Source organism: Cellulosimicrobium sp. BMG9.22 (assembly GCF_059159975.1).
On the sequence record NZ_JBZGBY010000004.1, the window covers coordinates 1 to 57,671 of the forward strand.

The following is a 57,671-nucleotide window of genomic DNA, read 5'->3' on the forward strand; positions in this document are numbered from 1 at the left end:
GTCGGGGTGGGTGGGGGCGCCGCGTCTACCATCCGCGCCGCTCGTTCCTCGCGTCGCTCCCGCCAGGCCCGTCCACGACGCGGCGCCCCCACCCACCCCGCCCGACGTCGTCCCACCCCGGTCTTCGCTCACCTCGGGCGACCGCCCAGGTCTGGGCCGAGCGGCGGGCGGGCGGGCTCACCTAAGCGCACCTGCCGAGCCGGGCCCACCGCCCGGCCTGGGTAGGCACCCGGCCCACGGGCACCCGATCCGCACCATTCTGCGTGCCCCGGCCCCGGCCCCGGGCCACCGGGTCCCGCCACGAGGCAAGCGCCGTCGCCCAACCAGAGCTCGAATCCGGCCGACCAGGCCGCTGCCTCAACGGACCAGGGCTCTACCTCGGCCGACCAGGGCTCTACCTCGGCCGACCAGGGCTCTACCTCGGCCGACCAGGGCTCTACCTCGGCCGACCGGGGTGCTACCTCGGCGCGACTCGGGGCGCTGCGCGTGGCGAGTCGACGGCTGAGCGGGTGGGGCGGCGTCGGATGCGAAGGGCGTCAAGCCGCGCTCGCAAACTCCCGCCCGAACGACCAGGGTGACGGCGCGGCAGCCCGAGCACCGACGCCGCCCCGCACGCGGACCCGACCACGGACCAGGGTTCGACCTCGCGCGACCGGGTTCTTCCTCGGTCGTGGGGTCAGCAGTGGACCGCGCCGAGGTCGGCGAAGACGTCGCTGTTGAGGCGGAACGCGAGCTTGGCCTCGGTGACGGTCTCGTCGACCTGGGCGGGTGTGAGGGCGAGGGCGTCGAGGCTCTCGCGGTAGACGTCCTTGAACGGCTTGGACCTCGGGATCTCCGCGAACGTGTAGAACGCGAGGCCGTCGTCGGCGAGCCCGTAGTGCCGCTCGAGCATGCGCTTGATGATCTGGCCGCCGGAGAGGTCGCCGAGGTAGCGGGTGTAGGCGTGCGCGGCGTAGGCGGGCAGCGACGTGCCGACCTGGCGCAGGCGGGCGACGTAGCGCTCGGTCGCCGGGCGGATCGTGATCCGCTCGGCCCAGTCGGCGCCGACGAGGAACGCGAGGTCCTTCTCGATCTCGGGCGTGCGCGTGAGCTCGTCGAACACGAGGGTCGAGCCCTGCGCGTCGCTGCGGACCGCGGCGCTCGCGTCCTCGAGCGCGCCGTAGACGGCCCACTGCTGCGCGGCGAGGTCGGCGTAGGCCGCGACGTCGAGCCGGCCGGACATGAGCCTCTCGACGAAGCCGGAGCTCTCGGCCTGCTCGTGCTCCGGGCGCGTGCCCTCGCGCAGCCGCAGCGAGAGCGGAGTCGGCCGGTCGGTGGTGGCGAGGTCGGGCGTCAGTGCAGTCACGCGGGCTCCTGCGAGGGTCGGGTCGCTGGCGGCACCGTCCTGACGAAGTGTCATGACGAAGCGTCAGGAACTCTAGCGCAGCAGGTGAGGCATGCCTATGCTCGCGCCGGGTCGACGTCCTCGGGGTTCGGCAGGCCGGCGACGAACCGGAAGCCGACGATCGCCACGATGGTGCCGAGGCCGCCGCCCACGACGAGCGGCGTCGTCAGGTCGACGCGGGCGAGGAGGCCGCCGAGGAACGACCCGAGCGGCATGGCGCCCCACAGGAGCGTGCGCCAGGTCCCGTGGACGCGGCCCAGGAGCCGGCCGGGGATCATCGCCTGGCGCAGCGACATGATGAGGACGTTCCATACGGTGACCCCGCCGAAGCCCACGGCGAGCAGGACGGCTGCGACCCCGACGGCGCCCCGCGGCAGCAGCGGGACGACACCGAGGAGCACGAGGGCCATGGGCGTGACGACGTTCGCGACGGCGATCGTCCGCCCCGTGCCGAACCGCTCCTTGGCCGGGTTGGCGACACCCGCGGCGACGAGCGCCCCGAGCGCGCCGACGAGCATGAACGTCCCGTACCAGGCCTCGGGGACGCCGAGCACGTCGAGCACGTAGAGGACCGTGGTCGCCGTCGCGGCGGAGAAGCACAGCCCGACGAGGATCGACAGGATCCACAGCGGGCGGAGCGTCGGGTGCGCCCAGAGGTACCGGAAGCCGTCCCCGAGCTGGCGGTACCAGGCCGGCTTCGCCTCGCCGGCGCCGTCGGCGGACGGCGTCCGGTGGTCGCCAGCCGCAGCGGCGGGCAGGAAGAACGCCAGAGCGAAGGCCACCGCGTACGTCAGCGCTCCCACTCCCAGCGGCGCGACGACGGCCACCGCGAACAGTGCCGACGTCAGGGGTGCCGCGAGGAAGTTCTGCACCGTGATCTCGCCCGCCTCGATGCGCGAGTTCGCGCGCGGGAGGTCCACGGGCCGCACGATCGACGGGAGCACGGCCCGGATCGCGCCGTCGTACACGGTCTCGAACGCGCCGTAGAGGAACACGACGGCGTAGAGCCACCAGATCGTCAGTGCGTCCGTCGCGGCGAGGACGACCAGCCCGACGGCGAGCACGGTCCGCGCGCCGTTCGCGAGCGCGAGCGCGTGCCGTCGGTCGATGCGGTCGAGCAGGACGCCGGCCGGGATGGCGAAGAAGAGCCACGGGAGCAGCGAGACGGCGGCGATGCCGGAGACGAGCAGGGGGTCGTCCGAGAGTCGGGCCGCGAGCAGCGGGGCGGCGACCCGCGCGATGCCGTCGCCGAGACTGGAGCTGAGGTTGGCCGTGAAGACGTTGCGGAACGCGGGCCCCAGGCCGGCGGCCGTGGGCGCGTCGGCAAGGGTCCGGCGTCGGGCGGGCATGGTCCGAGGCTAGGTGACGGGTGCCTCGGTCACCGACGGGATTCCCGGGGTTCTGCCGCGGGGAGAAGCACCCGAGCGGCCCGCGCGGAGGCTAGCGGACGGAGAGGGCGGGCGCGTCGACGTCGGCACCGACGGCGCGCAGGATGAACGCCTCGGTCGCCGAGATCGCCTGCGCCCGCGCCTCGGGGTCGTCGGGGACGAAGCGCCCGGAGAGGCACGCGTTGACGAGCTGGACGGTGGTGTCGATGTCCTGCGCGGGGAACTCTCCGGCGTCGATGCCGGAGCGCACGATGCGCCGCAGGATCGCCTCGACGAGCTCGGCGTGCTCGCGCAGGCGCTGTCGCGTCGTGCGCGAGAGCACGGTGCGCAGGTCCGGCCCCGGCGCGAGGTGGAAGATGCGCTTGAGCTGCGCCTGCTGCCGGATGTAGGTGCGCAGCTGCTCGACCGGGTCGTCCACGTCGTCGAGCGCCCGCTCGAGCGTCCCGACGTACTGCTCCGTCTCGTGCGTGATGAACCCGAGGAGCAGCGCCTCCTTGTCGGGGAAGTGGTTGTACACCGCGGTGCGGCCGACGCTCGCAGCGGCGGCGATGTCGGCGAGCGAGATGGCGTCGAAGCCGCGGTCCATCATGAGGGTCGAGAGCGCCGCGAAGAGCTTCTGCCGGGTCTGGGCGCGGTGCTCGTGGAGGGACCCTCCGATGATCTTGGGCATGCTGACATGATAGGCAGCGCGTGTCAGAACGCTAATCGCCGTCCTCTGGCACACTGCGGCGCATGGACAACACCGCCTCGTCCGAGGGTGCCGCCGTCCCGCCGCCCGACCCGGCGTTCCCGCCCCTCCCCGCCGACACCAAGGACTGGACGTGGGTCATGGAGCGCCCGTGCCCGGAGTGCGGGTTCGCCTCGGCCGGCGTGACTCCGGACCAGGTCGGGCCCGCGGTGCGCGACGCGGTCCCCCGCTACGGGGCGGCCCTCGAACGCGACGACGTCCGCGACCGGCCCGACGCGACCACCTGGTCGGTCCTCGAGTACGCCGCGCACGTGCGCGACGTCTTCTCGATCTTCGACGTGCGCCTGCAGTCGATGGTCGAGGGTGACGACCCGCAGTTCGCGAACTGGGACCAGGACGCCACCGCGGTCGAGCAGGACTACGCGCACCAGGACCCGGCCGTCGTGGCGCGCGAGCTGGAGATCGCGGGCGACCGCGTCGCGGGCCGCTTCGACGCGCTCGTCCCGGACCAGTGGGAGCGCCCCGGCCGCCGGTCGAACGGGTCGGTGTTCACGGTGCGCACGCTCGGGCAGTACTTCCTGCACGACGTCGTCCACCACCTGCACGACGTGCGGGCCTGAGCGCGGGCGGCCGGAAAGTCGACCCGGCATCGTGACCTCCTCGTAACATCCCGGCATTCCGGACCAACTACGCTCCGGGCATGGACCCCAACGTCGCCGGTCTCGTGCCCGAGGCGCACGCCGGTGCCCATCTCCTTGCGCTGCCGCGGTCGCGCGGCACGGCGCGCACGCCCGTCGACGCGCTGGCGCGGGCGTGGTTCCCGGACGCCGCGTGGGTGACCCCTCCGGGCGGCGGTGCGGCCCGGCCCATGGTCGGGGCGCGCTTCCGGGGCGTGGTGCGCGACGACGTCGTGCCGCCCGGGGAGCTGCGGCTCACCGAGGGCGCACGGGCCGTCGGGCCGTTCCCGCTGACGGCGCCGCAGACCCAGGCGCTCGACCTCGCGAGCGGTGCCGCCGAGGTCTTCGCGCTGCACGTCGACGACCCGGCGCCGCGTGGCGGACCCGTCGCCGTCCCTGACGACCGCGACGGGCTCACCCGTGCCTTCCCCGCCGGGCTGCCTCAGGGGACCGAGCTCCAGGTCCTCGGGTGGGCCGTCGCGGCTTCGCGCCGCGTGGGCGGCGCGCTCGTCGCGGACGGCCACGTCCTCACTCCCGACCCGGCAGGCGGGGTCGACCTCGACCTCTACAGCGCGCAGGTCCTGACGCCCGACGACGCGCTCGGGGTCCTGCGGACGGTCGTCCCCGGCGCGCGCATCGAGACGGTCGACACCCAGGAGGGCGGTCCGGCGGGCTTCGCCCTCGCGGGGGACACCCCGTACGACGGCGGGGCGCGGCTGGCGATGCGCCGCGTGGTGGAGGTGCCGCTCGCGCTGGGCGCTCTGGACTGGCGCGAGTACGGACCGTACGCCTATCACGTGTCGTGGCTGCCGCCGGACCCCGACGAGCTCGGCGTCGAACGGCCGTCGGGCCTGCACCTCATCGCGCGCTCGCGAGTACGGGTCCTCGTCGCGCGCCTCGCGGCGATGCTGCAGGGCCGGCTCGGCGGGACGCTCGTCGACGACGGCGGGTTCGTGCTGCGAGACCTCGACCTCGACGAACGGCTGACACCCGCTGCGACGCCCACGTCGCAGTTCTGGGTCTGACCCTCGCGTGCGCACTCGCTGCGCCGCGATGCTGAACGGCGGGTGTCGGGCGCGCGGACTGTCCACAGAAGTGATCCACAGGGCTGTGGGCCGCGTGGGAATCCCGCGGGGCCGCCTGTGGATGAACCTGTGGCCTTCGGTGCGCGGCAAATGACATGGGTCGGAACCCTTGCAGACCCCGGTGACGAGGACTACAAACTTCCTAACGGCCCGGACGGGCGCACACGGACGACGGCGTTCCGGAACGCAGCACAGGGGTCCACGGGCTCCCACCCGGACCGCACGTCGCACCGCTGGGTGCACGCGAGGGCACGGCTGACCGGAGAACGGTGGACGACCCGCGGCCCCTGCCGCGGGCTGCGCGCGACGGCGCAGGTTCCGACCGGACCCGGAAGGCCGACCGCGATCGGCGCCACCGCCCGGCCACCGGGGGACACCCTCCCGGGGGTCGGCTGCGGCGACGTCGGGCCGCCACGTCGCGAGCGGCGCCCCGACGGGCCACCTGGCCCGACCGCCCCGGGGTCGCGGACACGGCGAGGCCCCTCGGAATCCTGCTCCGAGGGGCCTCGCTGCCATTGTCCCGCCGCGGCCGTCGGCGGACGAGGGTCTGGCGCGCCTACGCTCGTCCCATGAGCAACCTCGAGACCCGGCCCGAGGAGCGCGTGTGCTCCGCGGGCGTCCCGGACGCCGTGGTGGGTGACGTGTCAGCAGCCGGGTCGGCGAGCCCGACCGTCGAGATCCTCGAGCACCGCGACGTCCCCCTCGGCGGCACCCGCGCGATGCGCGTCCGCCGCACGATCCCGCAGCGGGCGCGCTCGCTCGTCGGAGCGTGGTGCTTCCTCGACCACTACGGCCCCGACCCGCTGCCCGCGATCGGCGACGGCACGGACGGCATGCAGGTCCCGCCCCACCCGCACACCGGCCTGCAGACGGTCACTTGGCTCTTCGCCGGCGAGATCCTGCACCGGGACTCGGTCGGTTCGCTGCAGACCGTCCGCCCGGGCGAGCTCAACCTCATGACGGCCGGGCACGGCATCTCCCACTCCGAGGAGTCGCCGCAGGGGGTGCGCCCGCCCGTGCTGCACGGCGTCCAGCTCTGGGTCGCGCTGCCGGGCGACCGCCTCGCCGACCCGCCCGCGTTCGAGCACCACGCCGACCTTCCCGTGGTGACCGCCGACGGCGCGCGCGTGCAGGTCTTCCTCGGCGCGCTGCGCGTGGGTGGGGCCGAGCTCCGTTCGCCGGCGACCACGTTCACGCCTCTCGTCGGCGCCCAGGTCGACCTCGAGCCCGGGGCGCGCGTGGTGCTCGACGTGGACCCGGCGTTCGAGCACGGCCTGCTGGTGGACGACGGCGTGGTGCTCCTCGAGGGGGAGGCCGTGCCGCCGTCGTCCCTCGGGTACGTCGCGCCGGGGCGCGCGACGCTCACGGTCGAGGCCGGTCCGGACGGCCCAGCGCGGGTCGTGCTCGTGGGCGGTGAGCCGTTCGGTGAGGACATCGTCATGTGGTGGAACTTCGTCGGCCGCTCGCACGACGACGTCGCGCGCGCCCGCGAGGAGTGGCAGGCGCAGCTCGCGGTGACGGGGGGCGACGGTCCGAATCACGGCGGCACGCGGTACGCCGAGGGCGCTCGCGAGGGGCGCTACGGCGAGGTCGCCGGGTACGACGGCGGGCCGCTCCCCGCCCCGACCCTTCCGGACGTCCGCCTGCGCCCCCGCACCCGTCCCGCGAGGTAGTACCGCAGTCCCGCGAGGTAGTGCTGCAGTTCCTGAGAGAACGTGCAGCGGCGAACCCTGGTACTACTTCGGCGGAACTCGGTACTCCCTCGGCGTGTCAGTAGACTGCCGCGCATGGCCAAGAACTCCACGCCCGACTTCGTGCTGCGCCCGTTCGAGGGACTCCCCGGCGAGACCGACTGGGTCGCGATGCGCGAGGTCGTCCCCTCGGCCAGCGCGACCGCCCGCACGACGGCGGAGCACGGCGCGCGCGACGTCCTCGTCGTCACGGTCCTGCCCGCGGGCTGGGCGGCGCTGCACCGCCAGGACGGCACGATCCTCCTCGCCGTCCAGACCCTCGCCGGCTCGGGCGACACGAGCCGCGACCTCGCCGCGGCGCTGCTCGAGGCGATCGACGCGGAGCCCGGCACGTCGATCGAGACGAGCGCGCTGCCCGACGCCGGCCCGCGCCTGCAGGACGTGCTCGACCCGTCGGTCCCCTTCGAGGTCACGGTGCACGAGGACTTCTCGTTCTGGCTCGACCCGTCCGCGGAGATCACGCCCGACCTGCGCGAGTCCCTCGACCAGGCCGCCGAGTCGATGGTCCCGACCGTCAAGCTCGACGCCGTCGGGTCGGCCTACTGGTGCCGCATGTCGCGGGAGTTCCTGCGCTGGGCGCGGCCCGAGCCGGAGGACGTGCTCATCGACGCGATCTCGCGCCTGCACGCGCGGCGCGAGTCCGGCCTCGCGGGCGGCAAGTTCGTCGGCGCGTTCCGCTCGAGCGGTCTGCTGGTCCCCGTCTGGGAGCTGCCGCGCGGCACGGAGGCCGACGAGCTCGAGGGTCCGGTCGCGGAGCTCGACGCGCGGCTCACGGAGGCGGCCGCCGTCACCGAGCCCCTCGACGCGAACGAGCGCCGTGCCCGTGCCGGCATCGTGTCGCGCCAGGTCACGCTCCGCTGACGGTCGGCCTGTCGACGGACGCCACCGTCGAGTAGGATCCGGACGACCCGGGTACGCAGCCCGGTCGTCCTGCAGAGGTCCTGGGCGGATCTCTGGGGATTCGACGGCGAAACTGCGGCCAACTCTTTGCACTACTAGGCTGGGCAGCGTGAACGCGGACCATCGGTCGACTGAGACTGGGAACAACCCTGGGCGGGCGACGAGCGCGCCGTCGCCGACGTACCTCTCGGCGTCCGGGACGCGCGCCAGGACGCCGCGACCCGTCCTCGGCGACGGACGGTCCGGCCGCGCCGTGCGCCAGCGCGTCGCCGTGATCATCCCCGCGAAGGACGAGTCCCGGCGGATCGCCGCGACCGTGCGCGCGGCCAAGGCGATCCCGCACGTCGACCTCGTGCTCGTCGTCGACGACGGCAGCGAGGACGACACCCAGCACGTCGCGCGCGAGGCCGGCGCCGTCGTCGTGCGGCACTCGCACAACCGTGGCAAGGCCGCCGCCATGGAGACGGGCGCCGCCGTCGTGGCGATGCGCGACGCGCCGGCCCGGCCGCCGCGCCTCCTCCTCTTCATCGACGGCGACCTCGGGGAGACCGCGGTGAACACCGCCCCCCTCGTCCTCCCCGTGCTCGACGGTCAGGCGGACGTCGCCATCGCGCTCCTGCCCCCGCAGCCGGGCGCCGGCGGCCGCGGGATCGTCGTCGGTGCCGCGCGTCGCGCCATCCAGTCGCTCACCGGGTGGACCCCCACCCAGCCGCTGTCCGGCATGCGCTGCCTCACGCGCGAGGCGTTCGAGGCGGCGACGCCGCTCGCGCGCGGGTGGGGGGTCGAGACCGGCATGACGATCGACCTGCTCCGCAAGGGCTACGTCGCCGTCGAGGTGCCGTGCGACCTGCGCCACCGTGCGTCGAGCAACGACATCAAGGGCCAGCTCCACCGCGCGGCGCAGTACCGCGACGTGCTCGTGGCGGTGAACGCCCGCAAGGTGCGCTCGGCCGTGGACCGGGTGCGGACGCCCGCGAAGTAGTTGCGTCTCGCGGGTCGGCCTGTGGTCGGGTCCGCGGGCGGGGCGTCAGCCCAGCCGGACGGTCGGCGAGCAGCAACTGCCGGTCAGGTCTGGGCCGTGGTGGCCTTCTCGGCCTCTGTCGCTGTTGCTGCGGCCTCCGGCGCAGGCTCCTGCTCGCCGTCCGGGTCGGGTGGGCCGTTCCACGCTGCATGGAGGGCGGCGACCGTCAGGAGGGGGATCGCCGGGATGAGCGCGATCATCGCGATGCGGACGCCGAAGTCGTTGACGAGGGAGCCGGCGACGCAGACGATCCACAGGGCGAGGAGGGCCGGGCGGACGAGCGGCCAGGCCGCCTCCGTCCGCGCGAACCAGTGCGGGGTGAACCGGTGGGGCCAGAAGAGCACGAGCGCCGCCGCGACGAGCAGGACGATCGTCAGCCATACCGGTACGCCGCCGAGCACGGATCTCAGCGCGTAGCCGGCCTTGCGGAAGAGGATGTCCCAGGCCGAGCCGTCGACGACCTGGCCGACGAACCGGCCCAGGTGCGAGCGCTGGTCCGCGGGCCGGAGCCAGTCGAGCACGCCGACGGCGGCGACCAGCGCGACGCCCGCGGCGGCGACGAGCACGAAGCGCCGCCACGTGACGCGCGCGCCCGAGGCGGCGAGACCGAGCACCGCGAACGCCGGGACGAGGACGAGCCCGCCGCCGAGGTCGGCTCCGAGCGTCGGCCACACGTCCACGACCATGGTGACGAGGCCGATCGCGGTGACGACCGAGGCGGCGAGGAACCGCCGGCCCCGGACCACGAGCCACTGCGCGAGCGCCGCGGCGAGGACGAGGGCGGCGACCGCGTACACGGAGAACGTGGGGTTGCCGAAGCCGTAGAAGCGTGCGCCGAACGTCGGCGCGGAGCCGAGCGGGCTCGCGCGGTTGAGCGGAGTCCCGACGAGCGCGTCGAGCGTGAGCACCGTGAACGTGATCCCGGCGACGATGCCCGGGCCGAGCCACACGGGTCGTCGCGGTGCGAGCGCGCCGAGCCCGGCGACGGCGGCGGTCATGAGGACCGTCGAGAGGACGATGGCGAGGGTCTGGCTGCCGAACCGCCACCAGCCGGTGAGGGAGACGAGGAAGGCCGCGGCCGGGACGGCCGCGACGACGAGCGCCGCGCCACGCGCCCAGTGCGCGGCCCGCGCCCACTGCACGCGGGAACGACCGGTCGCCCGGGCCGCTCGCGGGGCGAGGAGCAGGCAGAGGCCCGCGATCGCGAGACCGGCGTAGAACGGCACGTCGACGAAGTAGGTGTACACCGCACGCCGGACGTGGTCGCGCGTCGTGAGGTCGGCGAGCGCGTCGGCGGTCGACGTGGCGTCCGGCGGGCGCGGGGAGCCCCACGCGAGCGGTGTGTCCTGGATGCGAGCGGGCATCGCGGAGCCGGTCACCCCGGCCGCGTCGAGGACGGTCGCGGGTACGTCGAGGACCCGCGCGACGCCGTCGGTCCGCGTGGCCGCGCTCGTCACGTACCGGGCCTGGTCCGGGCCGTCGGACGACGGTCGGACGAGCGTGGCGCCGAGCACGGGCCGCGTGCCGGGGGCGCCGGCGACGTCGACGACGAGCACGGTCGTGCCCGTCGGGGCGGCGTCGAGCACCTCGCCCACCGTGGCGTCGACGGCGGCGAGCCGGTCGGCGCGCTGCGCGTCGGGCGTCGTGGTGCCCTCCTCCGCGGGCCGCGCCGGGTCGACGGCGGGCGCGGTCGCGTCCCCGGCGTCGACGACGGTCACGGGGCACGCGAACGCGTCGCCGCCGCGCGTCGTCGCCGTGGAGAGGTCGCGGTAGCGCGCGACGTGCCCGTCGGCGTCCGCGAGCGCGATCGCCGCTCCCGGCCCGACGGCGGTCGCGCACACCGCGCCCGCGCCGGGGCTGCTCGTGCCGGTCCCGGGGGCGGTCCCGAGCGCCTCGCCCAGCACGCCGAGCCGCGCCTGGTAGCCCGAGCCCTGCTGCAGCGCGACGAGGTCGTCCCAGCCGTCGACGGTCGCGCCGTCCTGCGCGGCGACGACCTGCGTCGTCGGGCAGGCCCAGGTCCCGTCCGGGGCGCGCTCGGTCGCGACCTCCGCGAGCTGGCCCGCGGAGAGGGCGAGCCAGCCTCCCACGGTGCACCGGCTCGCGGCCCCGGTCGGCTGTGCGACGCCCGCGGCGCCCGCACCGTCGGTGAGCAGGGCGTGCAGCGCCGGAGTCTGCGACGCGGTGACGTCGGCCCACGTCACGCCGGTGGTGCCGACGACGACGAGCGGCCGGTCGGTCGCGATCGTGTCGGAGCGCGTGACCGTGGCCTCGCCACCGGCCCGGGCCGCTGCGGACGATGGCCGCGCGCTTCCCGACCCCACCACCGTCGACGCGAGCAGCACCACGAGCAGCAGACCGCCCCCGACCGTGACGAGCATCGTCGGCATGCGCCGGATCCCGGGCTCGGGCAGCGCGGCCACCACCGCGGGCGGGGCGGCCAGGAACCCGGGCACGATCGTCGAGGCCGCGACGACCACGACCATGGCGCCGATGATCACGCCGGAGTCGTTGAGCACCGACCCGACGCCCGCGACCACGACGAGCGCGACGACGAGCGGGCGCAGCAGCGGCCAGCGCTCGTACGCGCGCGCCACCTCCGGCAGCCGGAAGCGCTCGGGCCGCAGCGCTGCGAGGGCGGTGAGCACGACGACCAGCGCCGCGAGCGCGCCCACCGGGTTCGCGATGGTCGCCCAGGCGCCGAGCGCCTTGCGACCGACCACCTCGAGGGCCGCACCGTCGACGACGGTCTGCACGAACCCGCCGAGGTGGGAGCTCCCGCCGGGCACCAGCCAGTCGACGACCGCGACGACCGCGACGACGAGCACCGTGACGACCGCGACGACGAGCACGCGCGTCCACGTGATCCGCACCCGCGCGACGAGCAGCGCCAGCACCGCGAACGCGGGGACGAGCGCGAGGATCCCGCCGAAGTCGGCGCCGAACGCGGGCCAGCCGTCGATGACCACGGTGACGACGCCGACCGCGACGACGAGCCACGCCGCGAGGCGGCGCCGTCCGCGCTCGAGAGCCGCCGTCGCGAGGCCACCCGCGAGCACGAGGCCCGCCACCGCGTACACGGCGAAGGTCACGTTGTTGAAGCCGTAGAAGCGCGTGAACCCGACGACCGCCGACGTGCCGAGGAGGGACGCCTGCTGGAGCGTCGTGCCCGTGGCGCCGTCGACCGTGAGGACGAGCCACGTGACGCCCGCGAGCGCCGTCGGCAGGGCCCACGGGCGGTCGGGGAGGAGCCGCGAGACGCACCACGCGACGAGCGCGACGACGACGGCGCTCGTCGCGAGCGCCAGCGTGAGGGCGGGCGCCGGCGCGCTCCAGACCCACCAGCGCGACAGGCTCGCGAGCGACGCGGCGACGGGTGCGGCGGCCGCGACGGTGAGCACCGCGGTCACGACGCGCCGACCGGCCGGACCGGGGCGGGGCGGCAGCCCGCGGCGCGCGGCCGAGCGGCGCATCCAGAGCGCGCCGCCGAGCGTGACGACGAGCGTGGCGACGAGCAGCCCGACGAGCACGGGGTAGAGCGTCGGGATGGTGCTCGTGAGGACGTTGAGGTACTGCCGGTTCTCGACCGTCCGGGCGACGTCCATGCGTCGCACCTCGCCGAGGGTCAGGGGATTGCCGTCGAACCCCTCGGTGCTGCCCCCGGTCGACTCGACGACGGTCGCGGAGAGGTCGACGAGCTGCACGATGCCGTCCTGCTGCGTGCTCGGGGAGTGCAGCCAGCGGGTGGTCGGCTCGCCCTTGCGCCAGTCGACGACGACAGGCAGCCCCGGCTCGCCGACCGGGCCCGCCGGAACGCCGGCCACGAGGACCCGCGTGCCCCGGTCGACCTCGTCCATGACGCGGGCGAGCGCCTCGTCGAGCGCGTCGAGACTCTGCCCGCGGCCGTTCGCGGAGTCCACGATCTCGCCCTGGTCGACGACGGTCACGTCGCACGCGGTCAGGTCGCCGTCCGGGAGGGCGGACAACGACGGGGCGTAGCGCGCGAGCCCGCCGTTCGCGTCCGCGAGCATGACGGCCGCCCCCGGTCCGACCGCCGTCGTGCACACGTCCGTCTCGGCGAGCCGGGTGGCCACCGTCCCCGGTTCGTGGCGCGTCGTCGAGGTGGCGGCGGCGTCCTCCTCCTCGGCCGGCGCCGTGAGCGTCGCCCAGCCGGGCACGTCGGCCGGCAGGGCCTGGGGCGTCGTCGCCCCGTCCGCCTGGACGCTCGGCACGGGGAGCGGGGGGCAGCTCGGCGCGGGCGGCTCGGTGCCGACGACGGGCGGTTCCGCGGGCGTCTCGGCCGCGTCCCGGTCCTGGGAGACCATCCGCCCCGCGGAGAGGGTGAGCCACGCGTCGGTCGTGCACGTCGTGCGGCCGACGCTGAGCGACGCGACGGAGCCCGTCCGGATCATCGACCACAAGGTCGGCGTCGCGGTGGGGGAGACGTCGCTCCAGTACAACCCCGCCACGGCCACGAGCACCACCGGCTCCGGCTCCGGCGCGTCCGCCGCGGCCTGCGCCGTCGTGCCCGACGGCGTCGCCGACGCGGGTGCGGTGGTCACCGCCCCGAGCAACGACAGCAGCCCGACCGCGAGGGCCACGGCGAGCGCCGTCGCCCGCACCCCGACCCCACGCCCCCGACGTGCGGGAACGCGGCGACGACGGGAGCGCACGACGGCCGGCAAGATCACCGCACCAGCCTACGGGGGCCGCCACGCCCCACCCGGGCCGGGCGAGCGCCGTCGTCGCAGGTCCGCCCCGGACGCTCACCCCGCCTCCACGCCGCTCGCGCGACCCGACCACGCGTGCGGTCACCGGACGAGCCACGGCCGATGGTGACGCGACAACAGGACGGGGTGGGGGAGAGGGCGGCGGGTCGTGGTGGGTCTGGCGGGAGCGACGCGAGGAACGAGCGGCGCGGATGGTAGACCCGCCGCCCTCTCCCCCACCCCGTCCACCCGACCCACGAACGAACCGGACCGGACGACTCAGGCGGTCCGCACCACGAGCGCCCCCGGGTCGACGCGGCACTCGAGCTCGACGGCGAGTCCCAGCACGTCGCCGTCGACCTGCGCCTGCTCGCCCTCCTCGACGCTCACCCGCACGCGCCGCGCCCGCGCGTGGTCGATGCGGCCGATCTTCGCGGGCAGGTCGTTGCGCACGCCGAGACCCTGCATCACGACCTCGCCGAAGAGCTGCGCCCACCCCATGACGCCCCCGCGCGTGTCGACGGCGGCGACGTCGAGGACGCCGTCGTCGATGACGGCGTCGGGCAGGAGCATGATGCCGCCGGGGAGGCGGCCGCAGTTGCCGATCATGAGCGAGCGCAGCCGGGCGTCGACGGGCGGGGTGTCGTCGAGCTGGATGCGGGCGCGCATGCGGCGCCCGTGGAGGTGGCGGATGCCGGCGACGAAGTAGGCGACCCAGCCGACCTTGGCCTTGAGCTCGTCGTCGGCGTCGGCGACCATCGCGGCGTCGAACCCGAGGCCGGCGATGACGAGGAAGATGTGCTCCTTCGAGCGGTGCGGGCTGCCCGGTGCGGTGACCGGCGGGATGCGGTCCTCGTCGCCGGGGACCTCGCCGTCGTCCTCGGCCCACCGCAGCACGCGGACCCACCCGACGTCGACGGGCCGGTCGGAGCCGGCGATGACGATCGCGAGCGCGGCGCGGGCGTCCCCGACGGGGAGGTCCAGGTTGCGGGCGAGGAGGTTGCCCGTGCCGACGGGAAGCAGCGCCATGGTGCGCCCGCTGCCGACGATCCCCTCGGCGACGGCGCGGACGGTGCCGTCCCCTCCGACGGCGACGACGACGTCGGCCCCGCGCGCGAGGGCGGCGCGGGTCTGCCCGACGCCCGGGTCCTCGATCGTCGTCTCGTACCAGAGGGGGGCGGGCAGGGCGGCGTCGGCGAACGCGCCGCGCACGACGGCCTCGAGCCCGGCGACGTCGGGCTTCGACGGGTTGGCGACGAACGCGACGAGCTCGCGCGGGTCGTCGTCGACCGGACCGTCCTCCGCGGCGGTCGGCGCGCCCTCGGCGCGGCGCATGCGCTGCTGCTGCGCGCGCAGGCCGAGCGCGACGGCGAGGGCCACGACGGCGACGGCGAGCGCCGCGATCGCGAGCCACAGGGTCCAGGTCATGGTCGCCACCGTAGCGGGGCGGGTCGGCGCCGGGGGGCGGGCGGTGTTCGTTAGGCTGCTGGCGTGATCGACCTCCGCCTCCTGCGCGACAACCCCGACCTCGTCCGTACCAGCCAGGTCACCCGTGGTGACGACCCGGCGCTGGTGGACGCCGCCCTCGACGCCGACGCGCGCCACCGTTCCGCGCTGAGCGAGTTCGAGAACCTGCGCGCGGAGCAGAAGTCGCTCGGCAAGTTGGTCGCGCAGGCGCAGGGCGAGGAGAAGCAGGCGCTCCTCGCGCACACGAAGCAGCTCGCCGCGGACGTCAAGGCGCGGCAGGCCGACGCGGAGGCTGCGGCGGACGAGCTGCGCGGGCTGCTGTACCGCATCTCGAACGTCGTCGCGGGCGCCCCGGCGGGCGGCGAGGACGACTACGTCGTGCTGCGCGAGGAGGGCACGATCCGCGACTTCGCCGCGGAGGGCTTCACCCCGCGCGACCACCTCGACCTCGGCGAGCGCCTGCGCGCGATCGACACCGAGCGCGGTGCCAAGGTGTCGGGCGCGCGGTTCTATTACCTGACCGGCGTGGGGGCGCGACTCGAGCTCGCCCTGCTCAACGCGGCGATGGACGCCGCGCTCGCCGCGGGCTTCACGCCCGTCATCACGCCGACCCTCGTGCGCCCGGAGGTCATGCAGGGCACCGGGTTCCTCGGCGCCCACGCGGACGAGATCTACCGCCTCGAGAAGGACGACCTCTACCTCGTCGGGACGAGCGAGGTGGCGCTCGCTGGCTACCACGCGAACGAGATCGTCGACCTCTCGGACGGCCCGCTGCGCTACGCCGGGTGGAGCGCGTGCTACCGCCGCGAGGCCGGCTCGCACGGCAAGGACGTGCGCGGCATCATCCGCGTGCACCAGTTCCACAAGGTCGAGATGTTCAGCTACTGCGACCCGGCCGACGCCGAGGCGGAGCACCAGCGCCTGCTCGGCTGGGAGGAGCAGATGCTGCGCCTCGTCGACCTGCCGTACCGCGTCATCGACACCGCGGCCGGCGACCTCGGGTCGAGCGCCGCGCGCAAGTTCGACTGCGAGGCGTGGCTGCCCACGCAGCAGCGCTACCTCGAGCTCACCTCGACGTCGAACTGCACGACGTTCCAGGCGCGTCGTCTCAACGTGCGCGAGCGCGTCGAGGTCGACGGGAAGAGCGAGACGCGGACCGTAGCGACGCTCAACGGCACGCTCGGCACGACGCGCTGGATCGTCGCGATCCTCGAGAACCACCAGCAGGCCGACGGCTCGGTCCGCGTGCCGGAGGGGCTGCGCCCGTACCTCGGCGGTCTCGAGGTCCTCGAGCCGGTGCGCGCGTGACGGGTGCGGCGGAGCCGATGCTCGTCGCGCTCGACATCGACGGCACGCTCCTGTCCTACGACCAGGAGCTGTCGGAGGACGTGCGCGACGCCGTCGCGGACCTGCGCGCGGCCGGCCACCACGTGGTGCTCGCCTCGGGGAGGTCGCTCATCGCGATGACGCCGGTCGCGGAGATCCTCGGGATCGACCGCGGGTGGGTCGTCGCGTCCAACGGCGCGGTGACGGCACGCCTCGACCCCGACGAGCCCGAGGGCTACGCGCTCGAGGACGTCGTGACGTTCGACCCCGGCCCCGCGCTGCGGCTGCTGCGGGAGCACCTGCCCCAGGCGCGGTACGCCGTCGAGGACGTCGGCGTCGGGTTCCGCATGAACGAGCTCTTCCCCGAGGGCGAGCTCGACGGCGTGCACCGCGTCGTGGAGTTCGACGAGCTGTGGTCGGGCGAGGTCACGCGTGTCATCGTGCGCGCGCCGGAGTCCACGAGCGAGCAGTTCCACGAGCTCGTCGAGCACCTCGGTCTCGACGACGTGACGTACGCCGTCGGCTGGACCGCGTGGATGGACCTCGCGCCGCTCGGCGTGACGAAGGCGACCGGGCTCGAGCAGGTGCGGCGGACGCTCCACGTCCAGCCCCACCGGACCGTCGCGGTCGGCGACGGCCGCAACGACGTCGAGATGCTGCAGTGGGCGGCGCGCGGCGTCGCGATGGGCCACGCGGACGACGTCGTGCAGGCCGCGGCGGACGAGGTGACGGGCACGATCGCCGACGACGGCGCCGTCCCGGTCCTGCGCAGCCTCCTGCCCTGACCGCGAGGTAGAACCGTGGTGCGCGAGCCGCGGTCAGGAGCGAGCGGCTGTGGTCCGGTCCGCGGGTGGGGCGGCGTCGGTGCTCGGGCTGTCCGCGCCGTCGCCGTGGTCTGTCGGGCATAGGTTTTTGGAGCGCGGCCTTGACGCCCTTCGCATCCGACGCCGCCCCACCCGCTCGGCCATCAGCTCACCCAGGCGACGCCCGGCCCCGGCTCTACCTCGGCGGACCAGGGTTCTACTTCGGCGGACCAGGGTTCTACCTCGGCCGTCGGGGTGGCGGGCCGGAAGCTCGCGTCACGGGCGGAAGACGTCCTCGATGCGGCAGCCGAACACCTCGGCGATGCGGAACGCGAGAGGGAGCGACGGGTCGAAGCGGCCGCGCTCGATGGAGATCACGGTCTGCCGCGACACCCCGAGACGGGTGGCGAGCTCGGCCTGCGACCACCCCTGCTCTGCGCGGCGCGCGGCCATGTCGTTGTCCACGGGCGCCCTAGGACTCGCGCCGCGAGACGACGGCGTGCCGGACGAAGAAGTCCACCATCGCCACCAGGACGACCACCGCGAGGGCGAAGGAGACGCTCAGCTCGAGCCCGGTGAGACTGACCGCGGTGAGCGTGAGCCCGGCGACGATCAGCACGTCCCAGAACGCGCCGGCCGCCGCGCGCTCGGTCCACCGCCGCTCGACGTTCTCCTCGGCGTGCGGCTCGGGCGCGCTCGCGCGCGGCAGGACGACGAGGTACCAGCCGAGCATGAACGCCGGCGGCAGGACGCACACCGTGAACACGGCCGCGACGAGCCAGAAGTCCTCGCGCCGGAACATTCCCGCGGCGACGCCGACGGACCCCGCGACGGCGAGCGCGACCAGTGCCGCGCCCGCCCAGGCCCACCAGGGCGCGCGCCGCCCGCCGTCGGCCAGGGTTCGGGGATCGGGGGCGTCGTCGTCGCGGGACGGAACGGCGGGGTGGGGCACGGGACTCTCCTCCTTGGTCAAGTGTGCTTGACACCTGAAGTCAACCGCGCTTCCCGAGCACGTGTCAAGCACGCTTGACCACTTCGCGACGGTGCCACCCGTCGGCTCCTGGTGTACGAAATCCCTCGCGGCCGACCCCTAGGGTGAGCGGATGCCCCTCGGTCGCGGATTCGGCGTTCTCTGGAGCGCAGGTGCGCTGTCCAACCTGGCCGACGGGATCGCCTTCGTGTCGATGCCGCTCCTCGCGGCCGAGATGACCGACGACCCGCGTCTCGTGGCTGGTCTGGCCACGCTCTATGCCCTCGTCCGCCTGGTGGTCGCCCTGCCGATCGGTGTCTGGGTCGACCGGATCGACCGCCGGACCCTGATCGTGACGGCCAACCTGCTGCGGGGTGGCGTGCTGCTGGGGCTGGCGCTCACGATTCAGCTCGGCGTCTCCTCCCTGGTCGTCCTGTACGCGACGATGGCCGTCGTCGGGACGTTGGAGAGCACGGCCGACAGCGCGGCCGTGGCCGTCGTGCCCTCTCTGGTCGGCCGCGACCGGCTCGACACCGCCAACGGACGGATCGCGGCCGCTCAGCTCGTCGCCGACGAGTTTGCCGGACCTCCCCTTGGCGGCTTCCTCTTCGCGCTGGCGGCGGCCGCACCCGTCTTCGCGATGGGGGGGCTGTGGGCGGTAGCGGGCGTGGTCGCCCTCGCCCTGCCGATCCGCATCTTGTCGAGGTCACGGGCCCACGCACCCGCCACGATCCGACCATCGATCTACACCGAGGCGCGCGAAGGGATCGTCTGGCTCGCGCGCCACCGCGTCGTGGGCAGCCTGGCACTCGTCGGAGCGATCGCGAGCGTCGGCTACATGCTGCCGTTCTCGATCCTCGTCCTCCTCGCCCAGGAGCGCCTCGGGCTGGACGGCGCCGGATACGGGCTCCTGCTCGCCTTCTCCGCGCTCGGTGGGCTGCTGGGCACCTTCCTCGCGCCCCGACTGCGACCACGTCTGGGATATCGGTGGACGATCGTGGCGAGCCTGGCTCTCGCGGCGCTGGCTCTCGGAGGGCTCGCCCTCACGAGGAACCCGTTCGTCGCCGGAGTGCTCCTGGCGCTGTACATCCTGCACGCGGTGGTCTGGGGCGTCTGCGCCGTCTCGATGCGACAGCGACTCGTCCCCGACGAGCTGCTCGGGCGCGTCGGCGGCGCCGGACGCGTGCTCGGACTCCTGGGGCTCGCTGTCGGGTCAGCGCTCGGCGGAGTCCTCGCCACGATCGACCTGGTCGTCCCGGTCTTCGCCGGGGCCGTCGTCTTCGTGGCCTGTTGCCTCGTCGCGAAAGTCACGCTGCGGGACGACCGAGGGCCCGACGACGAGGCCGCGACCGGACGGCGCCGAGAGGCGCGGTAGGCCGACCCCCTCGCCGTCGCCCGTCGTCCACGACCTGGGCGTCAGTCGCGCGGCTCGCGCGCGGTGAGGACGACCGGGCCGTCCGGGGTGATCGCGATGGTGTGCTCGCTGTGCGCGCCGCGCGACTCGTCGGCCGAGCGCAGGGTCCAGCCGTCGGGGTCGGTGAAGATCTCGTCGGTCGTCTCGAGGAACCACGGCTCGATCGCGATGACGAGGCCCGGCTTGAGCGGGAAGCCGCGCTTGCGGCGGCCGTCGTTGGGGATGTGGGGCTCGCCGTGCATCGTGCGGCCCACGCCGTGCCCGCCGAAGTCGGTGTTCACCGTGTAGCCGGCGGCGTGCGCGACGTCGGCGATCGCGGCGGAGATGTCGCCCACCTTCTTGCCGGGCTGGGCGGCGGCGATGCCCGCCTCGAGCGCACGCTCCGTCGTCTGGATGAGCTTCGCGTCCGACTCGCCGAGCGCGCCCGCGCGCGGCGTGCCGACGACGAACGAGAGCGCCGAATCCGACACCCAGCCGTCGACCGAGGCCGCGAAGTCGATGCTCAGCAGGTCGCCGTCGCGCAGCGCGTAGTCGTGGGGCAGGCCGTGCAGCACGGCGTCGTTGACGGACGTGCAGATGACCTTGCCGAACGGGCTCGCGCCGAACGACGGGTGGTAGTCGATGTAGCAGGACTCGGCGCCCCGCTCGCGGATCATCGCGTGCGCGATCTCGTCGAGCTCGAGCAGGTTGGTCCCGACCTTCGTGGCGGCGCGCACGGTGGTGAGGACGTCGGCGACGAACCGTCCCGCGGGCCGCATCTGCTCGATCTCCCGCGGCGTCCTCAGCTCGATCATCGTGGTCCTTCCGGTTCGAGGTCGTGCCCGACGGCGCGGTGCCGGTGGGCGCGGTGCCGGCACACGGGTGCCGTGCGGGCGTCCCCACGATATCGGTCGCCGCGCCGGCGCGAGGCGACAGCACGGTGGAGCGCACCGGCGAGGCAAGCGCTTGCATCGATCTGCTCACGATGTGGCACGGCACCTCGCCAGCCACCGCAGGGCGTGGCAGCATCACCCGTCGTGGCAGGTATCGATGACGTCGCCAGGGCCGCCGGGGTGTCCACGGCGACCGTCTCGCGCGCCCTGCGCGGCCTGCCGAACGTCTCCGAGGTCACCCGCCTGCGGGTCCTCGCCGAGGCGACGCGGCTCGGGTACGTGCCCACGCCGTCGGCGTCGTCGCTGGCGACCGGCCGCACGCGGACCATCGGCGTGCTCACGCCGTGGGTCAACCGGTGGTTCTTCGCCAACGTCATCGAGGGGGCCGAGCGTGCCCTGCGCGACGTCGGCTACGACGTCCTGCTCTACACGTTCGACGTCCGCCGCACCGCTGCCCGCCGGCGCGTCGACCCGAGCGTCCTGCGGCACCGGGTCGACGGCACGCTCGTCGTCGGGCTGCCGCTGGACGACGACGAGGTGCGCTCGCTCGTCGGGCTCACGCGCCCGCTCGCGTTCGTGGGATCCGGGCCCGCGGACCAGGTGACCGTGCGGCTCGACGACGTCGCGACGGGCCACGCCGCGACCCGGCACCTGATCGACCTCGGTCACCGCGTGATCGGGCACGTGACGGGCGTCCCCGACCTCGTGTCGTCGTGGTCGCCCCCCGTGGAGCGGTCCCTGGGCTACGAGCGCGCGCTCGCGGAGGCGCGGATCGCCGTCGACCGCTCGCTCGAGGTCAACGGGGACTTCGACGTCGCGGGCGGGCGCGAGTCGACGACGGAGCTCCTGCGCCGGCGGCCCGACGTGACGGCCGTCTTCGCGGCGTCGGACGAGATGGCGATGGGCGCGATCCTCGCTGCGCGCGACGCGGGACTTCGCGTGCCGCAGGACCTGTCGGTCGTCGGGGTGGACGGGCACGACCTCGGCGAGCTCGTCGGGCTCACGACGATCGCGCAGGACGCCTACCAGCAGGGCTTCGACGCCGCGATGCTGCTCCTGGAGATGATCAACGGCGCGCCCGTACCGGAGAGCCTCACCTACCCCACCGAGCTCGTCCGCCGTGGTTCCACCTGCCCGCCGCGCGTCTCGTCGTAGGTGGGCACGTCCGCGACCTGCACCTCGCCGCGCGGTGCCCGAGTGTCGGTGGGAGCGCGGCCACCGTGCTCAGGGCGAGAGAGCGCGGTCTCGGCACACGTGACGCAATCGTTACGCAAACTCGCCTCTCCTGTGCTTGCGGGTCGGAGATGCAACCGCTTGCATGGTGCTCAGGGCGGGAGCGCACCAGCGCTCGCGACGACGCGTGCGCCCGGTCTCACAGGACCGGGTCAGCGGCGTCCGGACCCACGACGATGTGGAGGGCTGACATGACCAGGACCACGAGGACCAGCGCGGGACGTCGCCGCACGCTGGCCGTCGCCGCCGGTGGCGCGAGCCTCGCGCTCGTGCTCGCCGCGTGCGGCGGTGGCGGAGACGGAGGCGGCGACGAGGAGTCGCCCACCGCCGAGGTGGACTGTGCCGAGTTCGAGCAGTACGGCGACCTCGAGGGCACGACCGTCACGGTCTACGCGACGATCGTCGACACCGAGGCCGAGCAGCAGCAGGCGTCGTACGAGCCGTTCGAGGAGTGCACCGGCGCCACGATCGAGTACGAGGGCTCCAAGGAGTTCGAGGCCCAGCTCCCCGTCCGCATCCAGTCCGGCAGCGCGCCCGACATCGCGTACCTGCCGCAGCCAGGCCTCCTGCGCCGGATCGTCGCGGACTTCCCGGACGCGATCCTGCCGGTCGGCGAGGACGCCGCGGCGAACGTCGACGAGTACTACACCGAGTCGTGGAAGGAGTACGGCACGGTCGACGGCACGCTCTACGCGACCCCGCTCGGCGCGAACGTGAAGTCGTTCGTCTGGTACTCGCCCTCCATGTTCGAGGACGCGGGCTACGAGGTCCCGACGACGTGGGACGAGCTCATGGAGCTCTCCGACCAGATCGTCGCCGACAACCCCGAGGGCGACGTCAAGCCCTGGTGCGCGGGCATCGCGTCCGGTGAGGCCACGGGCTGGCCGACCACCGACTGGATGGAGGACGTCGTCCTGCGCACGGCCGGGCCCGAGGTCTACGACCAGTGGGTCAACCACGAGATCCCGTTCAACGACCCGCAGATCGCCACCGCGCTCGCGTCGGTCGGCGACGTGCTGAAGAACGAGGACTACGTCAACGGCGGCCTGGGCGACGTGAGCTCCATCGCGACGACCGAGTTCACCGAGGGCGGGTACCCGATCATCGACAGCCTGTGCTACATGCACCGCCAGGCGACGTTCTACCAGGCCAACTGGACGACGCTCGACCCCGAGCTCGAGGTCGCCGAGGACGGTGACGTCTGGGCGTTCTACCTCCCGGGCGAGACCGCCGAGGACAAGCCGCTGCTCGGCGGTGGCGAGTTCGTCGCGGCGTTCGCCGACCGTCCCGAGGTCCAGGCCTTCCACGCCTACCTCTCGAGCCCCGAGTGGTCCAACGCCAAGGCGAGCGTGACCCCGCAGGGCTGGATCAGCGCCAACAGCGGCCTCGACCCCGAGCTGCTGCAGTCGCCGATGGACCGCCAGGCGTACGAGCTGCTCACCGACGAGAGCTACACGTTCCGCTTCGACGGGTCCGACATGATGCCCGCCGCCGTCGGCTCGGGCGCGTTCTGGTCCGAGATGACGGAGTGGATCGCGAGCGACAAGGACGACGAGGCCGTGCTCGACGCCATCGAGGCGGCCTGGCCGACCTCCTGACCCGCGAGCGACCCGGGGCCTGACGGCGCGGCACGACCTCGCGCCGTCGGACCCCGGGTCCACGCACCGACCCGGGGGCGGGTCGCCCGGGCACTGCCCAGGGCGGCCCGCCCCCGGTGATCACCGTCGCCGTCCGGCCGCCGCCGGCCACCTCAGGAGCTCTCACATGGACTGGTTGCTCGAACCCGCCGGGACGGGGGGCAAGCTCGCGGTGATGATCGTCGCGATCCTGCTCTTCGTCGTCGTCATGGGCCTGATCCTCTTCCTCGTCGACCGGCCGAAGCGCGTCCCCGGCTGGGCCATCGCCGTCGCCTTCGCCGGGCCGGCCGTCCTCATGATCGCCTTCGGCCTGCTCTACCCGGGCCTGCGCACGATCCGGGACTCGTTCTTCAACCGCACGGGGTCCACGTTCGTCGGGCTCGACAACTACGTCACCGCGTTCACGCGCGACGAGTTCCAGGTCGTGCTGCGCAACACCGCGGTCTGGGTCATCGTCGTGCCGCTCGTGTCGACGTTCCTCGGCCTCGTGTACGCCGTCGTCGTCGACCGGTCGCGGTTCGAGAAGTTCGCCAAGACGCTCATCTTCCTGCCGATGGCGATCTCCATGGTGGGCGCCGGCATCATCTGGAAGTTCATGTACGAGTACAAGCCGGCGAGCCAGCCGCAGATCGGGCTGTTCAACCAGCTCCTCGTCTGGGTCGGTCTCGAACCGCAGCAGTTCCTGCTCAGCGCCCCGGCGAACACGTTCTTCCTCATCCTCGTGATGATCTGGATCCAGGCCGGGTTCGCCATGACGATCCTCGCGGCCGCGATCCGCGCGATCCCGGACGACATCGTCGAGGCGGCGCGGCTCGACGGCGTCGGCGGCATGCGGATGTTCCGCTACATCACCGTGCCGAGCATCCGGCCCGCCCTCGTGGTCGTCGTCACCACCATCGCGATCGGCACGCTCAAGGTCTTCGACATCGTCCGGACCATGACCGGAGGCCGGTTCGAGACGTCGGTCGTCGCCAACGAGTTCTACACGCAGGCTCTGCGGCAGGGGGAGCAAGGCCTGGGCGCCGCGCTCGCGGTCATCCTCTTCATCCTCGTCGTCCCGATCATCGTGTACAACGTGCGACAGCTGAAGCAGACGGAGGACATCCGATGAGCGCCCCACTGTCCGCCTCCGTGCCCGACGCCCCCCTCGTCGACGAGACCCCCGAGGAGGGCAGCGGCAAGGGACTCGTCGCGGGCCTCGACGCGCGCGCGGAGAAGGTGCGCCGCAAGGTCTCGTCGCGGCCGGCGTCCATCATCGCCATCGTCCTGGCCGTCCTGTGGACGATCCCGACGTTCGGGCTCCTCGTCACGTCGTTCCGCCCACCCCGCGAGATCCGACGCACGGGGTGGTGGGAGTCCTTCGCGAACCCCGAGTTCACGTTCGACAACTACACCGACGCCCTGTTCGGCGGGTCGACGAGCTTCGCGACCTACTTCATCAACTCGATCGTCATCACCCTGCCGGCGGTGATCATCCCGATCACGCTCGCCTCGCTCGCCGCGTACGCGTTCGCGTGGGTCGACTTCAAGGGCCGCAACCTGCTCTTCGTGGCGGTGTTCGCCCTCCAGGTCGTCCCCATCCAGGTCACGCTCGTCCCCCTGCTCACGCAGTACGTCAACTGGGGGGTCGACGGGTCGTTCTGGCCGGTCTGGCTCTCGCACTCGATCTTCGCGCTGCCGCTCGCGATCTTCCTGCTGCACAACTTCATGAAGGACATCCCGCGCGAGCTCGTCGAGGCCGCCCGCGTCGACGGCGCAGGGCACGTGAAGATCTTCTTCCAGGTGCTCATGCCCCTGCTCGTCCCCGCCATCGCGGCGTTCGGGATCTTCCAGTTCCTCTGGGTCTGGAACGACCTGCTCGTCGCGCTGACGTTCGCGTCAGGCCAGGACACCGCACCGATCACCGTGCGGCTCGCCGAGCTGTCCGGGTCGCGCGGCGCGAGCTGGCACCTGCTCCCCGCGGGTGCGTTCATCTCGATGGTCGTCCCCGTGGTCGTGTTCCTCGCGCTCCAGCGGTACTTCGTGCGGGGGTTGCTCGCGGGGTCGGTCAAGGGCTGAACCTCTCCGGTTCGGTCGTCGTGGTTCGGCCGCCTCCGCGGTGGGTCCCGGGACGCGCGCGCGGTCTACCATCCGGCCGCTCGTTCCTCGCGGCCTCCCGCCAGGCCCGCCACGACCGCGCGCGCGTCCCGGGACCCACCGCTCGTCCTTCGTCTCGCCCTGGTCGGTGGGTCGTGGCCGACGGCGGTCGGTCGGGCTGGTCGTGCGTCGTGTTTGACGGCGGTGGGTCGGGCTGGTCGGTGGGTCGTGTCCGACGGCGGCCGGTCGGCCTGGTCGTAGAGTCGTGCGGTGTCCGTCCGTCCTGCCGCCGCCCTCGGGCGGGTGCCCGTTCCGGCGCTGTTCGTCGTCTCGGGGCTGACGCAGTACCTAGGGGCGGCGATCGCGGTCGGGCTGTTCGCCGTCGCCGGGGCGATCGAGATCGGGTGGCTGCGGATCGCGGCGTCCGCGGTCTTCCTGCTGGCGTGGCGCCGACCGTGGCGGCGGTCGTGGACGCGGCACGACCTCGGCTGGGTCGTGGTGTTCGGGGTCGCGCTCGCGGCGATGAACCTCGCGTTCTACGTCGCGATCGACCACCTGCCGCTCGGGACCGCCGTCGCGATCGAGTTCCTCGGGCCGGTCGCCGTGGCGGCCGTCACGGGGCGCGGGTGGCGGGAACGGGGCGGGATCGCCGTCGCCGCGGCGGGCGTCGTGCTCCTCGCCGGGGAGACGATCGAGTCGGACCTTCCCCGTGAGGACGTGGTGCTCGGCCTCGGCGCGATCGCCGTCGCGGCCGCGTGCTGGGCGGCGTACATCGTGCTCGGGCGCCGTGTCGCGGTCGCCGGGTCCGGCGTGACGTCGCTCGCCGTGGCGATGACCGTGGGCGCGCTGGTCTTCGCGCCGTTCCTCGCGCCGTCGGCAGTCCCGGTGCTCGGGGACTGGCGGCACGTCGTCGCGGTCGCCGGGATCGCGCTGTTCTCCTCCGTCGTCCCGTACGCGCTCGAGCAGGTGATCCTGCGGCGGGTCAGCGCCGCGACGTTCTCCGTGCTCCTGGCCCTGCTCCCCGCGACCGCCGCGGTGATCGGCGCGCTCGTGCTCCGGCAGGTCCCCACGTTCCCCGAGCTGGTCGGGCTCCTCCTCGTCTCGGGCGCGATCGTCATGACGGCACGCGGCTCGGAGGAGCCCGACCCTCAGCAGGAGATCTCGCCGAACGGCACCTCGTAGGTCTGCTGCCGGCCGTCGTCGGCCGTCGCGAGCACGGTCGCGGTCCCGGCGGCCAGGGTCGTCGTCCGGGCGTTGAACGACTGGTAGGCGGACCGGCCGGGGACGATCGACGCGAACTCTCGCGCCCCCACCGGCGTCGTGAGGCGCACGGCCACCGGGTCGGGCTCTGCGTTGGTCGCGCGGACGGCGACGTACGCCGTCCCGGCAAGGCACCGCGCGGACGCGGCGACGTCCGTGAGCTGCACGCCGGGTGACGCCAACGGCCGGACGACCACCTCGTCGAACCACGCCTTCGCCCGGGCGCCGGGGTCGAGCGCCTTGTGGTTGGCCGACGCGTACAGCGCGATCTTCACCGGGAACTCGTCGTCGACCGCCTCGAACGTCCACGCGTTCTCCCGCGTCCACGTCTGCCCGTCGAGCGAGTACCACGGCGTGACGACGTCGCCCACGCGGTACAGCCGCAACGACACGGAGATCCGCGACGGGTCGTCCGCCCGGCCGTTGCCGTCCCAGCAGCAGCGGGTGCTCGCCGGGTACTCCTGCGAGTGGTGCTCGGACCGTGGCGGGCACGCGTCCGCCGAGTACTGCGTGGTGGCGACGTTCGCCCCCGGCACCGGAGCGTCGAGCGGGCACTGCGCGCCGTCGGGCAGCGGGGTCAGGGAGCTGCGCGCGGTGACGACCTGCGTGAGCATGCCGTTCCACGACACCAGGTTGGAGACGTGGTGGTCGTCGTCGCTGTACAGGGCGATCCCGGCGGACAGGTTGTCCACGTGCGGGTCGAAGTGGAGCGTCGTCTCCACCATGAAGTCGCCCTCCGGGGCGTCCTGCAGCAGGACGTTGCTCGTGAGCGGCAGCTCCGGCGGGTCGTCCCTGTTCGCGTTCACCCGCTGGTAGGAGTCGAGGTGACCGTTCGTCGTGAGCTCGAGAGCACCCGTCGGCGCGTAGCCGTGCAGCGTGGCGTCCTCCCGCAACCAGGTCCACTGCTCGCCGACCGTCCCCCCGAAGGAGTCGGAGCGTGCCGTGTCGACCGGGCCCGTCTCGGGCGGCCCGTCGATCGTCGCGACGAACGGCACCCGCGGGACGAGCGAGACGTTGTCGAAGTCGGCCGCCGCGCCGTCGGTGAACAGACCGACGTGCACGTCCCCGGCGCCGGGGGCGTCGGGAACCGGCAGGAAGAGATCCACCAGCGGGTTGCGGTCGGAGTTCTGGAACGTGGCCGTGACCGTGGGCCCGTCGTCGCCTGCCGGGTCGAGCTCGAGCACCAGGTGGTTCCACGTCGTGAGGTCGATGCCCGCGGGCAGCTCGCCCGTCTGCGGGGTGCCGGTCGTGCCGTCGGCACCACGGCGGACGACCGAGACGGTCCCCGTGGCGGCGTCGACGCTCGCCTCGACGCGCACGGCACCCGGTCCGGCCCCGCCGACGACCAGCGCGCACCCGAAGGTCCCGCTGTCGGTGGCGGCGCGCACGTCGCACTCCGCCCGGAGGCCTGGGGCCTCGTACGGCGCGCCCGCGCTCATGACGGTCTCGGCCCGACCGGCGGTCTCGAGCTGGCTCAGGTGCCCCCGGCTGACGATGTCGTCCGGCTGCGCCACCCACCGTCCGGCGACGTCGACCCAGCCGGTGCGCAGGCCGCCGTCGCCCGCGGGAGCGGCGGCCCCCGCAGGGTTGAAGTCGTCGCCGACGGCGGGCGTCGTCACCGGGGCGACGCCGCCCCCGGTCGGGCCGGAGCCGCCGTTCACCACGGGCCAGCCGTCCTCGGTCCAGTCCATGCGGTCCAGGTAGAGCTGGCGCTTGAGGCCGCCCTCCGTCTGCCCGGCGTCGGTGCCCCACGGGTCGTCCTCCTGGACGCCGTGGTAGTACATCCAGTCCTGGCCCGCGAGGTCCTCGAGGATCGCCTGGTGGCCCGCGCCGACGACGCCGTCGCCGTTCTGCCGCAGGGTCGGGAAACCGCCCGCCATCCCGGCGAGGTTCCACCAGCCCGGCCAGGTCCAGGGCTCGTCCCCGGGCTGCAGGTCCGGCGGCGAACCGTAGCCCCAGTACATCGGGAGCCCGCGGTGGTCCACGAAGTTGCCGCGGTTCCCCTGCGCGTCCAGGTTCCCGTAGGGCTGGTTGCCGCGGTTCGTCGAGACGCTGTACGGCGTGTTCGAGCCCTCGCAGCAGTTCGACTGCGAAGCGACCAGGTAGTAGAGCCGCTCCTGCCCCACGAGGTGGGGCCACAGGAACGAGCCCTCGTAGCGGATCTGGTGGCCGAACTGCACCGCGGTGCCCTCGATCACGGACAGCCCGTCGTCGGCCAGCTCGTGCAGGCGGTTGCCGCCGAAGTACGACCCCTCGTAGAGGTACCGCGTCCCGTCCGGGCCCTGGTAGACGTGCGAGTCGATGACCCAGTCGTAGCAGCCCGCGTCGCCGGGGTCGGTGCACCAGCCGATCTGCGGCGGGACGATCGGGCCGGTGGTGAAGGTGCCGCCCGCGGACGGCCCGGCGTCCGTCCACGGTCCGACGGGTGTCGGCGCCGTCGCGACGCCGATCGCGTAGGCCCCTTCCGGGCTGCCGTACCGGGGCAGGGCCTTCGCCTCGTCGGTGCTGTAGTAGAGGTGGTAGCGCCCGTTCAGGTAGTGGGCGTCCGGCGCCCACGCGCCGACAGGGCTCGCGATCCATTCGGGAGCGTCCTCGAACACGTCGCCGACGTGCTCCCAGCTCGCCATGTCCGCGGAGCGGAAGATCGGCAGCGTGTGGGGATCCGGGTCGCCCTCGAGGTACGTGCTGGTCGTGTAGAGGTAGTAGTAGCCGTCCTGGGCCCGGATGATGCTCGGGTCGGGCGCGTTCTCGTCGACGACCGGGTTCTCGTACGTGTCGTCGGCGGCGGCGGGAGCCGACGTACCGGACGACGTGGCGGCCGCGGCCCGGCCGGGCTGGACCGCCGCAGCCGACCCGGCGGCAGCCCACGCCGACGCCGCGACGAGCCCTGTGACCATCGTCCGGGCGACCAGCGTGCTGCGTCGTCCTCGTGCCGTGGGCGCCATCGTCCCGGCTCCTCTCGGTCCCGGGTGGCGCGTCGTTGCACCACCGCGTTCACTGTAGGGAGCATGAGCACAACCGCGCAAGAGCCAACAAATATCAACACACGACAGGACCGGCTCTCAGAGGTACTGGCCAGGTGAGGGGCGACCGTCGTGCTCGTCGGGTCGCCCGCCCGGACCGCCCGGCTGACCGGGGATGCCGCCGGGCCCACCCGGGCCCATCGGCAACGAGCCCGGAGGCAGCGCCCGTCGCATCTGCGTCAGCTGTGCCTGCGCGGCCATCTGCTGGGCGACGAGGGCCGTCTGGATCCCGTGGAACAGCCCCTCGAGCCACCCGACGAGCTGGGCCTGGGCGACGCGCAGCTCGGCGTCCGTCGGCACCGTGTCGTCGGAGAACGGCAACGTGATCCGGTGGAGCTCCTCGACGAGGTCGGGGGAGAGTCCGTCCTCGAGCTCCGTGAGCGAGCGCTCGTGGATCTCCGCGAGCCGGGAGCGTGCCGCCTCGTCGAGCGGGGCGTCGCGCACCTCGTCGAGCAGCTTCTTGATCATGCCGCCGATGCGCATGACCTTCGCCGGCTCCTCGATCACGGTGGTGGGGTTGCGGTCGGGATCGGTGGAGTCGTCGCTCTCGACGACGCTCACGCCCGTGCCGTCGGGCATGACGACCGTCGTCCGCCCGGGCGCCGCGTCCGCGTCCTCCCGTGGTCCGGTCTCGGTGTCCTCGGGCTCGGTGGAGCCGGTGGGCTCGACCGGCTCGGTGGGGCGGGGGTCGCTCGGTGCGTCAGCCATGGGGACAGTCTTGCGCCTGGCGCCCACGCGCGCACGAACCGGTGCCGCACGGACGCGGTGCCACACGACGAGGGGACGTCAGGGGACGAGCAGCACCTTCCCGAACGCCTCGCCCGACTCGAGCAGCTCGTGGGCCCGGCCGGCCTCGTCGAAGGGCACGCGCGCGTGCACGACGGGCCGGACCCGCCCGTCCTCGACCATCGGCCAGACGTGCGTGAGCACCTCGTGCACGATCCGCGCCTTCTCGTCCGCAGGACGCGAGCGCAGCAGGCTGCCGGTGACGACCGCGCGCTTGGCGAGGACCCGGCCCAGGTCGAGCTCCGCGCGTCGGCCCTTCTGCATCCCGACGACGACGAGCCGCCCGCCCGTGGCGAGCACCTCGACGTTGCGCTCGAGGTAGGCGGCGCCGATCACGTCGAGCACGACGTCCGCGCCCCGCCCGCCCGACGCGTCACGCACCGCCGCGACGAAGTCCTCGGTGCGGTGGTCGACGCCGAGGCTCGCCCCGAGCGCGAGGCAGCGGTCGGCACGCTCCCGTCCGCCCGCGGTGACCGCGACGTGCGCACCGAGGGTCGCCCCGACCTGCACCGCGATCGTGCCGACCCCGCCCGAGCCGCCGTGGACGAGCAGCCATTCCCCGGCGGTGAGCCGTCCGGCGTCGACCACGTTGGCCCACACCGTGCACGCGGCCTCGGGGAGCGCGGCGGCGTCCACGAGGTCCACGCCGTCGGGGACGGGCAGCACCTGTGTCGCACGGACACGGACCTGCTCCGCGTAGCCCCCGCCGTCGAGCAGCGCGACGGCGCGGTCGCCGACGGACCATCCCTTCACCGACTCTCCGACGAGCGCGACGGTGCCCGACACCTCGAGGCCCGGCCACTCCGGAGCGCCCGGGGGCGGAGGGTAGGATCCGGCGCGTTGTAGCAGGTCAGCACGGTTCACGCCAGCGGAAGCGACGTGCAGGACCAGCTCGTCGGGGCCGGGGGTCTGGTCAGGGAGCTCGGAAACCGCTAGTTTCGCAGGGCCGCCGGGGGCCGCTATCGTGACGCCTCGCACAACGCCGAGACTACGCGGCGGGCCCGGAAGGTGCCGGGTCACCGTCGTGGCACCGTCGGAGTCGCGCGCGTGGTCGCGCTTCCCCGCGGATTAGGTGTCCGGGGGATGTGCACCGATAGTTAGTACGCACGACCGGGGAGTCGGGCTGTTCGAGACGCGCCGCAGCGTGCGCCGACCGCCGCCGATCCGGGTGGACCAGGGTGATGGAGGCAGGTTCGTATGCTCCGCAGGTTGAGCGTTCGCGGGAAGATCCTTGCGGCCCTCGCCGTGCCCGTCCTCGTCCTCTTCCTCGCCGCCGCGGTCATCTCCGGGCAGGCGATCTCCTCGGCGCGGAACGCGAGCCAGGCGAGCGCTCTCGTGGACGCGCTCGGTGTGCAGGACGCCGCCGGGACCGAGATCGCGGCCGAACGCACCTACTCGATCCTCGCCGGCTACGGGATCGAGGGTGCCGACGAGCAGATGGTGGCGCAGCGCGAGAAGACAGACCGGGCGCTCGACGTCCGAGACCGGCGCTACGAGTCGCTGAACACGTCCGCGCTCGACCCGCGGGTACGCGAGGCGCTCGACGCGACGATCGAGGACCGGCAGGACCTCGTCAACCTGCGCCGCGCCATCGACCGCTCCGACATCGGTGAGATCTCGCGGACGGACCAGTACACGGGTCTCATCGACCGCGCGCTCGACGTGCCCCGTGCGCTCGCGGACACGACCCCCGCTCGTGACCTCGCGCAGTACCTCGACACGTACGTGCTGCTCGACGAGCTGCTCGCCCAGCAGGCCCTCGAGCAGCCCGTCGCGGGTGCCGTGCTCAACTCCGCGGTGCAGGGCAGGGAGAGCGTCTCGGCGAACCAGGCGGCCGCCACCCTCGTCACCGCCGGCGAAACGCTCGCCAAGGAGACCCGCGACGCTGTGCGCGCGCTTCCCGGAGAACAGACGCTCCACACCCCCGGTGCGGACTACACCGCGCTCCGCGGGAACGTGTCCGCCTCCCGTCCCGGGTCGGCGCCCGGGCGGCAGGTAGAGCAGTGGACGGCGCTCTCCCAGGAGGACCGCGACCTGACGACCCCGGTGCGCGACGAGGTCCGCACCGACACGGCGGAGAAGGCCTCCGACCTCGCGGGCGCTGCCACGACGCAGGCGATCATCACGATCGCCGCGACCCTCGCCGCCGTCGTCCTGTCGATCTTCGTCGCGGGCCTCATCGCCCGCGCGATCGTCAACCCGCTGCGCCGCCTGACCGACGCGGCCGAGGACGTGCGTGACCAGCTCCCGCGCCTGGTCGAGCAGGTCGCCGTCCCCGGACAGGGCCCCGGGATCGACCTCGCGCCGATCTCCGTCGAGTCCACCGACGAGGTCGGTCAGCTGGCCACCGCGTTCAACGACGTGAACTCGACGACCATCAAGGTCGCCCGCGAGCAGGCCGCTCTCCGTGGCTCGATCGCCGAGATGTTCGTCAACGTCGCGCGTCGCGACCAGGTGCTCCTCAACCGCCAGCTCGCCTTCCTCGACGACCTCGAGCGGTCCGAGGAGGACCCGGGGACGCTGTCGAACCTGTTCCGGCTCGACCACCTCGCGACCCGAATGCGCCGCAACGCGGAGTCGCTCCTCGTCCTCGCTGGCATCGACTCCGGCCGCCGGGTGCGTCAGCCGATGCCGGCCTCGGACGTCATCCGTACGGCGTCGTCCGAGATCGAGCTGTACGACCGTGTCCGGCTCAACCTCGTCGTCGACCCGTTCATGCTCGGGCACAACGCGCTGAACGCCGCGCACCTGCTCGCCGAGCTCCTCGAGAACGCGACGATGTTCTCGGAGCCGCACACCCCTGTCGAGGTCACGACCGGCCGGGACGAGCAGTTCGTCCGTGTCACGATCCGCGACCACGGTCTCGGCATGACCGCCGAGGAGATCGTCGACGCGAACCGCAAGGTCGCGACGCACGCGGCGTCCGACGTCGTCGGCGCGCAGCGCCTCGGCCTGTACGTGGTCGGCCGCCTCGCCGACCGCCTGGGTGCGCGGGTGCACTTCGGCGCCGGCTCGGACGGCAAGGGGACCGAGGTCACGGTGTCGTTCCCCGGGGTGCTCTTCGTCCCGGACTCGAACGTCCCGCTCCCGCAGCCCACCGACCCGCTCGAGACCGGCACGCAGACGGCGGCCCATCAGCTCACCGGCACGGACGCGCACCCCGCCCTGCCCCCGGCCGACGTCGCACCGGCGGCCCCGCTGGCCCCGGCACCCGTCGCGCAGCCGGCCCCGACGTCGTCGTTCCCGGCCGTCGAGCCGGAGGCGCCGCTCGCCGTGCCGGTCGACCTCGACGCGCTCACCGACGGGACGACGCAGACGGGCATGCCCCGGCGTCGCTCGCGGACCGTCGACCCGGCCGCCGCCGCGCCGAGCGCCTCCTTCTCGTCGGGGCCGCAGACGGGCGCGATCGTCCTCCCGCCGCTCGCCACCCCGGCTCTGCCCGACCAGCTCCCGTCGTCCGAGGACGCGTGGACGCCGCCCGCCGAGGTCGCCGACGTGGGCGGGGCACTGCCGAGCCGTTCCCGCCCCGCGGTCGCAACGGTCGAGCCCGTGTCGGCCGAGATCCCCGTGATCGACGTCAGCACCCGCAGCGCGCTGTTCTCGAGCTTCCGCCCGGTGGGTGAGCGGCCCGTCGGCGACAACCCGGTCGAGCTGGCACCCGCACCCGAGGTCACGGCTACCGACATCCCCCTCGTCGCCGAGGTGCCTGCCGATTCGGCACCCGTCCTGCAGGACGTGTGGACCCCGCAGCAGACCTTCCAGGAGCCCGTCCAGCAGGCTCCCCTGGAGCAGGCGGCGACCTGGGCGCCCCAGCCGGCCGTCCACGAGCCCGTGCACGAGCAGCCCGCCGCGACCTGGGCGCCGGAGCCGCAGCAGGAGCGCGCCTGGTCCGCCGAGCAGCAGTGGGCAGCAGAGCAGCCCGCCCAGCAGACGTGGTCCGCCGCGCCGCACGCGGGTGACGACGCGACCCGTGTGGTCCCGACGCTCCCCGCGGACCTCCCCCCGGCGCACGTCCCGGCCGCCGTGGAGCAGGTGCCGACCGCGTCCGACGTCCCGGTCGTCGCCGAGGCCGGCGAGTCGCAGGACGCCGCCGACGAGATCCCCGCCGAGCTGACGTTCGAGGCGCTGCCCCGCTTCGAGGAACTCATGGCGGACCTGCCGACGCGGCGCTCCCTGCGGGAGAGCCAGGCGCGCAAGAGGGGCATCTTCGGCCGGCGCCCGCGCACGACCGCTACGCCGCTGGCGACGTCCGCCGCCGGCCCGTCGCCCGAGGCCCTCGCCTCGCGGCCGGTCGGGGCGTCCGTCCCGGCACCGGCATCGGCGCCCATCACTCTCGCCCCTGCCCCGGAGCCCGCTGCCCCGGAGCCCGCTGCTCCGGCTCGCGCGTCCGCGTTCGCCGCGCGCGCCGAGCAGCACGCAGCCGAGCCTCCCGTGGTCGCGTACGAGCGCGGCGCCGGTGAGTCGACCTCGTTCGCCCCGGCATCCGCGTACGAGACGAGCCTCCTTCCTCCGGTCCAGGCCGCCGCCCCGGTGGCGCGCCGCTCGGTGCCGGTCGAGCCGGCGGTCGCGGCGCCCGTCCAGCTGTCCGCAGCGCCGACCTACGCCCCGGCCGAACCGGTCCAGCCTGTCGCACCCACGAGCGCAACGTGGGCGCAGCCCGCAGCGGAGGCCGCGCCGGCCGCCGTCGGCTACGGTCCGCCCGCCCCGCTCGTGCGGCGTCCGGTCCCCGACTCGCTCGAGCCGCTCGAACCCGAGTACATCCGCGACTCGGTCGAGGCGCGGTCGGACTGGATGGCGTCGGCGGTGCTGTACGAGGAGATGTCCACCCTGCTGCAGGGCAGCACCGACTTCCAGGAAGCGACGTTGGCTGACCCGAACGACGGCACCTACCAGCCCCTCAAGGTGGACTCCGCGCCCGTGTCGGGTCTGACCCGACGCTCTCGCGGTGATCAGCGCGAGGGCTACGTGGACCGCTTCACGGCACGTATCGACCGTGACCCGGAACAGCTGCGGGCGCGCCTGTCGGCGTTCCAGTCGGCGACGGCCCGCGGCCGTGTGGAGGGCAACGACGAGACAAGTTCGACGTGGACCCCTCCGACCATGGATTATGTCCCTGATTCAGCGCCGCCGGCGCGGTGACGACATGCCGTCTGCGGCAACTGACGAGGAGGAAGTGTGAACGCGCTCAGCACCGAGGCCACGAATTTCGGGTGGCTGCTCGACAACTTCGTGCGTACGGTCCCGGGGAGCCGGCACACGCTCGTGGTGTCGGCGGACGGCCTGCTCATGGCCATGTCCGACCAGCTCGACCGGACCAGCGGTGACCAGCTGGCCGCCATCGTCTCGGGGATGTCGAGCCTGACCCGCGGCGCGGCCCGCCAGCTCAACGGGGGGAACGTCCGCCAGGCCATCATCGAGATGGACAACGGGTTCCTGTTCCTCATGAACGTGTCGAACGGGTCGGTGCTCGGGGTCGTGGCGGAGTCGAACTGCGACATCGGCCTCATCGGCTACGAGATGGCGCTGCTCGTGTCGCGCACGGAGGCGACCCTGACGCCGCAGCTGATCTCGGAGATGCGGGGGAGCCTCCCCGTTGACGGCGCAACGCGAGCCCCGGTGGGATGAGGTCTGAGCGATGACGAACGTACCTTTCGGCAGCACGAGGTCCCACGACGGCTACGAGGCGGCGACGGTCCGTCCGTACGCGGTCACGGGCGGCCGCGTGCGGTCGGCCACCTCGGACCTCCCGCTCGAGGCCCTCGTCGAGGTCATGCCCGGCGCGGTGAACAGCTACGGTCTCCCGCCCGAGAAGCGTTCGATCCTCCAGCACGCCGCGCACACCTACGTGTCGATCGCCGAGCTGTCCGCGCTGCTGCGGATGCCGCTCGGCGTGACGAAGGTGCTCGTCGCGGATTTGCAGGAGGACAACTACGTCACCGTCCACACGTCGACCCCGCTCAACGTCCACACGGGTCACGGCAGCAACCACTCGGGTCTGTCCCTGAGCGTCTTGGAGAGTGTTCTCAATGGCATTTCCACCCTCTGACGGCTCGGGGAGCGCGCCGCAGGCAGGGCAGCCGTCCGGGGTGATCGGGAGCGTGCCGGGCGGGCAGCCCGCAGCGGCCCGGCCGACGGCGTGGTCACCGGTCAACGCGCCTGCCGTGCCTGCGGCTCAGGGCCAGCAGACGGCGTCGGCCCGGCCCACGGCGGCACCGACGGCGCAGGCCGCGCCCGCGCAGGCACCGACGGTGCAAGCCGCGCCTGCGCAGGCACCGACGGTGCAGGCGGCCACACCCACGCAGCAGCCCGCTCACGCCCAGGCTCAGCCGGCAGGGCCCGCCGCCCCGGCGGCGTCTGCTCAGCCGCCGGTGGGGCACCCGGCGCCGACGGCGCAGCAGCCGGTCGGCCCGGCGCAGGCGGCCTACACCCCGCCCGCTCCCGCGCAGCCGCCCGCCGCGGCTCCCGTCGCTGCCCAGCCTCGCACGGCCCCCCAGCCGATGGCTTCGGCCCAGGGGCAGGCAGCGGCGCAGGGCAGCGGGGCCCCGGCCGCCGCGCGCACCGCGCCGACGGTCGTCAAGATCGTCGTCGCGGGCGGGTTCGCCGTCGGGAAGACGACGTTCATCGGCTCGATCTCCGACGTGGAGCCCCTCAACACCGAGGCCGCCATGACGGAGCACTCGGTCGGCGTCGACGACGCGGGCGGCGTGACGGACCGCAAGACGACGACCACGGTCGCGATGGACTTCGGCCGCGTGTCCCTGCCCGGGAACCTGTGGCTCTACCTGTTCGGCACGCCGGGCCAGGACCGCTTCCTCTTCATGTGGGACGACCTGGTGCGCGGGGCGATCGGCGCCGTCGTGCTCGTCGACACCGACCGCCTCGAGCAGTGCTTCCCGGCGATCGACTACTTCGAGTCGCGCAACATCCCGTTCGTCGTGGGCGTCAACTGCTTCGACGGCGTGGCCAAGCACAAGCTCGAGGACGTGCGAGAGGCGCTGCAGATCCCCGCGCACGTGCCGATGCTCTACACGGACGCCCGCTCGCGTGCGGCGACGAAGCAGACGCTCATCGCGCTCGTCCAGCTCGCGATGCGGCAGCTCCGCGGCGCGGCCTGACCTCGCCAGCACCCGTACCACCGCACGACGGCGGGCCGCCCTCCACGGGTGGCCCGCCGTCGTCGTGCACGGGCCGGGCGTGCCACAATGGCTCGCCGGGAGGGCTGACAGAGCGGCCTAATGTGACGGTCTTGAAAACCGTTGTGCGGCAACGCACCGGGGGTTCGAATCCCTCGCCCTCCGCAGCGGTCGGGCCGGGTCGGGTGCATGCCCCGACCCGGCCGACCACCCGACACCTGTTGGCTGCTTGTCGAGGCGCACGGAGCCCACGGGACCTTCGGCCGAGTGCCCCGCGGTGGGTCGTACGGGATCATGGCCTCGTGACGCCTGAGCCCTCCCCGGCCGACGAGGCCGGCCTCGAGCCCGTCGACCTCATCCGCCGGTCGGGCACCGTCCTGCGCATCGGGCGTCTCGCGCTCTCCGCGGGGACCGGCAGCTACCGCGTGAAGTCTCACATGAGCCGCGCCGCGCACGCGCTGGGGCTCGACCGCATCGCCGCGCACGTCACCCTGACGGAGATCACCGCGACGTCGTACCGCGGCCCGATCTTCCGGACCGAGCTCACCGAGGTCCGGTCGGTCGGCATCAACGCGGACCGGCTCGCGCAGCTCGAGCGGTTCTCGGCCGCGCTGCCGGTGGGCGCCGACCTCGACGAGGTCGACGCGGAGCTCGACCGGATCGCCCGCCGGCCGCCGCTGTACGGCGCGCTGCTCAACGCGCTGTGGGCCGGGATCGCGTGCGCCGCGTTCGCGTTCCTCAACAACGGTGGCCTGGTCGAGTGCTCGGCTGTGCTCGTCGCTGCGGCGCTCGGGCAGGGCGTGCGGCGCGCGATGCTGCACCGGGGGATCAACCAGTTCGGCGTGACGATGCTCGCGGCGGCCGTCGCGAGCATCGCCTACCTCGTCCTCGTCCTGGCGTTGTCGGCGACGGCCGGCGTGGAGGGTAGCCACGAGGCGGGGTACGTCTCCTCGGTGCTCTTCCTCGTCCCCGGCTTTGCGCTCGTCACGGGAGCGCTCGATCTCGCAAAGCTCGACTTCTCGGCCGGGGTCGCGCGGGTGACGTACGCGCTCATGATCCTCGCGTCGGCGGCACTGGCCGTGTGGGGGGTGTCCGCGGCGGCGGGCCTGGCCCCCGACCCGGTACCGCCGCCCGGGCTCGCCGAGCCGCTGCTGCTCGCGCTGCGTGCCCTCGCGAGCTTCCTCGGGGTGCTCGGGTTCGCCCTCATGTTCAACAGCCCGTGGGCGATGGCCGTGGGTGCGGCCTCGATCGGGATGGTCGCCAACGTCGGTCGGTTGATGCTCGTCGACGGCGACGTCGTCCCGCAAGCCGCTGCCGCGGCCGCCGCGCTGCTCGTCGGCCTGCTTGCCGCGACCCTCGCGCCGGCGCTACGCGTACCCCGCATCACGGTGTCCGTGCCCGCCGTCGTCATCATGGTCCCCGGGGTGACGGCGTACCGCGCGGTCTACGAGTTCAACACCGGGGAGACGGCGCGGGCGCTCGCCTACGCCGTCGAGGCCGGGCTCGTCATCGTGGCGCTGGCGATCGGGCTCGCCGTCGCGCGCATGCTCACCGACCGGGAGTGGACGTTCGAGCACTAGCCTGTCTCGACGGTCTCGTTCAGGGCGGGCCTGACCGACCGACGTGGCACGTGGTCAAGAGAGGCCGCGGAAGAAGGTGCGGACGTCGTCGGCGAGCAGTGTCGGCTCCTCCATCGCGGGGAAGTGACCGCCTTCGACGAACTCGCTCCAGTGGCCGATCACCTTGCCCGGGTCCATCGTGCGACGCACGAGCGGGTGGGCGTCGAACACCGCCCATCCGGACGGCACCCCGGCAGCCATGGACAGGGCGAGCCCGGAGTGCTCGGCCTCGTAGTAGAGCTGCGCGCTCGACGCGCCGCTGCGGGTGAACCAGTACAGGCTGACGTCGGTGAGCAGCTGGTCGCGGTCGACGGCGGGCGGTCGGTAGCCACCGTCGGCCCTGGTCTTGAACTTCTCGGCGATCCACGCCAGCAGACCGACGGGCGAGTCCGTGAGCGCCGGGCCGATCGTGTCGGGCCGGTGGTTGTGCATCTCGAGGTACCCGCGCTCTGCCGCCCTCTCGGCACGCAGCGCCGAGAGCTGGGCGATCTCGTCGTCGGACAGGCCGTCGGGTACCGGGAACTTGTCGCCGACCAGCCCGAGCAGGGCACGGTCGGCGCCGAGGTGCATGCCGACGACGCGTTCGGGGTGCACGGCTGCGAGTCGACCCGCCACACCGGAACCGATGTCGGTGCCGTGGGCCGCGAACCTCTCGTAACCGAGACGCGTCATGATCTGAGCGTAGGCCTCCGTCGTCCGCGCCAGCTCCCAGCCGGTTGCTGACAGCGGGGTGGAGAACCCGAAGCCGGGCAGCGACGGGACGACCACGTGGAAGTCGTCGGTCAGCAGCGGGACGAGCCGCTGGTACTCGACGAACGAGCCGGGCCAGCCGTGGTTGAGGATCAGCGGGACGGCTTCGGGGTTCGCCGACCGGGCGTGGACGACGTGGAACGTCTGGCCGTCGACGACCGTCGTGAGCTGCTCGTCCTCGTTGAGACGTGCCTCCTGCGCACGCCAGTCGAACGCGTCGCGCCAGTGCTCGGCGAGCTCCTGGAGATATGCCAGCGGGATGCCACGGCTGAAGTCGCCGTGGTCGTCTCGGCCGGGGACCGCGTTCGGCCAGCGCGTGCGTGCCAGCCGGGCGAGCAGGTCGTCGACGTCGGCCTGCGGGATGTCGATGCGGAACGGTGTGAGTGCCGTGGTCTCGGTCATGGCGTCGACGTTCCCAGGTGATGCGGCAGGCTTTCTTCCGCGATTGCTGGAAAGATCGAGAACATGTTGGCGACCTCGGCCCGCCTGCTCGAGCTGCTGTCGCTGCTCCAGCTCCAGCGCGACTGGACGAGCTCGGAGCTCGCCGGCCGGCTCGACGTGAGCACGAGGACCGTGCGTGCCGACATCGGCAAGCTGCGGACGCTCGGCTATCCCGTGAGCGCGCGGCCCGGCGTCGCGGGCGGGTACCGGCTGGTCGCCGGGACGGCGATGCCTCCGCTCCTGCTCGACGACGACGAGGCCGTCGCCGTCGCGGTCGGGCTGGGCGCTGTCGCGACCCGGGGGTTCGGCGTCGAGGAGACGTCGCTCACCGCGCTGGCGAAGCTGGAGCAGGTGCTCCCCTCGCGACTGCGTCGGCGGGTCGAGGCGGTGCGCGAGGCGACGAGCAAAGTACCGGAGCGTGAACCGCCGCTCGATCTCTCGGTCCTGGGCACGGTGGCCACGGCGATCCGCAGCCACGAGCGGCTCCGTTTCGGGTACACCAAGCCGGGGGGCAGCGAAGAGGCGCGTCACACCGAGCCGCAACGACTCGTGACCTGGGGGTCGATCTGGTACCTGCTCGCGTGGGATCTCGACCGTGACGACTGGCGGGTCTTCCGTGTCGACCGCATGGTTCCGCGTGCACCGACCTCTGCGCGGTTCCGCCCGCGCGTGATCCCTGAGGACGACGTCGTCGACCACGTCGTCAGACGCATCAGCACCGGGGCGTGGAAGTACCGCGCACGGTTGCTCGTCCGCGCGTCCGCAGCCGAGGTAGCCGCGAAGATCCCCATCCCCCTCGACGTCGAGGTGGTCGACGGGTCGACGTGCCGTGTCGAGCTGGGTGCCGACGACCCGCACCGGCTCGCGCTGTGGCTGGCACAGCTCGACGTCGACATCGAGGTGATCGACGGGGAGGAGCTCGCCGTGGCGTTCGACCGCCTCGCGACCCGGTTCGGCCGCGCGGCGGGTCCCCCGTCCACGACCCCGACCCCTGCCTGACCCGGCACCGCACCGAGGGACGTCCGAACGGGGCACGCGGGCGACGCCGTCGGGCGGGGCGGGTTTGGTCTCGTGCCGGTGCCCTTGTACCCTGGGCGACGCAGGCTCTTCGACGAGCGTGCGAGGAGACGTCGCATAGTCAGGTCTAGTGCGCCACCCTGCTAAGGTGGTAACGGAGCAATCCGTTCGAGGGTTCAAATCCCTCCGTCTCCGCTCAGGAAGGTCCCGGCTGCCGAGCGCCCGGGGCCTTTTCTGTTGCCCGGACGCGTCGCCCCCGACGAAGTCGTCAGCACCCCGGGTGCCCCCGGACGGGCGGGGCGCTGACAACTTCCCGGGGGAGGGCTAGGCCGTTCCGGTCGTCGCGAGCGCCGACCGCACGACGAACCGGGACGCTCCGGCGCCCGCGAGCACGAGCGCCGACGCTGCCATGACGCACGCCAGGAACTGCAGCACGACCTCGGCGTTCGAGAACGCGTTCAGCCCGATGACGGGCACCATGAACAGCAGCGCGGCCACCGTCGACACCCCGACGCTCACGACGAGCGGCACGAGGGTCTCGCGGAACCGGGCCTGGTCCAGCGTGCGCAGGTCCGTCCCGGACAGCACGAGGGTCCGGTACTCGCTGCGCTGGTCGATGACGCGACCAGCCTGCATGACGCCCGTCGACACCGCCGCGAGGATGCCCGCGATGGCGAGCGTGAGGAACCCTCCCGACTTGAGGTCCGACATGAGCTGGACCTCGCCCGCGTCCGCGCCGGTGCCCGGGTCGACCAGCGCGAAGACGCTGGTGAGTCCCGCGATGAACGTCGCGAGCGCGACGCCGCCGACGGAGCGCCACGCCGTCTTCGGGTTGTCGACGATCCGTCGGCCCGCAAGGAGCGTCGGGACGCGGCGGGCGCCGCCGGCCGTCATCCGCCCGACGACCCAGATGACGAACGGACCCACGACGTTCACCGTGGCGAAGCCGACGAGCAGGATGACGGTGAGCACGGTGATCACGACCGCGACGGACCCGAAGGACAGGTTCGTCGCGACGATCAGGGCCACGAACGCGACGCCCATCGACAACAGGCGCACCGCCTTGAGCCCCGGCGGCGTGACGCGTGCCGCGACCCCGAGGGGCGTGATCGCGACGCGGCGCAGGCTCACGAGAGCCGACGCGAGGGCGACGAGCACGACGAGCACGACCGCGCCCAGCAACGCGGGCACGCCGACCCACAGCTCGCCGACGTCGAAGGTGCGCCCCTGGAAGCGCAGCTGCGCGACGAGGGGGAGCAGCAGCCCGTAGCCGACGAGCCCGGCGAGAGCCCCGACGACGGCCTGCGCGGCGGCGTCGAGCGCGGTGAGCGTCGTGACCTGACCCGTCGTGGCGCCCGCGAGGCGCAGGGCGGCCAGGCGCGCGTCGCGGCGGGCCACGGCGAGTCGTGCGGCGGCCGCGCCGAGCGTGACGAGCGGGATGAGCAGGAGGAGCGAGGCGATCCCGGCGAAGAACGGGTACTGCGTGTCGTAGGGCGTCACCCCGGCCGCAGTGCCCTCGCGGAGCCCTTCCATCCCGCCCGCGCGACCGTAGAACGCGTGGAAGCCGCCCATGACGACGAGCAGGATCGCTGTCGTCACGCCGAACGCGATGATGGCGAGCACGTTGGTCAGCGCCTGCGGGTCGCGGTCGTCCGCGCTGCGGCGACGGAGGAGCCACCAGAGGTCGACGCTCCTCATCGGGCGCTCTCCTGGCTCGGCACGGCGGGAGACGTCGGGGCAGCGGGGAAGTGACCGGCCGCGGGGTGGGCGGCCATCGCGGCCTGTGTCGCGGCGTCGTGCACCGGTGCCTGCACCGCCTGGGAACCGGGGGCGAGGAACTCGCCCGAGATGCGGCCGTCACGCATGGTGACCGTGCGGGAGCAGTGGCGCGCGACGCCCGCGTCGTGCGTGACGATGACGAGTGCGGCGCCTGACTCGCGTGTCGCGCGGGTCAGGACGTCGAGGACCTCGGCGCCCGTGGACTGGTCGAGCGCGCCGGTCGGCTCGTCGGCGAAGACGACGCCGGGCGACCCCACGAGGGCGCGCGCGATCGCGACGCGCTGCGCCTGGCCGCCCGAGAGCTCGCCGGGGCGGCGCTGCTCCATCCCGGCGAGGCCGAGGTGCGCGAGCCAGCGCGCGGCGACGGCGGTCGCCTCGGTGCGCGCGGTCCCGGCGAGCATGAGCGGGAGCGCGGCGTTCTCGACGGCGGGCAGCTCGGGCAGGAGCTGCCCCGACTGGAAGACGAAGCCGAAGTCCCGGCGGCGCAGGATCGTCCGCCGGGTCTCGGGCAGCGTGGTGACGTCGTCTCCGCGCCACGCGACGGACCCCGACGTCGGGGTGATGATGCCCGCGAGGCAGTGCAGGAGGGTCGTCTTGCCGGACCCGGACGGCCCCATGATGGCGACCGACTCGCCGGGGTGGACGGTGAGGCTCACGCCGGCGAGGGCGTGCGTCGTGGCCTGGGCGGAGCCGTAGACCTTGGTGAGCGCGCTCGCGACGAGGGGCGAGCCGCCGGGGGCTGATGCGGGGCTGGAGAACGTCATGGGTCGATCGTCCGTCGGCGGGCGGGGCGGCCGCGTCGGGCTGCGGGCGGGACGTCCCGGCGGCCGGGTCCGACCAGGGGTGGACCGCACGTGCCCGGGGATGCGGCGCGAGGGGGACGGCGTGGCGTCGGTCACCTCCGGCCACGGCGACCCGATCCGGTTTGGGTTCGCGGCGTCGACACGGTAGTCTTCTGGACGGCCGGTGAGCGATCAACGGCCGTGGCAACACCGCAGGACCGGCGCCCGTAGCTCAACGGATAGAGCATCTGACTACGGATCAGAAGGTTGGGGGTTCGAATCCCTTCGGGCGCACCGCAACAGCCCCGGAACCGCAACGGTTCCGGGGCTTCGTCGTTCCCCCGGATACGCGCGATGTAGCGATCGGTGTAGCAAGCTCGCAGTAAGCGACCACTTGGGTTCGCTGCGTTCGTTGAACTACTCCGCTGTGATCGCAAGGGGATGGCGCCTTGTGTTGTTGTCTTCGATCGCTTCGCAAAGTTGGTTGTCATCGCGTACGTGAATCCCAACGTATAAACGCGTATCGTTGTGATGTGGAGATCACTCGATTCGCGGACAGCCCGATCGGGACACTACGACCCATCACCGGTGTGGATGGGCGGTACAACCGTCCCTACGAACACCATGCCTACGTGGCCGACCGGCTCGATGGCGAACCCCACCTCGAGCCAGCGACCTGGCGCGCGGTCGCGAGCGCAGGGCGCGCGCTCGCGCGCCTCGACCAGGCATCTCGACAGGTGACCAACCCTCGGATCTTGCGGCAACCCACCCTGCGACGAGAGGCCCAGAGCACGTCAGCTCTCGAAGGAACCTTCGCACCCATCGAAGAGGTACTCGCGGCGGACGTCGCGGACGACGGGCGCAACCTCGCCCTGACCGAGGTCATGAACTACGTCGACGCCGCCGACCAGGCCTTCGAATGGGTGACCGAGCGAGGGTCCGTCGCTGTCTCGCTGCTAGAGCAGGCTCACGCGGTCCTGGTAAAGGGCACCGACAGTGAGACCCGTGACGCGGGCAGGATCAGGACGTGCCAGGTGGCGATCGGAAGCCCGAACGGCACGGTCGAGAAGGCCCGGTTCGTGCCCATGCCCCCTGGCATCGAACTGGAAGCGTCGGTGCGTGACCTCGTCGACTGGATCAACGCTGGTCGAGACCGCGAGCCAGTCATCGCCGCAGCCATGGCCCACTACCAGTTCGAGACCTTGCACCCGTTCAACGACGGGAACGGCCGCGTCGGTCGGCTGCTGATCGTCCTGCAGCTCATGGTCGACGGAATCATCGGCGAACCCCTGCTCAGCGTCTCACCCTGGTTCGAGGCTCGTCGGAGCGAGTACCAGGAGCACCTCGCACAGGTGTCCGCCACGGGTGACTGGAACCCATGGATCCAGTTCTTCAGCGCAGGCATCGAGGCGTCAGCGATCGACACCGCGGAGAGGGTGAGCCTCCTCCTCGACCTCCAGGGCGACTACGTCCGGCGGCTACAGGAGGGCAAGATCCGGAGCGGCCTGGCACGCGAGATTGTTGACAACCTCATGGGCACACCGATCATCACTGTCCCGGTCCTGGCGCGTCGCCTCGGCAAGTCGCCACAGGGCGTGGACGTGGCCGTCAAGAAGCTCGTCGAGCTCGAAATCCTGTCCGAGCCGCACGGCTCGTACAACCGGATGTTCGTGGCAATGGAGATGTACCACGCGATCACGGCACCGATGGGTTCGGTGCGCCCCGCCGCGTGACTCGCGGCCTGGACCCGATGACCTGGGTGCTCTAGCCGACGGTGAGCCCGAGGCGGGTCGCAACGTCGTCGAGCGCGCGTCGCGCGAGCGCGCCGGACACGTGCTGGTGGCCGCGCGTCGTCACGATCGACGAGTGCCCCATGATCGCCGTGATCACGTGCTCGGACACGTCGGCCTCGAGGAGCAGGGTCGCGGTCGTGTGCCGCGCCTCGTGCAGCAGGTACCTGCGACCTCCGTCGCCCCCGTCGTCGTCGACGCACGCGACCCGCGCGGAGTCGCACAGCTCGTACCAGGCGGCCTGGTCGACGTCGTCGGAGACCGGGCCGCCGTCCTCGGACGGCCGCACCAGACCGAACGGTGACGCCGGCGCCACATCGCGCCACGTCGTCAGCGCCGCGGTCATCCACGGACGAGCGGGATCACGCGCCGCCCCGTGGCCGACTTCGGGCGCACCAGGTGCATGGCGCCGACGAGCCGCCGCGCCTCGTACCCGCGCGGCACCCGGAACGTTCCCGCCGCCCGGTCCGCGTACGGCAGCGCCTGCAGCTGCCACGACACGTCGAGCGTCCCCGCCTCAAGGTCTACGCACGACCACGTGAGGCCGAGGCACTCGCCCTGCCGCATCCCCTGCAACAGCGCCGCGACCCACCTCGACGCATCCGGCCGGGCGGACGCGACCTCGAGCACCGCGACCGCGTCGTCGTACGTGAGCGCGTCACGGTCGTGCGCGGCCTTCGCCGGGGCGGGGACCAGCAGCACCCGCTCGGGCACGCGGTGCCCCTCGAGCATCGCCGCACGTAGAGCCCGCATGAGCACGCCCTGCGCGTACCGGGCCGTCGTCGACGACCGACCCGCAGCCTCGACCGCCGCCGTCGCGCGTCGCACGTCCGCCGGCGCCAGCTGGTCCAGGCGACGCTTGCCGATCGCGGGGATCACCCACCGGGTCATCGAGGACCGGTCCGTGGCGAACGTCTTGGGCCGCACCCGCTTCTCGTTCTCGGCGAGCCACGTCGCCGCCCACGCCTGCACCGTCGTGCCCGCGCGCACCGACTGGTCCGGCACGCCGTCGCGCTCGATCTCACGGCGCTGTGTCTCCAGGCGTCGCTTCGCCTCCGCCTCCGTCGACGCAGACACCGTGACCCGCCGGGGCGCACCCGTCTCGGTGTGACCGGCCAGGAGGGACCCGATCCACCGCCCGTCGGACGCGCGCTGGTACAGCGACCCGGACACGTACTGACGACGCTTCGCCCTGCTCATGAACGCTGACTGCGGGAAAGTCATGTAGCAATCTCACGACCCGTCAAGACCCGCAGTGACCCGACCGCGCAGCCACCCTGCACGTCATGACCCGTCCAGCACAGGTGTCAGGACCGACTACGGATCAGAAGGTTGGGGGTTCGAATCCCTTCGGGCGCACACACCGACGAAACGGCCTCACCCGGCAGGGTAGGGCCGTTCGTCGTTCCAGCCGCGCCGTAGACTGCGCCGGTGCGACGCTCCGACCGGGATGTGCGGGTGTGCTTCGTCGGCGACTCGTTCGTCGCCGGCGTGGGTGACGAGGCGGCCCTGGGCTGGGTCGGGCGGGTCGTGGCCGCGTCGGCGCAGCGGGGTCTGCCGCTCACGGCGTACAACCTCGGCGTCCGGCGCGAGACGTCGGAACAGGTCGTGTCCCGTCTCGCGCGCGAGGTCGGTCCGCGGCTCGCGCTCGCGGACGAGCCGCGCGTCGTCGTCTCCTTCGGGGTGAACGACGCGTCGCTCGCGGACGGCACGCCCCGGCTCGAGGTCGCCCGCTCGGTCGCGGCACTGCGCCGCGTGCGGCAGGAGCTCGGGCAGCTAGCCGTGCTGGTCGTCGGCCCGGTCGCGGTGGAGGACGACGACCACAACGCGCGCAGCGCCGTCCTCGACGCCGCGTTCCGCGACGAGGCGACGCGTTCGGGCCTCCCGTACGTCAGCGTGCTGGACCGGACGGTGCGCGACGGCGTGTGGCGGCGTGAGGTGCGCGCGGGGGACGGGGCGCACCCGGGCTCGGCGGGCTACGAGGTCCTCGCGGGGATGCTCGCCGAACCGGTCCTCGACTGGATCGGGTGACCCGACACCCGGGATGTTCACGACCGCTCCTGATTTCCGCACGACCGTGCTACGGTCGCCAGCATGACCAAGGGCGACGAGACGCGGCAGGTGATCCTGCACCGTGGCGTGGAGGCCGCGTACCGCGTCGGGCTGTCCGGGCTCACCATCGGTGAGCTCGCCCGTGCCACGGACCTGTCGAAGAGCGGCCTGTACGCGCACTTCCGGTCCAAGGAGTCCCTCCAGCTCGCGGTCCTCGGCCAGGCGCGCGCGGAGTTCGTCGACTCGGTGATCGCCCCTGCGCTGCGCACGCCGCGCGGCGAGCCGCGCCTGCGGGCGCTGTTCGAAGGATGGCTCGCGTGCGACCTGCGGGAGGACCCGGGCGGGTGCCTGTTCGTCAAGGCGGCGACCGAGCTGTCCGCGCAGCAGGGCCCGGTGCGCGACCAGCTCGTGCGTGACCACCGGGACCTCTACGACGTCGTCGCGCAGGTCTACCGCACGTGCGTCGCCGAGGGCGGGTTCCGCGACGACGTCGACCCCGAGCAGTTCGCCTCCGACCTCTACGGCATCATGCTCGGGGTGAACCACGCCCACGTCTTCATGGCCGACCCGCGCGCCGAGGAGCGGGCCCGCAGCGCGTTCGAGGCCCTTCTCGACGGCGCCCGCACGCCGGCGCGCGAGCCCGCACCCGCTCGCTGAGCCGTCCACCGACCCGTCACCGACCGTCCCCTGACCGGCAAGGCCCGAGCAACACCGACCGAGAGGAATCTCCCGTGGCCGCACCAGAGTCGCAGAAAAGCACGATCGTTCGTGCAGATGACCGCCGTCGAGTCGTGCGCCGTCGACGCGCGGCCACCCAGCTCGCACTCCTGCGGGCGCGCCTCGCCGTGCTGCAGCGCGTCGCCCCGCGGCGAGCGGCCAGGCTCGCGCTCGCCCTGTGGTGCACCCCGCAGTCCGGTGGGCCCCGGCACGACAACCGGTCAGAGCCCGGAGCCATCACCAGCGTCACGACGGAGACGGGGGCGTCCGTCGTCGTCGAGACGTGGGCGCCCGCGCTCGGCGATCGGCCCGAGGCCGGGGTCGTGTACCTCGTCCACGGCTGGGGCGGGTGGCGGGGGCAGCTCGGCGCGTTCGTCGAGCCGCTGCGCGCGCAGGGGTACCGCGTCGTGACGTTCGACGCCCCGAGCCACGGCGACTCGGGGCACGGCGCCCTCGGGCGCCACCGCAGCACCATGCCGGAGATGGCGAGCGCGCTGGCCGCCGTCGTGCGCGCCCACGGGGACGCGACGGCCGTCGTCGCCCACTCGCTCGCGACGGCGACCACGGTGCTCGCGGTGCGCGACGGCCTACCGACCGGACGCCTCGTCCTGGTCGCCGCGATCGACGACGTACTGGGCGAGATCGACACGTTCGGGGACGCGCTGGGACTCACGCAGCGGACGCGCGACCTCCTGCGTGGGCTCGTCGCCGACGTCGCCGCCCGACCGCTCGGCGACCTCGACGTCCGCGACACGCTGCGCACGCACGCGGTGCCGCCGGCGCTCGTCGTGCACGACCGCGGGGATCTGAGGCTGTCGTTCGCCGTCGGGGCGGCGCTCGCCGCGGACTGGCCCGAGGGCGAGCTGCTCGCGACGGACGGGCTCGGGCACCACCGCATCCTGCGGGACCCCGACGTCGTGCGTGCCGTGGTCGACTACGTGGCACCGGTGCGCGCGGTGGGGTCGAGGTCCGGCGGGGCCGGCGTCAGGCAGGCGGTCCGTACCCCGCGGCCCGCATGACGGCGCGGGCCCGGCTCGACCGGGAGAGCATCACGCACCCCGGGATGAACGCGCCGAGGAGCAGCGGTCCCCCGAAGAGCATGAGAGCCCACACCACCAGCGCGAGGTAGCCGGCCGCGGCGTTGTCGGTGTCGCTGTCCGCGTACGCGAGCAGCACGACGCTCAGCAGCGCCGCACCGGCCATCAGCCCGACCGGCGCCCAGATCAGCCACCACGCGGTCCGCCGGTACCTGCTCGTGAACGCGGCGGGTGGCAGCGGCGCGGGCGCCCGTGCCCCCGGCGGCGGGTACCCGGGCCGGTGCTGGGGATAGCCCTGCTGGGCGTATCCCTGCTGCGGGGAGGCCTGCGGGTAGCCGGGCTGAGGGTAGCCCTGGGGATACCCGTGCTGCGGGTGCTGCAGCGGGGACGACGGCGGAGTCTGCCCGGGCGGTTCGGTCACGTGCCGTGAATACCAGTCGCGCGTCCGGAGCGCCAGTCCCGTCCACCGTCGCCGAGCACGACTCTGCTCCGCGTCGAGCACGACCTGGGCGTCGCCAACCGCCGGATGACGACACTGAGGTCGTGTTCGGCGGTAGCGTCCGGGCATGGCTACGGACAAGGTCGACCTCAAGGTCCTGCACCGCGAGCTCTACGCCCCGCCCCGCGGCCGGTTCGTCGAGGTCGACGTCCCGCCGCTCACCTACCTCGCCGTCGACGGCGTGGGCGACCCGAACACCTCGCCCGAGTACGCGGAGGCGGTCGAGGCGCTGTTCTCGCTCTCCTACGCGGTGAAGTTCGCGAGCAAGCGGGAGGGGCGCGACTACGTCGTCGGTCCTCTCGAGGGCCTGTGGACGGCGGACGACCCCGGGACGTTCGTGCGGCGCGAGAAGGACGCCTGGCGCTGGACGCTGCTGATCCTCCAGCCTGACTGGGTGGACGAGGACCTCGTCGTCGCGGCGACGGCGACGGTCGCGGCGAAGAAGGACGCACCGGCGGCGCTCGACCGCGTGCGGCGCACCTCGATCACCGAGGGCCGTTCCGTCCAGACCCTGCACGTCGGGTCGTACGACGACGAAGGCCCCGTCCTCGCCGAGCTGCACGACACGTACCTGCCCGAGCACGGCCTGACGTTCGCCGGTCCCCACCACGAGATCTATCTGAGCGACGTGCGGCGCACCGACCCGGCGAAGCTCCGCACCGTCCTGCGTCAGCCGGTGCGGCCGGGCTGAGTCGGCGCGGCTCCCGCTGCTACCGGCCGTCGCGCACGAGGAACGGGTCGAGCAGGCCCGGCGCCGCGCGGACGGCGAACGCGAGCGCCGCGTCGGCGGCCACGTCCGGCGCCTCGTAGACGCCCCAGCCCGCGGCCGTCATCGTCGAGACGGTCCTGAGCCCGAGCCGTCGCTGCAGGACGGACTCCCGCAGCGCGATCGTGCTCACCGCGTCGCGCCGCAGGACCGTGGTCGCGCGGCTCAGGAGCCCGGAGCGGACGACGAGGTGGTCGCCGGCGATCGCGTGGCCCAGCGCGCGCCACGCGACGACGGCGCCGGCGAGCGCGAGCACCCACAGCGCCGCGCCCCACCAGATCGCCACGAACGGGACCGCGCCGTTCGCCGCGAGCCACCACAGCGCCGCCGTCACCGCACCGGACGTCGCGGTCGCCCACCAGAGCCGACGTCGTAGCGCGCCGCGGGGGTGGCGCGCGAGCGGGACGGTCAGCGGGTCGGGTTCCGCACCGAGGATCGCGCGCGCGACCGGGCGCGCGACCCAGACCGGTCCGCGCGGCAGGATCGTGGCGGGCTGCGACGTCGACCACACGGAGAGCCCCGTCGTGATGACCTGCGTGTCGGCCATGCCCATCCAGCGCCACAGCAGCGGCTCGCCGAGCTGCACGCCGCGCAGGCGCCGGTCGTCGCGGTTGACCTCGCGCGTCGTGAACAGGCCGTGGCGCGTGCGGAGCTGGGTCCCCTTCTCGCCGGGGACGCGCGCGAGCTCGAAGCCCCAGTGCGTGGTGAAGAAGCTCACGGCCATCCCGACGGCGCCGACGACCCCCGTGACGAGCAGACCGATCGCGATCGTGGCCGGCATGCCGAGCGAGTCCCAGTCGAGCAGCCCCTGGACCCACGCGAGGAGGTCGACGCCGAACGTCGCACCCAGCCAGTAGGCGCCCCACATCAGGCCTGCGGCGGTGAAGAAGCCCCAGACGCTGACGACGTTGTAGACGACCCACGACGGCCGGAACCGGGCGAGCACCCGGTCGTCCGCGACGTCGCGGACCGGCCCCCGGACCGGCAGCCGAACCGCACCGCGGGTCGCGTGCGGCTCCTCCTGCGACGCGAGCAGCTCGCGGCGCAGCGCCTCGGCGTCCGCCCGCACGACGGCGTCGAGCGAGAGCGCCGACTCCCCGGCGACGAGCTGCTGCCCCGCACCGACGAGCACGACGCGCAGCCCCGCGACGCGGTGCCGCAGGCGCGCCGTGATGTCGACGGACCGGATGCGGTCGCGTCGCACCGAGCGGTACCGGCGCACGAGGATGCCCGTGCGGCGCTCGACGTAGTCCTCCGTGATGCGGTAGCGCGTGAAGATCCACCGCAGCACGTTGCGCACCGCTCCCAGCACGCCGAACGCGCCGATCATGACGAGCCCCCACAGCGAGTCCCAGCTCGCGTCGACGCCGAACACCCACACCGCGAGCGCCGTCGGCGTGAGCGAGAGGACCGTCTGCGCGAGGTCGACCCAGATCATCCGCTGGCTCAGCCGGAGCCAGGGCGCGTCGTCGGCGACGGCGACCGGGGCGCCGGACTCGCGGACGGCCTCGTCGGCGGGCCGGTGCGCGCCGGGGTCGGTCAGCTCGACGCTCATGTCGCGTCGCCCGGGGTGCGCTCGGTGACGACCGTGAGCCGCTCGGCGATCTCGGCGGCCACGTCCTTGTCGAGCCCGACGACGTTGATCGCCCCGCTCGACGACGCGGTGGTCACGCGCAGGGTCGCCAGTCCGAGCATCTGCTCGAGCGGCCCGCGCACGGCGTCGACGGTCTGGACGCGCGAGAGCGGCGCGACCCGCCACTCGCGCACGAGCCAGCCCGTGAGCCCGTAGACGGCCTGGTCCGTGGTCTCCCAGCGGTGGACCGCGTACCGCCAGCGCGGCTCGACGAGCACGCGGACGGCGGTCCAGAGCGCGGAGAGCACGATCGGCGCGACCAGCCAGGGCCGCGCGGGGACCCAGAGCCACGCGACGACGGCGAGCACCACGAGCACGAGACCGGCCGAGCACAGACCGCGGAGCATCCACCACCGCACCGCGCGCGCGTCGACCCGGTGCACGGGCGGGCGCAGGCGCAGCGGTGCGGAGCCCGGTGCGGAGGCCTGGGTCGGTTCCATGGTCGACACCCTGCCGGTCTCGGGCGCCGCTCGGGAGTGCCGGATGTCATGTCCTCGCCGGGGCGGACCGGGGCTCGTCAGGGCGCCTCCTGGAAGGCTGCCACCATGCGGTCGAGGTGCGCCTCGAGCTCGTGGGGCTCGCGCGCGTCACCGACGACTCCCGGACGCCTCTGCCACGGCGCGGGCCCGTCGGTCCTCCGGTAGGCGACGCCCCGCGCGTCCAGGCGTCCCAGGTGCACGGCCAGCCGCTCGAGGAACTCCTCGCCGTCCTTCTCGCCCGCGGACCACAGGGCCTCGGCGAGCGCCGCGAGACGCGGGAACGCCATGTAGTCGAGCACCTGCCTCGAGTCGATGTGCTCCGTCCACAGGTTCGCCTGCGCGCCGAGCAGCGCGCCCGTCGCGCCGTCGGCGTCCGGGTCGGTCGCACCGGTCGGGTCGAACCGGTAGACGTCGAGCAGGCTCGTCACGGTCCCGGTCGGGACGGGCTCGTCCGGGTCGTCGGACTGCCGGTAGTCGAGGTAGACGCGGTCCGCCGGTGACGAGACGACGTCGTACCCGCGCCGCGCACCGACCCGCACCCCGCGCTCGCCGCGCCAGGACGCGACGATCACGCCCGGCACGTCGGGTCCCTCGAGCACCTCGTCCCAGACCATGGCCCGACGGCCGTGGCGGCCCAGGTGCCCCGCGAGGCGGGCGACGAGCCAGTTGTGCAGCTCCGGGTCCGTCGCGCCCCCGAGCGCGGCGCGCCGCGCGGCGACGCGCGGGTCGTCCCGCCAGCGGCGTTTGGGCGACTCGTCGCCGCCGAGGCACACGACGGGAGAGGGGAACAGCGTCACGACCTCGTCGAGCACGTCGCACAGGATCGCGAGCGTGGCGTCGTCGAGGCTGAGCACGTGGTCGGAGATCCCCCAGCGGGTCCACACCTCGGGGGCGAGCAGACCGCCGTCCGGCCCGACCTCGAGCCCGGCGCCCAGGGCGGGGTACGCAGCGACGAGCGCCTGCACGTGCCCGGGCACCTCGATCTCCGGGACGACCGTCACGAAGCGGTCGGCGGCGTACGAGACGATCTGCTCGACGTCCGCCCGGGTGTACCACCCGCCGTGCGGGCGGCCGTCGCCCGGCGCGTCATCGCCGGCGCCGACCTGCGACTCGCGGCGCCAGCCGCCGACCTCGGTCAGGCGGGGATACCCGGCGATCTCGAGCCGCCACCCCTGGTCGTCGGTCAGGTGGAGGTGGAGGGTGTTCATCCGGTGCATCGCGATGAGGTCCACGAACCGCAGCACGTCGTCGAGCGGCAGGAAGTGCCGTGCGACGTCGAGCAGCACGCCGCGCCAGGCGAATCGGGGCGCGTCCTCGACGACGCCGCACGGCAGCTCCCACGGGCCGTCGCCGACCTGCGCGCGGGCGAAGACCGACGACGGCAGCAGCTGCCGCACGGCCTGGAGCCCGTAGAAGACGCCCGCGGGGTCGCCGCCGCGCACGACGAGGTGCGTCGTCGTGATCTCGAGCGTGAACCCCTCGGAGGGCAGTGCAGGGTCCAGGCCGAGCCGGATCGTCGCGTCCGTCGTCGGCGCGGGGGCCAGCGCGAGGCCGGTGGAGGCGCCCAGCTCCGCCCGGAACCACCCCGCCACGCGCTGCAGCGCGTCCGGCGCCCCCAGGGTGGAGGTCGCGTCGAGGCGGAGCGTGCCGTCCGCCCGGTCCCAGCGCAGCGGCCGGGGGACGAGCGCGGGCACGGCGTCGCTCGCCGGGACGCTCATCCCTTCACCGCCCCGGCCGTGAGTCCGCCCGTGACCTTGTTCTGCAGCACGGCGAACACGAGGAGCACCGGGAGCATGAACAGCGTGGCGGCCGCCATGGTCGCTCCCCAGTCGGTGCCGAAGGTGTTGCTGAACGACGACAGCCACACGGGCAGCGTGCGCTGGTCCTGGTCCTTGATGAGGAGCGTGTTCGCGAAGGCGAACTCGTTCCACGCCGTGATGAAGCCGAAGAGCGACGTGGAGAGCAGGCCCGGCGCGAGGAGGGGGAAGACGATCCGGCGGAACGCCGTGAGGTGCGAGCAGCCGTCGACGCGGGCCGCCTCCTCGAGCTCGACCGGGATCGCCTCGAGGAAGCCGCGCAGGGTGAGGACGGTGAACGGCAGGGTGATGACCACGTAGATCACGAGGAGCGTCGAGAGCTGGTCGAGAGCACCGGCGTCTCGTGCCACGACGTACATGGGGATGAGCAGGGCCTCCCACGGCGCCATCTGCGCCGCGAACACGACGAGCACGAACGCGCGACGGCCGGACCAGCGCAGCCGCGCCACCGCGAAGGCGGCGAGCGCCGCGACGACGAGCGCGACGAGCACCGCACCGACCGTGACGAGCAGGCTGTTGCGCCAGAACGACCAGAAGCCGTCGGCCGCGAAGGCCGTGCTGAAGTGGGTGGTCGTGAAGTTCTGCGGCCACAGCTGCGGGGTCTCGGACTGGATGTCGGGGGTCGGCTTGAACGCCGTGCTCACCATCCAGTAGACGGGGAAGAGCGAGGCGAGGAGCGTGATCACGGCCGCGACGCCGAGGGTGGCGCGCGTCCACGGGCGGGGGGTCATCGATCGGCCTCCTGGCGCAGGGACTGGCGGAAGTACACGAGCAGCAGGACGGTGAGCACGAGGACGGTGACGACGGAGACGGCGCCCGCCAGGTCGTACCGGTTGAGCGTCTGGGCGACCTGGTAGGCGTAGACCGGCAACGTGGTCGTGGCGTCGTTCGGGCCGCCCTCGCTGATCGCCCAGATCTGGACGAAGCACTTGAAGACCCAGATCACCTCGAGCGACGCGACGAGCCCGAACAGCGGCCGCAGGACCGGGAACGTGATGCGCCGGAACAGCGCCCACCCGGACGCGCCGTCGATCCGCGCGGCCTCGAAGAGCTCGGTCGGGACGGTCGTCAGGCCGGCGTACAGGGTGAGCGCGGCGAACGGGACCGACTGCCAGACGACGAGCACGACGATCAGCGCGAACGTCGCGAGGCCGTTCGCGAGCCACGAGTAGCCCTCGAACTGCTCGAGCCCCAGCTGGACGAGGAGCCAGTTGACGATCCCGAACCGCGACTGGAACAGCCACTGCCACACGGTCGTGGCCGCGATCACGGGCACCGCCCACACGATCACGAGCCCGGTCATGACCGCGACCCGCAGGAACCGGCCCAGGCGGGCGAGCATGAGCGCGACGAGCGTCGACAGCACCATGATGAGCACGACGTTCACCGCGGTGAACGCGAGCGTGCGGGCCACGACCTCCCAGAACACCCGGTCCGCGAGCAGCTCCCGGTAGTTCGCGAGACCCACGAAGGCCGGGTCGCCCTGGACGAGCTCGCGCAGGCCGAACGCCTGGAAGGACATGACGAGGTTGCGGACGACGGGGTACCCCAGCACCACCCCGACGAGCAGGACCGTCGGCGCGACCAGGAGGTAGGGCCAGACGGACGTCCGTCGCCGTCGTGGACCCGTCCGCGGAGCGGGGGGCCGCCGCCCTCCGCGCGGAGGGCGGCCTCGGTCGGGGACGCGCGGTGGTGTCGTCCTCGCGGCGACGTCGCTCGGGAAGGTCACGGGGCCTCCTGCGGCACTGGCGGGGTCTCGCGGTCGGGTCGCGGGTGGGACACCGACCGGTCGGGCACGGGGCAGGGGCGGGAGCGCCGGCAGGCCGAGAGGTCCCGGCCGGCGCTCCCGCCGGTTCGTGGAGCCGGTCAGCCCGCCTCGAGGGCTGCGGTGATCGCCTCCGAGGCGGCGGTCGCGGCTTCCTCCTGGTCGGCCCCCGTGAGGGCCTGGGTCATGTAGTTCTTGATCGGGTTGTTCGCCTCGACCGCCGCCCACTCGGGCGAGTTCGGGGTCGCGCGACCGTTGCGCGCCCCCTCGGCCATCGCGGCCGCCCCGGGGTCGTCCGCGAGGACGCCGGCGAGCGTCGTCTTGTTCGGGACGTAGCTCATCGCGACGGCGAGCTTCTCCTGCCACTCGTCCCCGGCGAGGGCAGCGACGAACGCGTACGCCTCGTCGGGGTGCGACGAGGTGAGCGGGATGACGAGGTCGGAACCGCCGGTGAAGACGGCTCCCGGCTCGTCGGCCGTCTTGCCCGGGATGGGGAAGTAGCCGATCTGGCCCTCGAGCTCGGGGTTCGCCTCGACGATCTGGCGTCCCGCGCCGGGCGTCGCGATGATCTGCGCGACGTTCCCCGCGGAGAACACGTCGACCTGGGGCGGGTTGGCCTCGTCGGAGTCCTTCGGTCCCTTGCCCAGCGCCTGGAGCTGCGCGTAGAAGTCCATGCCGGCGAGCGCCTCGGGCGTGTCGAGCGCGCCCTTCCAGACCTCGCCCTCCTGGACGGCGAGGTCGCCGCCCTCGTCCCACACGAACCCGGCGAGGGTGTACCAGTTCTGTCCCGGCAGGTAGATGCCCTGGACGTCGCCGGCGTTGAGCGTGGTCGTCGTGGCGACCCACTCGTCGCGCGTGGTCGGCGGCGCGGTGATCCCGGCCGCCTCGAAGAGCTCGGTGTTGTAGACGACGACGCGGTTGGCGGCGTAGTACGGGATGCCGTACTGCGCATCGCCGATGCGTCCCGGCTCGGCGAGGCCGGGGATCCAGTCCTCGCCGCCGAGCTCGTCGACCTTGTCCCCGAGGTCGGTCAGTCCGCCGCTCGCGGCGTACTGCGCGACCTGGGTGTTGCCGACCTCGATCACGTCGGGAGCGTCGTCGCTCGCGATCGCGGACACGACGCGCTGA

The 57,671-nt window shown here is 73.3% G+C and carries 47 protein-coding genes and 3 tRNA genes (1 of these 50 running past the window's edge); 27 read left to right on the forward strand and 23 right to left on the reverse strand.

Annotation, left to right across the window (positions count from 1 at the left end; genetic code table 11):
- Positions 1–676: 676 nt before the first annotated feature.
- The 3 genes from AC4H2H_RS04190 to AC4H2H_RS04200 form a co-directional block, all read right to left on the reverse strand.
- A complete protein-coding gene (locus AC4H2H_RS04190; protein ID WP_494369564.1) occupies positions 677–1,345 on the reverse strand; it encodes a biliverdin-producing heme oxygenase in 669 nt (222 codons plus the stop codon).
- Between the two features lie 95 nt (positions 1,346–1,440).
- On the reverse strand, positions 1,441–2,733 hold the full coding sequence (locus tag AC4H2H_RS04195) for an MFS transporter (protein ID WP_494369565.1): 1,293 nt from the start codon (positions 2,731–2,733) through the stop codon (positions 1,441–1,443).
- 91 nt (positions 2,734–2,824) lie between these two features.
- On the reverse strand, positions 2,825–3,442 hold the full coding sequence (locus AC4H2H_RS04200) for a TetR/AcrR family transcriptional regulator (RefSeq protein ID WP_494369566.1): 618 nt from the start codon (positions 3,440–3,442) through the stop codon (positions 2,825–2,827).
- Positions 3,443–3,504: 62 nt separating this feature from the next.
- Between AC4H2H_RS04200 and AC4H2H_RS04205 the strand changes: the two genes are divergently transcribed.
- From AC4H2H_RS04205 to AC4H2H_RS04225, 5 genes are all read left to right on the forward strand, one after another.
- Positions 3,505–4,080: a DinB family protein gene (locus AC4H2H_RS04205; RefSeq protein WP_494369567.1), complete on the forward strand. Its 576-nt coding sequence runs from the start codon at positions 3,505–3,507 to the stop codon at positions 4,078–4,080.
- Between the two features lie 80 nt (positions 4,081–4,160).
- Entirely contained in the window at positions 4,161–5,162 is a 1,002-nt protein-coding gene (locus AC4H2H_RS04210) for a hypothetical protein (RefSeq protein ID WP_494369568.1), read from the forward strand.
- A 629-nt stretch (positions 5,163–5,791) separates the two neighbouring features.
- On the forward strand, positions 5,792–6,895 hold the full coding sequence (locus tag AC4H2H_RS04215) for a pirin family protein (protein ID WP_494369569.1): 1,104 nt from the start codon (positions 5,792–5,794) through the stop codon (positions 6,893–6,895).
- A 114-nt stretch (positions 6,896–7,009) separates the two neighbouring features.
- Entirely contained in the window at positions 7,010–7,834 is an 825-nt protein-coding gene (locus AC4H2H_RS04220) for a DUF5926 family protein (RefSeq protein WP_494369570.1), read from the forward strand.
- Positions 7,835–7,982: 148 nt separating this feature from the next.
- Positions 7,983–8,855 carry a glycosyltransferase family 2 protein gene (locus AC4H2H_RS04225; protein WP_494369571.1) on the forward strand — a complete coding sequence of 291 codons (873 nt, stop codon included), beginning with the start codon at positions 7,983–7,985 and terminating at the stop codon, positions 8,853–8,855.
- An 83-nt stretch (positions 8,856–8,938) separates the two neighbouring features.
- Here AC4H2H_RS04225 and AC4H2H_RS04230 read toward each other — a convergent pair whose 3' ends face one another.
- Positions 8,939–13,582: a hypothetical protein gene (locus tag AC4H2H_RS04230; RefSeq protein ID WP_494369572.1), complete on the reverse strand. Its 4,644-nt coding sequence runs from the start codon at positions 13,580–13,582 to the stop codon at positions 8,939–8,941.
- A gap of 297 nt (positions 13,583–13,879) precedes the next feature.
- On the reverse strand, positions 13,880–15,028 hold the full coding sequence (locus tag AC4H2H_RS04235) for a diacylglycerol/lipid kinase family protein (protein WP_494369573.1): 1,149 nt from the start codon (positions 15,026–15,028) through the stop codon (positions 13,880–13,882).
- A gap of 63 nt (positions 15,029–15,091) precedes the next feature.
- On the opposite strand from AC4H2H_RS04235, the gene serS reads away from it, so the two are divergent.
- On the forward strand, positions 15,092–16,375 hold the full coding sequence (serS, locus tag AC4H2H_RS04240; RefSeq protein WP_494369574.1) for a serine--tRNA ligase: 1,284 nt from the start codon (positions 15,092–15,094) through the stop codon (positions 16,373–16,375).
- Between the two features lie 17 nt (positions 16,376–16,392).
- Positions 16,393–17,178: an HAD family hydrolase gene (locus tag AC4H2H_RS04245; RefSeq protein WP_494369762.1), complete on the forward strand. Its 786-nt coding sequence runs from the start codon at positions 16,393–16,395 to the stop codon at positions 17,176–17,178.
- Between the two features lie 294 nt (positions 17,179–17,472).
- On the opposite strand, the gene AC4H2H_RS04250 is transcribed toward AC4H2H_RS04245, so the two are convergent.
- Positions 17,473–17,649, reverse strand: a complete 177-nt coding sequence (locus AC4H2H_RS04250; RefSeq protein ID WP_494369575.1) for a helix-turn-helix transcriptional regulator — start codon at positions 17,647–17,649, stop codon at positions 17,473–17,475.
- 19 nt (positions 17,650–17,668) lie between these two features.
- The gene (locus tag AC4H2H_RS04255) at positions 17,669–18,148 is read right to left on the reverse strand and encodes a hypothetical protein (protein WP_494369576.1); all 480 of its coding nucleotides are present in this window, start codon (positions 18,146–18,148) and stop codon (positions 17,669–17,671) included.
- 151 nt (positions 18,149–18,299) lie between these two features.
- Between AC4H2H_RS04255 and AC4H2H_RS04260 the strand changes: the two genes are divergently transcribed.
- Positions 18,300–19,541 carry an MFS transporter gene (locus tag AC4H2H_RS04260; protein WP_494369577.1) on the forward strand — a complete coding sequence of 414 codons (1,242 nt, stop codon included), beginning with the start codon at positions 18,300–18,302 and terminating at the stop codon, positions 19,539–19,541.
- 41 nt (positions 19,542–19,582) lie between these two features.
- Here AC4H2H_RS04260 and map read toward each other — a convergent pair whose 3' ends face one another.
- A complete protein-coding gene (gene map / locus AC4H2H_RS04265) occupies positions 19,583–20,374 on the reverse strand; it encodes a type I methionyl aminopeptidase (protein WP_494369578.1) in 792 nt (263 codons plus the stop codon).
- A 222-nt stretch (positions 20,375–20,596) separates the two neighbouring features.
- On the opposite strand from map, the gene AC4H2H_RS04270 reads away from it, so the two are divergent.
- The 5 genes from AC4H2H_RS04270 to AC4H2H_RS04290 all read left to right on the forward strand — a co-directional run bounded on the left by AC4H2H_RS04270 (position 20,597) and on the right by AC4H2H_RS04290 (position 26,580).
- Complete coding sequence (locus tag AC4H2H_RS04270) at positions 20,597–21,607, forward strand: LacI family DNA-binding transcriptional regulator (protein WP_494369579.1); 1,011 nt, start codon at positions 20,597–20,599, stop codon at positions 21,605–21,607.
- Between the two features lie 269 nt (positions 21,608–21,876).
- The gene (locus tag AC4H2H_RS04275; RefSeq protein WP_494369580.1) at positions 21,877–23,283 is read left to right on the forward strand and encodes an ABC transporter substrate-binding protein; all 1,407 of its coding nucleotides are present in this window, start codon (positions 21,877–21,879) and stop codon (positions 23,281–23,283) included.
- Between the two features lie 166 nt (positions 23,284–23,449).
- Positions 23,450–24,433 (forward strand): carbohydrate ABC transporter permease, encoded by a 984-nt coding sequence (locus AC4H2H_RS04280; protein WP_494369581.1) that lies wholly within the window; start codon positions 23,450–23,452, stop codon positions 24,431–24,433.
- Positions 24,430–25,380 (forward strand): carbohydrate ABC transporter permease, encoded by a 951-nt coding sequence (locus AC4H2H_RS04285; protein ID WP_494369582.1) that lies wholly within the window; start codon positions 24,430–24,432, stop codon positions 25,378–25,380. The genes AC4H2H_RS04280 and AC4H2H_RS04285 overlap by 4 nt, the downstream gene beginning before the upstream one ends.
- 288 nt (positions 25,381–25,668) lie before the next feature.
- Complete coding sequence (locus tag AC4H2H_RS04290) at positions 25,669–26,580, forward strand: EamA family transporter (protein ID WP_494369583.1); 912 nt, start codon at positions 25,669–25,671, stop codon at positions 26,578–26,580.
- Here the strand turns inward: AC4H2H_RS04290 and AC4H2H_RS04295 are convergent.
- The 3 genes from AC4H2H_RS04295 to AC4H2H_RS04305 form a co-directional block, all read right to left on the reverse strand.
- Entirely contained in the window at positions 26,547–29,603 is a 3,057-nt protein-coding gene (locus tag AC4H2H_RS04295; RefSeq protein WP_494369584.1) for a family 43 glycosylhydrolase, read from the reverse strand. The genes AC4H2H_RS04290 and AC4H2H_RS04295 overlap by 34 nt on opposite strands.
- A 117-nt stretch (positions 29,604–29,720) precedes the next feature.
- Positions 29,721–30,389 carry a bacterial proteasome activator family protein gene (locus tag AC4H2H_RS04300; protein WP_494369585.1) on the reverse strand — a complete coding sequence of 223 codons (669 nt, stop codon included), beginning with the start codon at positions 30,387–30,389 and terminating at the stop codon, positions 29,721–29,723.
- Between the two features lie 78 nt (positions 30,390–30,467).
- On the reverse strand, positions 30,468–31,487 hold the full coding sequence (locus tag AC4H2H_RS04305; protein WP_494369586.1) for an NAD(P)H-quinone oxidoreductase: 1,020 nt from the start codon (positions 31,485–31,487) through the stop codon (positions 30,468–30,470).
- Between the two features lie 189 nt (positions 31,488–31,676).
- Here AC4H2H_RS04305 and AC4H2H_RS04310 point away from each other — a divergent pair, with 189 nt between their 5' ends.
- The 6 genes from AC4H2H_RS04310 (at position 31,677) to AC4H2H_RS04335 (ending at position 39,180) form a co-directional block, all read left to right on the forward strand.
- Complete coding sequence (locus AC4H2H_RS04310) at positions 31,677–35,606, forward strand: sensor histidine kinase (protein ID WP_494369587.1); 3,930 nt, start codon at positions 31,677–31,679, stop codon at positions 35,604–35,606.
- Between the two features lie 36 nt (positions 35,607–35,642).
- Positions 35,643–36,092: a roadblock/LC7 domain-containing protein gene (locus AC4H2H_RS04315; protein ID WP_494369588.1), complete on the forward strand. Its 450-nt coding sequence runs from the start codon at positions 35,643–35,645 to the stop codon at positions 36,090–36,092.
- A gap of 10 nt (positions 36,093–36,102) precedes the next feature.
- Positions 36,103–36,513 (forward strand): DUF742 domain-containing protein, encoded by a 411-nt coding sequence (locus AC4H2H_RS04320; protein WP_494369589.1) that lies wholly within the window; start codon positions 36,103–36,105, stop codon positions 36,511–36,513.
- Between the two features lie 451 nt (positions 36,514–36,964).
- Entirely contained in the window at positions 36,965–37,582 is a 618-nt protein-coding gene (locus tag AC4H2H_RS04325) for a GTP-binding protein (RefSeq protein WP_494369763.1), read from the forward strand.
- Between the two features lie 98 nt (positions 37,583–37,680).
- Positions 37,681–37,765, forward strand: a tRNA-Ser gene (locus tag AC4H2H_RS04330).
- A 137-nt stretch (positions 37,766–37,902) separates the two neighbouring features.
- Positions 37,903–39,180 (forward strand): threonine/serine exporter family protein, encoded by a 1,278-nt coding sequence (locus AC4H2H_RS04335; RefSeq protein WP_494369590.1) that lies wholly within the window; start codon positions 37,903–37,905, stop codon positions 39,178–39,180.
- Between the two features lie 54 nt (positions 39,181–39,234).
- Here AC4H2H_RS04335 and AC4H2H_RS04340 read toward each other — a convergent pair whose 3' ends face one another.
- Positions 39,235–40,371, reverse strand: coding sequence for an epoxide hydrolase family protein (locus tag AC4H2H_RS04340; protein ID WP_494369591.1), 1,137 nt, complete (start codon positions 40,369–40,371; stop codon positions 39,235–39,237).
- Positions 40,372–40,434: 63 nt separating this feature from the next.
- Between AC4H2H_RS04340 and AC4H2H_RS04345 the strand changes: the two genes are divergently transcribed.
- Together AC4H2H_RS04345 and AC4H2H_RS04350 are read left to right on the forward strand one after the other, a co-directional pair.
- A complete protein-coding gene (locus AC4H2H_RS04345; protein WP_494369592.1) occupies positions 40,435–41,409 on the forward strand; it encodes a helix-turn-helix transcriptional regulator in 975 nt (324 codons plus the stop codon).
- 124 nt (positions 41,410–41,533) lie between these two features.
- Positions 41,534–41,622: transfer RNA gene (locus tag AC4H2H_RS04350), tRNA-Ser, on the forward strand.
- Between the two features lie 129 nt (positions 41,623–41,751).
- Here AC4H2H_RS04350 and AC4H2H_RS04355 read toward each other — a convergent pair.
- Complete coding sequence (locus AC4H2H_RS04355) at positions 41,752–43,125, reverse strand: FtsX-like permease family protein (protein WP_494369593.1); 1,374 nt, start codon at positions 43,123–43,125, stop codon at positions 41,752–41,754.
- Positions 43,122–43,970, reverse strand: a complete 849-nt coding sequence (locus AC4H2H_RS04360; RefSeq protein WP_494369594.1) for an ABC transporter ATP-binding protein — start codon at positions 43,968–43,970, stop codon at positions 43,122–43,124. Before AC4H2H_RS04360 ends, AC4H2H_RS04355 begins: the two co-directional genes overlap by 4 nt.
- Before the next feature lie 239 nt (positions 43,971–44,209).
- Between AC4H2H_RS04360 and AC4H2H_RS04365 the strand changes: the two genes are divergently transcribed.
- Together AC4H2H_RS04365 and AC4H2H_RS04370 are read left to right on the forward strand one after the other, a co-directional pair.
- Positions 44,210–44,282: transfer RNA gene (locus AC4H2H_RS04365), tRNA-Arg, on the forward strand.
- Between the two features lie 239 nt (positions 44,283–44,521).
- On the forward strand, positions 44,522–45,721 hold the full coding sequence (locus AC4H2H_RS04370) for a Fic family protein (RefSeq protein ID WP_494369595.1): 1,200 nt from the start codon (positions 44,522–44,524) through the stop codon (positions 45,719–45,721).
- A gap of 31 nt (positions 45,722–45,752) precedes the next feature.
- Here AC4H2H_RS04370 and AC4H2H_RS04375 read toward each other — a convergent pair whose 3' ends face one another.
- Both AC4H2H_RS04375 and AC4H2H_RS04380 read right to left on the reverse strand, forming a co-directional pair.
- Positions 45,753–46,124 carry a tyrosine-type recombinase/integrase gene (locus tag AC4H2H_RS04375; RefSeq protein ID WP_494369596.1) on the reverse strand — a complete coding sequence of 124 codons (372 nt, stop codon included), beginning with the start codon at positions 46,122–46,124 and terminating at the stop codon, positions 45,753–45,755.
- A complete protein-coding gene (locus AC4H2H_RS04380) occupies positions 46,121–47,002 on the reverse strand; it encodes a site-specific integrase (protein WP_494369597.1) in 882 nt (293 codons plus the stop codon). Before AC4H2H_RS04380 ends, AC4H2H_RS04375 begins: the two co-directional genes overlap by 4 nt.
- Positions 47,003–47,209: 207 nt before the next feature.
- Between AC4H2H_RS04380 and AC4H2H_RS04385 the strand changes: the two genes are divergently transcribed.
- The 3 genes from AC4H2H_RS04385 to AC4H2H_RS04395 all read left to right on the forward strand — a co-directional run bounded on the left by AC4H2H_RS04385 (position 47,210) and on the right by AC4H2H_RS04395 (position 49,566).
- Positions 47,210–47,809, forward strand: coding sequence for a GDSL-type esterase/lipase family protein (locus tag AC4H2H_RS04385; RefSeq protein ID WP_494369598.1), 600 nt, complete (start codon positions 47,210–47,212; stop codon positions 47,807–47,809).
- 63 nt (positions 47,810–47,872) lie between these two features.
- Positions 47,873–48,487, forward strand: a complete 615-nt coding sequence (locus AC4H2H_RS04390; protein WP_494369599.1) for a TetR/AcrR family transcriptional regulator — start codon at positions 47,873–47,875, stop codon at positions 48,485–48,487.
- Positions 48,488–48,621: 134 nt separating this feature from the next.
- The gene (locus AC4H2H_RS04395; protein ID WP_494369600.1) at positions 48,622–49,566 is read left to right on the forward strand and encodes an alpha/beta fold hydrolase; all 945 of its coding nucleotides are present in this window, start codon (positions 48,622–48,624) and stop codon (positions 49,564–49,566) included.
- On the opposite strand, the gene AC4H2H_RS04400 is transcribed toward AC4H2H_RS04395, so the two are convergent.
- Complete coding sequence (locus tag AC4H2H_RS04400) at positions 49,532–50,005, reverse strand: hypothetical protein (RefSeq protein WP_494369601.1); 474 nt, start codon at positions 50,003–50,005, stop codon at positions 49,532–49,534. The genes AC4H2H_RS04395 and AC4H2H_RS04400 overlap by 35 nt on opposite strands.
- A 145-nt stretch (positions 50,006–50,150) precedes the next feature.
- On the opposite strand from AC4H2H_RS04400, the gene AC4H2H_RS04405 reads away from it, so the two are divergent.
- Positions 50,151–50,774 carry a GyrI-like domain-containing protein gene (locus tag AC4H2H_RS04405; protein WP_494369602.1) on the forward strand — a complete coding sequence of 208 codons (624 nt, stop codon included), beginning with the start codon at positions 50,151–50,153 and terminating at the stop codon, positions 50,772–50,774.
- A gap of 19 nt (positions 50,775–50,793) precedes the next feature.
- Here the strand turns inward: AC4H2H_RS04405 and AC4H2H_RS04410 are convergent, their stop codons facing one another.
- From AC4H2H_RS04410 to AC4H2H_RS04435, 6 genes are all read right to left on the reverse strand, one after another.
- Entirely contained in the window at positions 50,794–52,404 is a 1,611-nt protein-coding gene (locus AC4H2H_RS04410) for a PH domain-containing protein (protein WP_494369603.1), read from the reverse strand.
- Positions 52,401–52,922, reverse strand: a complete 522-nt coding sequence (locus tag AC4H2H_RS04415) for a PH domain-containing protein (RefSeq protein ID WP_494369604.1) — start codon at positions 52,920–52,922, stop codon at positions 52,401–52,403. The genes AC4H2H_RS04410 and AC4H2H_RS04415 overlap by 4 nt, the downstream gene beginning before the upstream one ends.
- Before the next feature lie 77 nt (positions 52,923–52,999).
- A complete protein-coding gene (locus AC4H2H_RS04420) occupies positions 53,000–54,679 on the reverse strand; it encodes a beta-N-acetylhexosaminidase (protein WP_494369605.1) in 1,680 nt (559 codons plus the stop codon).
- Positions 54,676–55,509, reverse strand: a complete 834-nt coding sequence (locus AC4H2H_RS04425) for a carbohydrate ABC transporter permease (RefSeq protein WP_494369606.1) — start codon at positions 55,507–55,509, stop codon at positions 54,676–54,678. The genes AC4H2H_RS04420 and AC4H2H_RS04425 overlap by 4 nt, the downstream gene beginning before the upstream one ends.
- Positions 55,506–56,507: a carbohydrate ABC transporter permease gene (locus tag AC4H2H_RS04430; RefSeq protein ID WP_494369607.1), complete on the reverse strand. Its 1,002-nt coding sequence runs from the start codon at positions 56,505–56,507 to the stop codon at positions 55,506–55,508. Before AC4H2H_RS04430 ends, AC4H2H_RS04425 begins: the two co-directional genes overlap by 4 nt.
- A gap of 137 nt (positions 56,508–56,644) precedes the next feature.
- Positions 56,645–57,671, reverse strand: partial view of an extracellular solute-binding protein gene (locus AC4H2H_RS04435; RefSeq protein WP_494369608.1) — the 3' portion only. Its footprint extends 236 nt past the window's final position; the window shows 1,027 of its 1,263 coding nt (coding positions 237–1,263); the start codon falls outside the window, past its right edge — the gene reads right to left on this strand; it ends in the stop codon at positions 56,645–56,647.

Coding starts and splice junctions, on each gene's coding strand:
- AC4H2H_RS04260 (WP_494369577.1), top strand. CDS start 18,300: ATGCCCCTCGGTCGCGGATTCGGCGTTCTCTGGAGCGCAGGTGCGCTG.
- AC4H2H_RS04245 (WP_494369762.1), top strand. CDS start 16,393: ATGCTCGTCGCGCTCGACATCGACGGCACGCTCCTGTCCTACGACCAG.
- AC4H2H_RS04235 (WP_494369573.1), bottom strand. CDS start 15,028: ATGACCTGGACCCTGTGGCTCGCGATCGCGGCGCTCGCCGTCGCCGTC.
- AC4H2H_RS04355 (WP_494369593.1), bottom strand. CDS start 43,125: ATGAGGAGCGTCGACCTCTGGTGGCTCCTCCGTCGCCGCAGCGCGGAC.
- AC4H2H_RS04380 (WP_494369597.1), bottom strand. CDS start 47,002: ATGACTTTCCCGCAGTCAGCGTTCATGAGCAGGGCGAAGCGTCGTCAG.
- AC4H2H_RS04340 (WP_494369591.1), bottom strand. CDS start 40,371: ATGACCGAGACCACGGCACTCACACCGTTCCGCATCGACATCCCGCAG.
- AC4H2H_RS04220 (WP_494369570.1), top strand. CDS start 7,010: ATGGCCAAGAACTCCACGCCCGACTTCGTGCTGCGCCCGTTCGAGGGA.
- AC4H2H_RS04425 (WP_494369606.1), bottom strand. CDS start 55,509: ATGACCCCCCGCCCGTGGACGCGCGCCACCCTCGGCGTCGCGGCCGTG.
- AC4H2H_RS04360 (WP_494369594.1), bottom strand. CDS start 43,970: ATGACGTTCTCCAGCCCCGCATCAGCCCCCGGCGGCTCGCCCCTCGTC.
- AC4H2H_RS04285 (WP_494369582.1), top strand. CDS start 24,430: ATGAGCGCCCCACTGTCCGCCTCCGTGCCCGACGCCCCCCTCGTCGAC.
- AC4H2H_RS04420 (WP_494369605.1), bottom strand. CDS start 54,679: ATGAGCGTCCCGGCGAGCGACGCCGTGCCCGCGCTCGTCCCCCGGCCG.
- AC4H2H_RS04280 (WP_494369581.1), top strand. CDS start 23,450: ATGGACTGGTTGCTCGAACCCGCCGGGACGGGGGGCAAGCTCGCGGTG.
- AC4H2H_RS04195 (WP_494369565.1), bottom strand. CDS start 2,733: ATGCCCGCCCGACGCCGGACCCTTGCCGACGCGCCCACGGCCGCCGGC.
- AC4H2H_RS04300 (WP_494369585.1), bottom strand. CDS start 30,389: ATGGCTGACGCACCGAGCGACCCCCGCCCCACCGAGCCGGTCGAGCCC.
- AC4H2H_RS04415 (WP_494369604.1), bottom strand. CDS start 52,922: ATGGAACCGACCCAGGCCTCCGCACCGGGCTCCGCACCGCTGCGCCTG.
- AC4H2H_RS04210 (WP_494369568.1), top strand. CDS start 4,161: ATGGACCCCAACGTCGCCGGTCTCGTGCCCGAGGCGCACGCCGGTGCC.
- AC4H2H_RS04250 (WP_494369575.1), bottom strand. CDS start 17,649: ATGGCCGCGCGCCGCGCAGAGCAGGGGTGGTCGCAGGCCGAGCTCGCC.
- AC4H2H_RS04325 (WP_494369763.1), top strand. CDS start 36,965: ATGGCTTCGGCCCAGGGGCAGGCAGCGGCGCAGGGCAGCGGGGCCCCG.
- AC4H2H_RS04320 (WP_494369589.1), top strand. CDS start 36,103: ATGACGAACGTACCTTTCGGCAGCACGAGGTCCCACGACGGCTACGAG.
- AC4H2H_RS04375 (WP_494369596.1), bottom strand. CDS start 46,124: ATGACCGCGGCGCTGACGACGTGGCGCGATGTGGCGCCGGCGTCACCG.
- AC4H2H_RS04390 (WP_494369599.1), top strand. CDS start 47,873: ATGACCAAGGGCGACGAGACGCGGCAGGTGATCCTGCACCGTGGCGTG.
- AC4H2H_RS04295 (WP_494369584.1), bottom strand. CDS start 29,603: ATGGCGCCCACGGCACGAGGACGACGCAGCACGCTGGTCGCCCGGACG.
- AC4H2H_RS04205 (WP_494369567.1), top strand. CDS start 3,505: ATGGACAACACCGCCTCGTCCGAGGGTGCCGCCGTCCCGCCGCCCGAC.
- AC4H2H_RS04345 (WP_494369592.1), top strand. CDS start 40,435: ATGTTGGCGACCTCGGCCCGCCTGCTCGAGCTGCTGTCGCTGCTCCAG.
- map (WP_494369578.1), bottom strand. CDS start 20,374: ATGATCGAGCTGAGGACGCCGCGGGAGATCGAGCAGATGCGGCCCGCG.
- AC4H2H_RS04200 (WP_494369566.1), bottom strand. CDS start 3,442: ATGCCCAAGATCATCGGAGGGTCCCTCCACGAGCACCGCGCCCAGACC.
- AC4H2H_RS04275 (WP_494369580.1), top strand. CDS start 21,877: ATGACCAGGACCACGAGGACCAGCGCGGGACGTCGCCGCACGCTGGCC.
- AC4H2H_RS04410 (WP_494369603.1), bottom strand. CDS start 52,404: ATGAGCGTCGAGCTGACCGACCCCGGCGCGCACCGGCCCGCCGACGAG.
- AC4H2H_RS04215 (WP_494369569.1), top strand. CDS start 5,792: ATGAGCAACCTCGAGACCCGGCCCGAGGAGCGCGTGTGCTCCGCGGGC.
- AC4H2H_RS04405 (WP_494369602.1), top strand. CDS start 50,151: ATGGCTACGGACAAGGTCGACCTCAAGGTCCTGCACCGCGAGCTCTAC.